Below are 57,671 nucleotides of genomic sequence, written 5' to 3' on the forward strand. Positions count from 1 at the left end.
TCGGGACGCTTATTTTGAAGAAGCATGCACGATATACGATACGTTTCACTTTCGATTCGGAGCTACATTTACCCCGGATAAGAGAGACTTGAAAATTCTGGCCGATCAGGGAAAAAAGCTGATCGTTCATCATTGCGGCGATGAAGTGCGCATGCTTCAGGTAGCCAGAGGATTCAACAATCCGTACGCGCAGAGAAGGGAAGCGTGGCCAGATGAGCGAATTCAGCACAATCTCAAGCTTCTTACGCCATATATCGACCAAGTCATCATTAATGATCATGAGTTATTGCCTTATGTGGAACCTTATTACAAAAAAGTTCATATCGTTCCCTATGCGATTAATGCCCAAGCTATAACGCACCACTATCCTCAGCCTGACGTTGCACCCTTAGTTGTACACGCTTCTTCCCATCGCAATGTGAAAGGAACAGAGTATATTGTGAAGGCCGTTGAACAGTTACAGAAAGAAGGGGTGAGATTTCGGTTCCAATTAATCGAAAATACACCGCACACGCAAGCCATGCAAATTTATCAGCGAGCAACAATTGTAATCGATCAGCTTACAGTGGGAACTTACGCGAATTTGAGCATGGAAGCGATGGCAATGGGGAAGCCCGTTATATGTTATATCCGTGATGATCTGCGCAGCACATTCCCGGCTGAATTACCAATCGTCAGCGCGAATCCGGACACCATCTATGAAGTGCTAAGAGATCTGTTGCATAGACCATCGGATTGGCACCATTTAGGGGTTTGTGGCAGGAAATATGTAGAGCAACACCATAATCCGGACAAGGTGGCTAATAAGCTGATACAAGTTTATCAGCATCTATAGTTTTATGATTTGTGAAAAGGCCTGAAGCGGGAGGCTGTCCATGCTCCCGCTATAATTTTCATTGACCGACGAAAGGGCATTCGCTAAAGTGGTATTATGTGTGAGCAAACCAGTAAATTGTTCCATGTATACGATAATTGATATACATGGTTGGTGGTGGCAAAGCAAAGGAGCTTGATTTTGTGAAGATAACAAGAGTGTCCTCCCTATTCCCCCTTGTTCTGTTGTTCGTTCTTTTTCTTCCGGCAGCCATGGTTGGCGCTTCAGGGAATCTGCTGCTCAATGGCGATTTCGAGACGTTGGAGGATGGAGTTCCTGTCGGATGGATGACGGATGCCTGGGTGAAAGATGAGAGTTCAACGGAATTTATAGTAAAGCAGGATGGAGCGCTCTCCGGGTCTGCATTCCTGGAAATACATAATAAGGAAGAAAATCACTCCCGCTGGATTCAGCAACTAACTGTAAAAGAACATGCGACATATCGCTTATCCGGGTATATTCGCACGCAAGGTCTGCAGAGTCATGCGGCTGGGGCACATCTGTACGTGGACGGCTTCGCCCTGAATTATCCGCAGATGCATGACACAGGCGGCGAGTGGGTATATATGGAATATTACGTTAAGACGGGTGCAGGTCTTAAGGAGATGACGGTCGGCGCAAGTCTGGGCGGCTACAGTCAGCTGAACGCCGGCTTGGCGGCGTTCGACGCACTGTCCGTCGAAGAGGTGAATGCAGTGCCGGAAGGCGCGACTGCATTCACGCTGAATGTGCAGGACAGCGGCGATGGAGGAGAGCAGGAGAACGGCAAGGTGTCGATTCTGTCAGCGATGGTGTACAGCTCGCTGTTCGCCTTGCTGTATGCGGCGCTGCACGGCAAGCTGTTGAGTGGTGGAGATAGGCTGGCTGGACGTCGCAGTCTTATCCGATACCTGCTGTATGGTACCCTTGCGGCTGCATTCATCATGCGAGTAGCGATTGCCATGCAAGGCGAAGGCTATGCCAACGATATGGCGCTGTTTATGTATTGGTCGGATATGGCTGTGCAGCATGGAATATCCGGTTTCTATCATCCCAATATTTTCGTCGATTACCCGCCGGGTTATATTTATGTGCTTTATATGCTCGGCCTTGTGAAGGATATGCTTGGGCTTGCGGACGGCTCTGCGGCTGTCATTCTGCTGTATAAATTGCCTGCCATCGCGGCAGATCTTGCCGCTGCGCTGCTGCTCTACCGAGCGGCCAGCAGGAGGGTGGACGAACGTACGGGGTTGTTCCTGGCTATCGTCTATTGCTTCAATCCGGCCATTGTGCTGGATTCGGCGGCATGGGGGCAAGTGGACGCTATATTCGCATTGGCACTTGTGGCGGCACTGTCGGACTTCTCCCAGCAGCGCTTCCGCAGCGGCTCGATCTGGTACGCCGTCGCGGCGCTTATCAAGCCTCAGGCGTTTATTTTCATGCCGGTCATCTTATTGGCGTTATGGTTCAACAAGCGGTGGCGGACGGTTCTTATCAGCGCATATTACGGTTTCGGGACATTCCTTCTGCTGGCGTTGCCCTTCTTCTGGAGCAACGGAGGGCTGGTAGGGCTGTTCGATCTGTATAGGGGCACGCTGTCATCGTATCCCTATGCGACTGTTAACGCCTTTAATCTGTATTCGCTGCTTGGCGCCAACTGGACGTCGATTGAGGAGAAGTGGCTGCTGCTGACATATTCGCAGTGGGGGGCCGTTTTTATCGCGGCTGCTGTCGCTCTTGCCGTCTATTACGCCTTCGTCAACCGGCGGAAGCTCGCGGAAGATCGTACCTTCTTCCTGGCGATGGTGCTTATTGCAGTTGTATTCATTCTGGTGACCAAAATGCATGAACGGTATATGTTCCCGATTATGCTGCTCAGCTTATTCGCATTCCTGCAATCCCGGGACCGACGCATGCTGCATCTGTTCGTTGGCTTCTCTATTACCAATTTCATCAATATGAGCTATGTGCTTGCCTACAGCTCCTTCACGACGGACGTGCCCGAGGACGGAGTTGCGCTCGTCTGCGCAATCGCGAACATCGCTCTTCTCTTGTACATGCTCTATGTCGGTTATGATAGATACGGACGTGGGAATACTAGCCGTATAGAGCCGATCACACCTGCTATGCGGACGGAAGCGGATGAAGAACTGCTTGCCGAGTTGACGGAGGGAGCAAGCAGCGGACGATCCGTGACGGAGAAGCTAACCCGGAGAGACTGGCTGTGGATGGGCGGCATTACGCTAATCTATCTCTTCGTGGCGCTGTATGGTCTTGGCTCTGCGAAAGCACCTGCGACTGTATGGGAGCCGGCGCAGTCCGGCAGCAGCTTCTACGTGGATCTGGGCGAGCCGAAGCAACTGGAGCGGATCGTCAGCTTCGGGGGAGTGGGCATAGGGAAGTTCCGCTATGAATTCGCGAACATGCCCGGGCAGTGGAGCGATCCCTTGGAAGTGGAGAGCACGCATGTCGCCGTGTTCGCCTGGAACAAGCAAGGCGTCGATCTAGAGGCGCGTTATGTGAAGCTGACCGCGGTAACCTCAGGCTTCTCGATTCATGAGATCGGCATCTACGAGAGGGGTGCTGAGCAGCCTCTGCCCATTGTGGGAATCCATAGCGAGGAAGCGGGCTCCGCCAAGCGGGGATCGGTGGAAGCCCTGTTCGATGAGCAGGAGCTGATGGTTCGTCAGCATTCTTACAAGTACGGCAGTTATTTCGATGAAATCTACCATGCCCGCACCGCCTATGAGAATCTGGAAGGCATCGTAGCTTACGAAAGCACGCATCCGCCGCTGGGCAAGCTCATCATTGCGCTGGGCATCAAGCTGTTCGGGTTCAGCCCGTTCGGCTGGCGGATAGCCGGCACAATGATTGGTGTCCTGATGCTTCCCGTCATCTATGTGACGGCGCTGCATCTGTTCCGAAGAACGGTATGGGCGGCCACCGCCACCGCGCTGCTTGCGTTTGATTTTATGCATTTCACACAGACACGAATTGCAACTATAGACGTTTATGGCGTGTTCTTCATTATGCTGATGTTCTATTTCTTGAGCAAGTACAAGTCGCTTAATTTCTTCCGCGACCGCTTCATTGCCACACTGCTGCCGCTGGGACTGGCCGGCCTGTTCTTCGGGCTGGGCGTCGCCTCGAAGTGGATCGTGCTCTACGGCGGAGCCGGCTTGGCGATCATGCTGGCTCTCTCGCTAGCTGACCGGTACAAGGAATATGCCGCGGCGAAGCGGACACTGAAGCGTCGCGATGGCGGCGTAGACGAGTCTGCCGCGCTGCAGCGGCTAGTGAAAGTGTTCCCGCTGTATACGGCGGCGACGCTTGCGGTATGTCTTGTCTTCTATATCGTGATCCCGCTCGGCATCTACGCCTTGTCCTATATTCCGATTCTGACGGTTATGAAGGATGGCTATACGCTGAAGGCTCTTGTGGATTATCAGGTGAACATGTTCAACTATCATAGCGGACTTGTGTCTTCCCATCCTTACTCCTCCTACTGGTGGGAGTGGCCGTTCATGAAGCGCCCGGTCTGGTATTATTCCGGTGCGGGATTGGCCGAAGGCATGAAGTCGACGATCGTGGCAATGGGCAACCCGCTCATCTGGTGGACCGGCATTGCGGCTATTCTGGCGACGATTCCGCTTAGTCTGAAGCGCAAGGACAAGGCGATGTATATGGTGTGGATCGCCTTTCTGGCCCAATACGTGCCATGGATGCTCGTGCCGCGGGAGACGTTTCTGTATCATTATTTTGCAATGGTTCCGTTCTTCATCTTGAGCGTGGTCTATATTGTTAAAGTAGCGGAAGAAAAATGGCGGCCGGTCGGATATGTAAGAGTAGTGTACGTGATCGCCGCTGCCGTGCTGTTCCTGCTGTTCTATCCGGCGTTATCCGGCATGACGGTGCCGGCATCGTATGTGAACGACATATTGCGCTGGTTCCCTAGCTGGGTATTCTAATGCTGTAGCAGGCAAGGAGGGATAAGATGAGCTTACCAACGACTACTTATAGTATTATCGTGCCTATGTATAATGAGGAAGAGGTGATCGAGCATACGTACGAGAGGCTGAAGGAGGTGATGGGCCGTACGGGGGAGAGCTACGAGCTGCTCTTCGTGAACGATGGAAGCAAGGATCGAACAGTGGATCTGGTCAGAATGATATGCGAATTCGATCCGCATGTGCGCCTGATCGATTTCTCACGCAACTTCGGCCACCAGATTGCCATTACGGCCGGCATGGATCATGCCCATGGCGAGGCCATCGTTATCATCGATGCGGATCTGCAGGACCCGCCGGAAGTCATCCTGGATATGATCGCCAAGTGGAAGGAAGGCTATGAAGTCGTATATGGACAGCGGTTGAAGCGGAAAGGCGAGACCGTATTCAAGAAGCTGACGGCGATGGCGTTCTACCGGCTGCTCCGAAGCATGACGACAGTGGATATTCCGATCGATACCGGCGACTTCCGCCTGATCGACCGGAAAGTATGCGATGTCCTACGCGGTCTGAAGGAGAAGAACCGCTTCGTGCGCGGCTTGATCAGCTGGATCGGCTTCAGGCAGACAAGCGTGGAGTATGTGCGTGAAGAACGGTTCGCGGGCGAGACGAAATATCCGCTGCGCAAAATGCTCCGCTTCGCCATGGACGGCATTACGTCATTTTCTTACAAACCGTTGCGAATAGCGGCTTATCTGGGATTCATGCTGTCGCTGGGCAGCTTCATTTACTTGCTGGTTATTGTTTTCCAGCGTCTTTTCACCGACACAACAGAGGCGGGATGGGCTTCCTTGATGGCGCTCAGTCTGTTGTTCAATGGGATCATCCTGATCCTGCTCGGTGTAATGGGGGAATACATCGGCCGCATCTATGACGAATCGAAAGGAAGACCGCTCTATATCATTCGCGATCGCCATGGATATCCTGCAAGTTCTTCGGAAGCCGAAGCTGAGGAGTCATCGCCGATCGAAGCGGAGCGATTGAAGCATCATGCCCCGTAAGGGAGGGATCAAGCAGTTCATCTTATTCTGTGCGATAGGGCTGCTGAATACGGCTGTCGATTTTATCGTTTTTTTCATACTGGTGTGGTTGTCTGTTCATTATGCGGCTGCTCAAGCCATGGCATACTTAACGGGAATGGTGTGTAGTTATATGATGAACAGTGCATTCACATTCCGTTCCCGCGCGGAAGCCCGTTCAGCTGATTCCCGAAGAGAGAGATTGTTCAGGAAGCTGAGATTCGCTGTATGGAACATGTTGATGCTGAGTTCGTCGGTAGGCTTGATTGCCGTCGCAACGGATGTCGCGGGATGGCCTCAGCTGTGGAGCAAAACAGTCGTAACGGTCATCATAGTGGCTATTAACTTTTATGGCAGCAAGCGTTGGGTTTTTCGGAGTGAAAAAGAAACCGTGAAAGCGGCATGAAGGGGGGAAGCCGATGAGAAGGTTCGCGGCCTATCTATTAATTGTCGCGGGTGTACTTATTATCCTCTATCCGAAGGCAAGCCAGTGGTATTATGACCGGCAAGGCGATCAATTGATGGCGGAATGGGAGGAGGAGCTGGAAGCGGGCGGCACCGCGCAATCGCAATACGACGGCTTGACGGAATTGTTCGCGGATACGGGGGAAGGCGAAGAAGCAGCTGGAGGAGAAGCGAGCGACGAGCCGGAGGCGGCTGCATCTGCGTCCTTGGTGCCTGAAGCTTCCGCTGTGGCATCGGTCGAGCCGATAGCCACCTCGGGAGATGCTCAGAGTCATACGCCATCCCCTTCGACAACTCCCAATACGAGCAAGAAAAGCCAGCAGAACGTCATTGCCCGGATAAAAATTCCTAGCATTAAGTTGAATCTGCCTGTATTGGAGGGGGCGACGGAGAAAAACCTGAGAGCCGCCGCGGCGCATCTGAAGGAAACGGCCGGCTTCGGAGAGGTGGGTAACGCAGCCGTCGCCGCGCATCGCATGCGTGCCAAGGGCAAGCTGTTCAATCGATTGAACGAGGTGAAGAAGGGGGACATAGTGACGATCGAGACAAAGCAGGGAACGTACACGTATACCGTTACGGGCACATCGCTTGTGGAACCGACCGATGTGTCGGTACTGAACTACAACAACCGGGACAAGAAGCTGACGCTGATCACCTGCGACCCCGTCGTTGACCCGACACATCGCCTCATCGTTCACGCGGAGATGAGCGGCTAGGTAGTATGTCTAACAGTAGTTGCCAATTAGCCACCTTGATGGTTCACTTCCATCCGAGGCAACGGCGAACAGTTGTTACGGTACAAGTACATCTATAGACAGGTCGCCAATGGCGCGTGCTATAAGTATAAGTATGAATACTTCTAACGGACGCTATTGACACTATATCCTTGTTTTTGCTCACCTGCTACTTTAACGGATATATTGGAGCTTATTTGGAGGGAATTGGCATGATTTGCGCCTGTTTCCTTGAAATAAGCTCTTTGGCGTACGCGAGAAAACAAATTGTGCCTCAATTGGCGAAATAGCGGCAACGACGTCCGTTAGCATCAGTTTGCATTCAGTTAGTGATAAGCTCTCTGCTGTCTTTACGGTTGATCACGAGACAAGAAAAAGACAGCATATCGCTATGCCGCCTCCGAAATGAATCATATATTAGCATGTAGAAAGGGCTAACGCCCTGACAAACGAGAATGGAGAGACCCAACGTGCTAAATTTGCAACTCCCCAAGCTTAATCAGCTCGACAACCGCTTGCGAACGACCTTTAACGTTCAGCTTTTGCATGACATTCGAAATATGGTTGCGAACGGTTTTCTCGCTGATGAACAATTGTTGTGCAATATCCCTTGTAGTTTTGTCTTGTACCAGCAGCTCGAATACCTCTCGTTCACGATGTGTCAGTATAAACTTGCTCTTGTGGTCGCTACCCTTCAAAGTTTGTCACCCCTCCTTGCCCGGGTTTTTATGGTTTAACAAGGTTAAGGGATACAGTCAAATTATCATATGAAGGGGAGGCGGGGATGGTGCTGTCGCACAAGAAAATGGGCACATTGCTTGCAAGCAGGTCAACTAGCCGCCTTGTCATCCAACCAGCGAATCCGGTTAATGGAGCGGATTATCATTGTGTGATACAATGTCGGGAGTTACCCTGGCTTCGATCGGAGGGAGACAGATGCCGGCTCCTTCTTTCTCGAAGTTATTCGAGAATAAAAAGTTTTACACTTCTGTGATGGAGGAAATTGCAAAAGAATCATACAAGGATTTAAGAAGTAGTTAATCCTACCTGTATGGTAATGGAAAAATACAATCTGAGCAAATGTGCTTACCCTATACCCATCAGCGGATATAGGGTATTTTTCTGCTCTTACGTCTAAGTGCAGAAGTTTTTGTGAATAATAAAAGGAAATCATAAAGCAATCTCGAATATATTTTATGATGAGATAATTCTTTATCGATCTGTGAATGGTGGTGAGTGCATGAATAAGCAAATTATAACTACAGCAATGCAAGTACTGGAAGAACATCATGGCTTTGCTCGGACGAAAGATTTTATTACGGCTGGTATATCTCCTTATTACATAAAAAAGCTGGAGTCCATTGGCGAAATTGAACGGGTTAAGCAAGGAGTTTATCGACAGGCTGGTCAAATTAACGAACTGCCCAATGAAATGGTTGAAGTATCCAAACTAGTTCCTAAAGGGGTTATCTGTCTTCTCTCTGCCCTCTCCTACTATGAACTGACAACCTATAATCCTTGGGAATATCATGTTGCTATTCATCGCTTCGGTAAAAAACCAAAGCTTCCAGACTACCCGCCCATTAAAATAATTTATTTGGCAGATGCTCAGTTCAACATAGGTATTGATGAGATTAGTATTGATGGCTCGGCAGTTAAAATTTATGACCGTGAGAAAACAATCTGTGACATGGTGCGCTATCGTGAGAAGATTGGAATTGACTTGATGAAAGAAGGATTGAGGAATTACCTTCAATCCCGTCATAAAAATATAACAAGGCTTGTCTCTTATGCTGATAAGCTGCGGATTCGAACCGTTTTGCAAAAGTATCTGGAGGTGCTGATTTGATGAGTGAGATTAAGAATATCCCCGCCTCTGTTTCAGAACGCTTGAAAAATATAGCGAAAAAATCAGGAAAATCATTTGATACGTTGCTGCTCCTTTATTTTCAAGAGCGTTTTTTATATCGTTTGTCCATCTCAGATTACAGAGATAAGTTTATTTTGAAAGGCGGCTTGTTTCTGTTCTCACAAACTCAATTCAAAGCTCGCCCAACCAAAGATGTTGACTTTCTGGCCAGACAGATTGCTAATGAGCTAGCAATATTAAGGGAGTCGTTTGTTACGATTTGCTCAATAGACGTTCCTTCAGATGGCATTATGTTTCAAGTGGACGAAATGACAACGGAGAGAATTAAAGAGGATGCTGACTATGAGGGAGTAAGGGTCAAAGTAACAGCTCTCCTAGGGCGAATGAGAAAGAGCTTGCAATTTGATATCGGATTTGGTGATGTCGTAGTTCCGAAGCCACAACTTATCGACTACCCTGTTTTGCTTGATATGGCAACTCCACAGGTGCAAGCCTACTCGAAGGAATCCGTCATTTCAGAAAAATTAGAAGCGATGATTACATTGTCGGTAATGAACAGTAGGATGAAGGATTTTTATGATAGCTATATCCTGCTAACGACTAATGATTTTGATGGTCGCATTCTTTACGAGGCAGTGTTTGAAACATTTCAGCGACGAGGTACAGTATTGGAAAAAGAGCATCCTTTGTTTATTGCAGACTTTGCTGAGGATGAGAGTCGGACAAAACAATGGGTGGCTTTTGTACGTCGTTTAGGGATTGAGGAGCAGTTTGTATTTCAGGATACTATGACTTATCTTGTTGATTTTCTTAAGCCTATCTACCAATCAATACTTAACGAGAAAGAGTTTTTTGGTCATTGGAGTTGTATAGACAGAGCTTGGATGATCAAGGGATAATAAAAATGAATTAATATTTTTGTTTGTTCTGAAAGATGTTGAGGAATATATTGAAGTTCTATTCGATAATGATTATGCACCAAATTTAATAGATTCCGTTATATCGAACCTGTCCTCATTTAAAAATTTCCTAATTGTACGGTATCCAGATAATTTTAGTCAAAGCTTTCTAAGTAATATCTTGAGTTTGAAGATAATTGTCACAGTATGATTCACAGTAGGTACCCGTTTTTCACGATTGAAGAGATTAAAGAACTGATTAACATTACGGAAATTTCAACATAAGCGATAAATTTAGGCGTGTTTCAAACCACATCTCGAATGTCATGCAAAAGCTGAACGTTAAAGGTCGTTCGCAAGCGGTTGTCGAGCTGATTAAGCTTGGGGAGTTGCAAATTTAGTAAGTTGGGTCTCTCCATTCTCGTTTGTCAGGGCATTAGCCCTTTCTACATGTTAATATATGATTCATTTGGGAGGCGGCATAGCGATATGCTGTCTTTTTCTTGTGAAATCGTGATTTAGTATCATTTCCCGTTGCAACAACATGCATATGTGTAAAAAAACGATTCGCTATTATATCGTTTGGCATGGCTGCAAGCTCTACAATAGAGACAAATGAGACAACGGGAGGATGAGTATGCAGCAAGCGAATATTGACCAGTCTTACCAGCCGCTGCTGAAGAAACGGAAAGAGAACGCATTCAAACGGTTTATCAAGCAATGGGACGTGCAGTTAATGGTATTTCCCGGCATAATTCTCGTTTTTATTTTCTCTTATATTCCGATGTACGGCGTCATTACCGCTTTCATGGACTACGATCTATTCACCGGAGCGCGGATTTTCGAGAACGATTGGGTAGGGTTCAAGCATTTTGAGCGTTTCTTTAACGCTCCGGAGTTCGAACGGCTTATTCGGAATACGATTATCATCAGTTTACTGAAATTTATTGTGGGATTTCCGGCACCGATTATTTTGGCCCTTCTGTTGAATGAAATACGTCATCTGATCTTCAAACGCGTCGTACAGACGATCACGTATCTGCCATACTTCCTGTCCTGGGCGATTGTCGGCGGGATGGTCATGGCGATGCTGTCTACGGAGAACGGCAGTGTCAATATGCTGCTGCAAGGATTAGGGTTTATTGACGAACCGATCAATTATCTGGGCGAACAGAAATACTTCTGGTCCATTCTGGTCACGACGAATGTATGGAAGGACATCGGCTTCAACTCTATCGTCTTCCTGGCGGCAATTGCGGGAGTTGACCAGCATCTGTATGAAGCGGCCGACATCGACGGGGCGAGTAAGTTCAAGCAGATCTACCTGATTACTTTGCCGTCAATTATGCCGGTAGTCATTATTTTCATGATTCTGGCGATTGGAAACCTTCTCAATGCAGGCTTTGAAGATATTCTGATTCTGGCGACGAATCCGGGACTCAGACCGGTATCGGATGTCATCGATGTGTATGTGTATCGGGTCGGACTTGGCTCCCACCGTTATTCGTACGGAGTTGCTATCGGCTTGTTCAGGGCGGTAGTCGGCATTATCCTGCTGACGATAGCGAATTACTTGGCGCGAAGATCGGGGAACAGCTTGTGGTAGTACGTACAGGAATTGAGGAGGAGATATCGGTTGAAACGAATTGGCTTCAGTGACCGTGTCATGATCGGCATGATCTATATGGCATTAATCTTGCTTTCATTCAGCGCATTATATCCGTTTTGGAATTCACTAGTCGTCTCATTAAATGTCGGGATCGATACTTCGAAAGGCGGAGTCGTGTTCTGGCCGAGGGAATTTACGCTGGAAAATTATAAAATCATTCTGGGCGATGACAAATTGCTCAACGGGTTTGTCGTCTCGATTGCGCGTACAGTCGTTGGCACCATTTCCGCCATTATTATGACCTCCATGCTCGCCTACGGGATGTCGAAAAGCCATTTGATGGGTCGCAAGTTTTATATGATTTTCTTCGTATTTACGATGTATTTCGGAGGAGGATTGATTCCGACCTTCCTGCTGATACGCGCACTCGGCATGATGAATACGTTCGCCGTATTCATTATCCCTGCCTTGATCAGCGTGTGGAATATGATCATCTTCCGGACATTCTTCAAGAGCCTCCCGGTCGGACTGGAGGAATCCGCCCAGATTGACGGCTGCAGCATATGGGGGATATATATTCGCATCATCGTGCCCTTATCCGGCCCGGTCATTGCGACGTTGTCCTTGTTCACAGCAGTGGCGCATTGGAATGACTGGTTCCTTCCAAGCATCTACATTACGGATCGGGAGCTGATTCCGATACAGACTATTTTGCGGGAAACGCTGAACGCCAATATTGTCACGGATATGGTCGGCGTAATGGATACGGCTTCAGTGACCAATATGCAGCGGAGCCAGCAGTATACTTCCAAATCGCTGACGATGGCGATGATGATGGTCGTGACGCTGCCGATCATTGCGGTATATCCGTTCCTGCAGAAGTACTTCGTCAAGGGCGTCATGATCGGATCGTTGAAGGAATAAGAGCAGGCGTTGCTCCAATAACATAACGGTTTCAGGCGTTTTATCGCGCTGAACATATACTATTACTTTGTGGAGAGGGGATTAAACCAGTATGAAGAAATTGAAGAAGCCGTTCATGCTCGCCGTCGCAGTGATATTGATGATGGCAACCGTACTTGTCGGCTGCAGCGGCAATAACGGCAATGAATCAGAGCCGACACCGACGAAGGAGCCGCAGGAGGATAAGACGTCAGGCAACGGCGATAAGAAAGAAGATCCCGCGGGCGACAAATGGGTGCTTGGCGAGAAGCCGTTCAAATTTTCCGCTTATGCTCATTATCCGAACGACTTTCCCGATTGGGAGACGACACCCTTCGGCAAATGGCTGAAGGAAGAAAAGCAAGTTGAGGTAGACGTCGTGAAAGCAGGCGGCCAGCATGTGGCGAAGCTTGCGACGATGATGTCAACGGGCGAGCTGCCGGATCTCATCTGGACCGACCGCTTCCATCCCGAGATGGATCGCTTGAGAGAAGCAGGCAAGCTGGTTGCCTTCGACGAGTATTTGGATAAGTATCCCAATCTGAAAGAATGGATGGGCGATGATCTGAACATGCTTCGCCATGAAGACGGCAAGTTGTATCAGTTCCCGAATTGGTACACGTCTCAGCCTAACGGCAGCGCAGGCTATGTGGTCAACAAGAAAATTTATGAAGAACTCGGCAAGCCGCCATTGCAGACGACAGACGATCTATATGCCTATTTGAAGGCTGTAAAAGAGGAGTACGGTGACAGCATAGTCCCGTTCGAGCCCGACCGCGCTCAAGACGCGAACGGACTTGGAGTTCTGTATACGGCATTCGGAGAAGACAAGGAAGCCTTATATTCTTACTTGAACCGGAGCATATTGTCCGTGCCGAAAGGTGACAAGCTGACTAGTATACTGGATGATCCCATATTCCGTGAAGCGCAGAAGTATATTTCCAAGCTATACCGCGAGAAGCTGATCTCGCAGGAAGCCTTCAATCAGACGCGGGATCAGGTGGAAGAGAAGGTTATGGCTGGACGCGTCGCGGTATATGCCGCCGCCAATCCGACTCAATACGCTTCAACAGCTCATTACGAGATGATTAAGGACGATCCGGATAGCGGATACTTCATGATCAAGCCTATTCATAAGCCGGGTCTTGATCAGGACAAGATCAAAGCGGGCACATACACTTCCTTCGGCTGGAATGCCGCATACATTACGACGGCCGCGGAAGATCCGGAAGCGCTCTTTGCTTTCCTTGATTTCATGACAAGTCCTGAAGGGATGAACGTACAGTTCTTTGGACCGGAAGGCTTGTATTGGGATGGCTTCGACGAGAATGGACTGCCGAATTTCACGGAAAATTACGACCAAGAAGAAGTTTCAAAGTTTGATCCCGAAAACTCTCAAATTATGCTGGTCGGCAATACGGCGTACATTAATCCTGCCAAATACAAGTACATGAAGACTTTGCCATTCGACGAGCAGGATTGGACAACAAAATATATGCAAACCATTACTTTGCCGTCGCAAGCGAATGTAACGGAATTCGTCGGGCTTGACCCGGCACCGGACTCCGATGAAGGCATTATTAAAACGTCGGTGGATGAAATATTCCTGGAGTATTATACCAACTCCGCTACGGCAAGCAGCGATGAGGAAGTAGATAAAATATTGGATAAGGGCAGCCAGGCGCTGAAAGATGCCGGATACGACAAGCTTCTGGAATGGCGCTCAGCGAAGTGGCAGGAGAACCTGAAAACATTGAGCGGAAACGAATAGAAAGAGAATAAGAACGTTAGTTCTATCCCAAGGAGTATGACTCCTTGGGATATCTCCATGTTTTCACAAGATAGGTAGTGATTAGAGAGAGCATATTCGATATGATAGAGTTGTATTGTCCAAATGATGGAAGCGGCATGGAGGGGGATTCTGTGCGAAGAAGAAGGATGAATAAAATCGGCACGATTATGCTTATAGCCATTATGTTGGCAGCCTGCAGCGAGACGGGGCAAGTAGAACGGTATTCCGAGGCGACGCCTGTCATGACGAATACAGAGGCGCCACGGGACAGCAACGGATTGTATTTGCTCGGCCAGGAGCCGCTGCATCTGACCTTCTACGGGCATTACAGCTATTACGAGATGCCGAAGTGGGGGGCCGATCCGTCCTCCAGATGGATTCGAGATCAGTTGAACATTCATATTACGCAGATCGGGCATGAAGGCAATGCCGATCACAAGCTGCAGCAGATGATTGCAAGCGGCGAATTGCCGGATCTCATCTGGGGAGAGCGGGACTCCGATCTGGAGCGCATGCGCGAGGCCGGCATGCTTGTGCCGCTTAATGCGTATATCGAGAAGTATCCCAATCTGAAGCAGTGGGCAAGTCCCAAAGTGCTGAAGATGCTGCAAGCCGAGGACGGCAACATTTATTATTTCCCCAATTACTATACGGATAAGCCGTACGGTAACGCCGGTTATGTCGTGAACAGGGAAATTTACAGCAAGCTTGGTTCACCCAAGCTGGAGACGACGGACGATCTGTATAGCTATCTGAAGGAAGTGAAGCGGCGTTACCCCGATGTCATTCCGTTCGAGACGGGCATCGCCAGCGAAGGTCACGGCATCGATCAGCTGTTCTCCGCCTTCAAGGAGAATAACTTCAGTTTTACCCGCTATTACGCTGTCGTGAATGGAGACAAGATGACCTCCATCTACAAGGATGAAGGATTCCGGGAATCTGCGCTATTTGTCGCCAAGCTGATGCGCGAAGGGCTCATGACGACCAATGCTATGCTTCAGACGGAGGATCAGGTGCTGGAGAAGCTGAGGAACGGCGAAGTGGCTGTGCATGCGAGCGCCGATCCGCTCCGCTTGGCGAGCATTGCGAACGCAGAGTTGTCGAGGAACAATCCCGATGCCGGCTATATCTGCATACCTCCCATCTACAAGGACGGATTGGACCCGGAGAAGATCTACCCTGGCACTTACAACGTGCTGGGCTGGAATGTAACGGCGATCACGACGGCAGCCGAAAACCCCGAAGCGCTGTTCGCGATGTTGGACTGGATGACCGGCCCGTTCGGCTCCGCTGTACAGTTCTGGGGTCCGCCGGGGCCGACAGGCTTTTGGGACGGCTTCCAGGAGGACGGGTTCACTCCGAACTTCACCAGCCGGTACGGCTATGATACCGAGGAGTTGACGCGCATCCAGTCGTTGTCGGGGAAGATGATCTGGGTCGGCAATACGAAGTTCCTAGATGAGACCAAGCTGGCTTACGAGGAGACGTTGCCTCCTAACCAGCGCAACTGGACGACCTATTGGCAGAAGGAAGTGACTTGGCAATCGCAAGGCGATGCCACGCCGTTCATTAATCTGTTCCCGATGCCCAATTCGACGGAAGGCGTCATTCTGGAGAGGGTGAAGGACATCTGGCTGGATGCGCGTGCGTACGCCCTGTACGCGCAATCGGACGAAGAAGTGCTGGCGATACTGGATGATGCGCATGAATCGTCGATGGATATCGGCTTTCAGCTGTATCTGGATTACATTACGGAGAAGTGGCATGCCAATCTGGAAGCGTTAGAGACGGTGGAGCCGCAAGGAGCAAAGTGACGCATAGAGAGTTGGAGGGGATCGTATGTACAATGTGTTGTTGGTTGACGATGAAGAGCTCGATCTGGAAGGCATGCGGCAGTTCATCCCGTGGTCACAGCTCGGCATGGAGGTGAGGGGCTGCGTCAACAACGCGTTGTCCGCTTGCGAGGTGCTGAACGACTCGACCATCGACATATTGGTTAGCGACGTCAATATGCCATATATGTCAGGACTGGAGCTGGCCAAGGTCGCTATGGAGCGCAAGCCGGCGATACGGATCATCTTCGTCAGCGGCTATCAGGAATTCAGTTATGTGCAGCAGGCATTGTCCTTGAAAGCGTACAACTATGTTCTGAAGCCGATGGACGACAGCGAGCTGATCGCGACGTTGTTGAAGGTGAAGAAGGATCTGGATGAGGAACGGAAGCAGCAGCAAGTCGAAGAGGCGTATCAGCAGCTTATTCCGCTCGTGCAGAACGATTATATGATTCGGTTGCTGGAGGGAGATGGCGAAGCGGACGAGAAGACGCTGGCAGACCTGCCTACGTCCTGCCGGCTGGATGAGATGGAATGGCCGATGCGAGTTGCGGTCGCCGAGCTTGACGGGTTGCCATGGCGACAGGAGAAGGAAGGAACGCCGAAGCAGCCGATCACGCCCCAATTCCTGAAGTGCATGCATGAAGCGCTTCAGCAGGTCGGGCGGGTACCGTCTTGCCGATTATCTGCGCAGCGCATGGCATTCCTGCTGCCATCGGCTCATGCTATGACCAAGGTTGAACGGATCTACAGCGCCTGCATTCAGCAATTGCCCGTTACGGTAACAATCGGGCTGGGCGAACCGGTTATGCATGCCAATCAGTTGTCGCGCTCTTATGATCAGGCGGTGGAAGCGGTGCAAGGGAAGATGTTCCTTGGCAAGGGAACGGTCATTCAGTATGAGAACGTACGGGCTGAGCCGGAGATGCTTGACTTCCGCACGCTGGATATTCGCATGAATGCGCTATTGAATGCGGTTACAACCTATGACCTGGTCGGTATCTACGACGAGATCGACAATGCGCTGGGCTCCATGAAGAGCTTGTGGTCCACATATACGGTACATAACGTGTCCAGTTATATGATCTGGAAGCTGGAGCAGCACTTGAGCAAGATGGACGAGGATCTGTTCCAGCTGCTCGACATCGGGATGGGCGATCTGGACATTCTGATGACGTTCGAGACGGTGGACGATATTCGCGGCTGGCTGGTCTATCATCTGTTCCAGCTGTCGGAGCGGCTTCATCTGAAGCGCAACGGCAAGGAGGGCAAGTTCGTGCGAAGCATTGCCAAGTGGATGGAGGAGCGGCTGAGCGATAATATTACACTGAAGGACGTCGCCCAGCACTTCTCCTTCTCGCCCAGTTATCTAGGGTTTCTGATTAAGGAGAAGTCCGGTCAGACGTTCAGCGAGATGCTGGTCCAGCTTCGTATGGAGCGGGCTTGCGAGCTGCTGCGCCAGCCGGGGAAAAAAATATATGAAGTGGCCGATGCAGTAGGATACCGTTATCTGCCTTATTTCAGCAGACAGTTCAAGGATAAATTCGGAATAACGCCACTTGAGTACCGCAAGAGGGAAATGCAATAAGGGGGCGCCAATGAAAGGTTCGCAGAAGGATAAGAACGATTCAAAGGTCAGACGCCGCTTCTTGCCGATCGGTTACAAGCTGATGCTCTCCTATATGCTGTTCGTACTGTTGCTTGTCACTGTCAACGGCTATGTCTCACATCGGATGTACGACGCATCCATGAGGAAGCAGACCGCTCTGAATCTGAGCAGTACACTGATTCAAATTCGCGAGAACGTCGCTTACAAAACTGACGATATAAAGAGAAGCTCGGATACGTTATACGATAACTATATGCTGGCTCAGATTCTGCGCGCCAATGCGGAACGGGGAGAAAATTACCGTCGTATGAGACAGGAAATTATTCCCAGATTAGAGGATGCGATGAAATCCGTCGGCATTCCCTTCCGATTGTCGGTGTACTTCCACAATGAGACCATAAGCGAGAGGTACCATATCAGCTCGTCGAATGACAGGAAAGAGCATGAATTCAACATCTATCATCTGAAGAGAATTGAGGGCAAGCACTGGTACAACATGATGCCGGAAGAAGAGTACGGGCAGACAATGGAATGGAAGCAGATTGAAGAAGACCAGGAGGAATCCCGCATCTCCATGATCCGGCGATTGATCGATTCGGAGAATCCGCTGGATATTAAAGAGATCGGGATTATGCGGTTCAGCATATCCTTAGCGGAATTGTTCCAAAGCGTCGATGTCGGGAAGATCGGGGAAGGGGCGAGACTGCTGGTCAGGGATTCCAATGGACAGCTACTATACTACTCCGGCTATAACGAGGCGCCCCACGAATCGAGTTCGGTGGTCGATATGAAGTCATTCGTCACATTGGAAGAGAAGATGCCCGGCGAAGGCTGGACGATAACCGCCCATGTTCCGATGACGATTATCGAACAGGAGGCGAAGCGGATACAGACGTTCATCATCGTCATATGCGTGCTGTGCTTCATTCTGTTCACCTTCACAGGCGTCTTCATCTCCCGCTACTTCTCCAAGCGGATTACCAAGATCGTGTCGGTGCTTCATGCGTTCCGTGAAGGGAATTTGAAGAAGCGCATGAATTACAAAGGGAACGATGAATTCTCACAAATCTCCAATGCGCTTAACGAGATGGGTGAGGATGTGGAATCACTGATTAACAAAGTGTACCTGACGCAGCTTCAGAAGAAGGAAGCGGAGCTTGAAATGCTGCAGACGCAGATCAATCCCCACTTCCTGTACAATACGCTGTCGTCTATTAGCCGCCTGGCCAAGTTCGGTGAGAACGAGAAGCTGCACGGCATGGTGATGTCGCTCGCGAAGTTCTACAGGCTGACGCTGAATTCCGGCCGCTCGCTTATTCCCGTCGCCTCCGAGATGGAGCAGGCGGAAGCGTACGTCGACATTCAGAAGGTAAAGTACGGACAGAGATTGGAGGTCACCTTCGACGTCGATCCCGGCGTATGGCCTTATGAGACGTTAAAGCTTATCATCCAGCCCTTCGTCGAGAATGTGCTGAAGCATGCCTGGTGCGGCGATCGCATACATGTCCGCATAGCCGTTCGCTTGACGGAGGGCGATATCGTATACCACATTATTGATGACGGTCTTGGTATGCCGAAGGGCAGAGCGGAGGAACTGCTCAATCCGTCCGATACGAACGAGTCGGGCTACGGCATACGCAACATTCATCAGCGCATCCAACTGCATTACGGCAGCGGGTACGGCGTCTCCATCTACAGCCAACTCGGTGTCGGCACCTGCGTGGAGGTAAGGATACCGGCCAGGAAGCGCAGACAGGGAGAGCTGGAGGCGGCTGGCTAGCAGCCGCTTCCCGGCCAGTTCTCCTCCAAATCGTCCATTGCGCTCATTCTGTAGCCCGCTTGCTCTTCGTTGCTGAAGACATTGTCCGGAAGACAGTTCCCCCCCATTTCTCTCCTTATCCAATCTCCTTTATGGGTCATATCGCTGTGTTGTCCCTCCGTCATCATTCTCTTCCTCTGTTGCTCCATCAATGGCCGCTGTTATGGTATGATGGAAATATGCGCGTTTTTGGCGCTTGGAATCTATACCAGCAGAGGGGCAAGAGAGATCGCATGAAGCGCAAAAAAATAAGATACGCCGCAAGTATTCTGCTTGCTTTCATCGTCATTAATAACGGTGTTTACTATTATCAATCCAAGAGAGCATTAGAAGAGCAGCACCGCCAGGAGCTGCACACATGGGCCAAGCAATTGGAAGTGGCTGTGGAGCAGTCCCGTCTTGGCGCGGACATGTTCGAGGATCAGATGGGAAGGGAGCTGCGGACTGCTGCCATTGCCGCCCAATATGCGCTGGATCCCGATGTGGAGAAGGTGACGAACGAACAGCTGGCGGAATTGAGTGAAAAGCTGGACATCGCCCATCTCACCTTGCTGAAGCAGACGGAGGACGATATCGTGCTATACCGTTCATCCGATTCGACCCAACTGGGGAGAAGCACGAAGCAATGGGACCCTTGGCACGACATATTCAAGGAGCTGTTCCGGAACCAGCAGACCACTGTAGACTGGCTTGGTCAGACGCTCGACAATTTTTGGAGCGGGCCTTATGAAGTGTCGTCAACCGATTTGGATAAAATATATAAATGGGGGTACTATCACGATGGAATGACGAACTATATTGTAGACCCCTATATCGGATTCCAGAGAATGGATGAATACAACGAGATAACCGGTGTCCAGCGGCTTATCGACGAATTGATCGCAGCATCGCCGTCGTTGCTGGAGGTGGCGGTCATCAACCCCGGCACGTTCCCGGAGGGCGTCGTCGCAGAGAACGATCTGGGCGAGCCCAAGGAGAATCTGGTGCAGCGTCCGATATTATATGGAGGATATACATACAAGACGGAGCGTGACGAGCGGTCGGTACAGCAAGCCCATCAATCCGGAGAGACGGTGGGGTTCAACGGACATGCGGAAGGACGTCCGGTATACAAGCTGTTCGTTCCGGTGAATGTGAAGGAGAAGGGCATTCACATTACCGATGAGAACGGAGGGCCAATGGACAGCTATGTATTGTCGGTCGTGTCCGATTATACTCATCTGCAGAAGCAGGTTAGGAAGCAGATGTTCAATCTCGGCACCATCGTGCTTACGCTATCGGGATTGGGAGCGGCTGCCGCCATCGTAGCTATAGAGGGACGGAATCGCTCGGGAAGGAAGCGGAACAATGGGGAATATGCATCTGAATGACAAGCTGCAAGCACGCTTAGAGCGTCAGCTCCAGGATCATATGCCGACCGCGATCTTGAAGCGGGGATGGCAGTATTATAAGGAAAGCCGGGTCATTAGCGTCAAAACGCCGGTGGAGGATATCTTAACGGGCATCGTAAAGGGGTCGGAACGTTACGCCGTCGTTATGGATGCCGATCAGCACCGTTATAGCAGCTGCAGCTGTCCATACGGGGGAGCGTGCAAGCATATGGCGGCTGTATTCTTTCAATATTGCAGGGAACTGGAAGGGGCGTCCGATAGCAGTGTGGAAGGCATATACTTTCATCTATTAGGTTTGTTCCCTGCCCGCGAAGCGACCGAGAAGTCCGAGAAGATGCCGGAGGCCGCAGCTGCAGAGGACGGACAGCCCGGACGTGAAGCGACATGTCATGACTGGCGGCAATGGATGGAATCGGCCTATGGAGAATGGTGGAAGAAGTGTCGTCATTCAATTCATCTGCTCGGTCCTCTCCTCACCAGCTTGAAGTCGGAGACGAAGGACTGGCAGCCGTCCATGAAGCGACTGCACTGGATGCTGTGCGATTGGTTCGTGCTGGATCAGGCGGAACGCGCGCTTACGACGGTAGACAGCTATAGCCGCTATTACCATGAAGTGTCCTTCGCGAGGACGGCGGAGCCGTGGATGCTTCATATGCAAGGCTTGCTGGATGAATTGCAGCCGAACGTGATGGGAGAGCGCGAGCTGGAATGGATGGAGGCCATCGCGGCTCTGTTATTCGAGCGCGCGCTGCGGTACGAGCGGCAGATGATGGACTGGGAAGCGCTCTATATGGCGGTGAATGAGAAGCTTCATGTACGGGAGCAATGGTACGATCAGCAAATGAACAAGCTCCAATCCGGTCTGGATAATCTACATCCGGAGCATAATGAGCACTTCCTGCACAGCGCGCTTGCGAATCTCTTCTTCCTTCATGGGGACGATGGGGCGGCGAGGGAGCAATTCAGCCGCAACCCGTTCCAGAAAATTCAGAAGTGGGTCTATCCGCTTGTCGCCAGACGTATGGATGACGGCCGGTGGGAGGAGGCCCGCAGCTGGATGGCTTATGTTCATGAGCATGTGGCAGCCTCGCGCAATCCTCGCATGATCGGACCCTTCGTCGCATTATGCCGCAAGGCTGACGAGCGGAAGCCGGAGCTTCCCGAATGGAGAGAATATATGCTTGAACTGCTTCCTTACTCTTATCAGGAACTGTCGGAGCATTGGATGAAACGGAAAAATTACAGGGAATGGGTGGAGCTTCAACTGCTTGTCGGTACGAGAACGGAGGAAATAAGCAGGACGGAATTACGTCAATTAGCGGAGAAGGAGCCTGAAGTGCTGCTGCCGCTCTATCATCAATCGGTGGAGTCGGCGATCGCCTCCAGGAACAGACAAGGCTATCGGAGTGCGGTGAAGGGGATGAAGCAGTTGGAGGGGCTGTACGGCATGCTGGGCCAGCAGCAGAGATGGGAGCGGTATCGTACCGGTATATTGACCAAGTATCAGCGGTTAAGAGCGCTCCAGGAAGAGCTGTGGAAGGAGAAGTTGGACAGATGAGAAGAACCGCAGATATCCGGGAGCTGAACATTGACGGCGTATGGAACGTAGACGGAGAGCAGCGGGGGATGCTGCTGTCGTCTACGGGACGGAAGGAGCCCGAAGGCAAGCTGCGATCGCTTCTGTTCGCCTGGCATCGCGCTTCCTGGTACGGGGCGGATATCGAGGAAGTGCGGATTGGTGAGCGAACGGCTCTGCGCCTGTCGCCGTTGCAAGCGATGGATTACTTATCCGCCCCTGCGCCTGTCGCATTGATGCATATTCGCTGGTCGGAGAGGCTGCTCGTACTGATGCGCATCGCTCGGAGCATTCGCGAGTCGTTATTGAACGGCTGGTTCGCGCCTGACTGGAGGCGATGGAGCGAGGAGAGACGTTGCTGGAGGATGGATTACCCCGAGTCAAGTCTGAAGCGCAGGCTGGAATGGGAGACGTTGCTGGAAGCGGCGGACAGCCAGGGAGATCGGCATATCGAGCTGTGGCTTGGCGATGTCGTGGAAGAATGGATCGAGAAGGAGGAAGATTGCGGACGGGCATGGCGGGAAGTCGTGCAAGAAGCCGGAGATAGCGTCCTCCGGCACAAGGCGGCTAGTGAGGAGGATTGGTTGATTGCGATCGGCTATCAACAGGATACGCTTCCGTTCAAGGTCGCGCTGCAATTGTCGGAGCGCGGGTCGGAGGGCGTCTGGCCGGTACAGCCCGTCATTCAGAGCAGAGCGGGGGGAGTGTGGATTCCGCTCGACGGGCAAGGGCATCCTCTTGAAGGCGAAGTCATACCGGAGGACTGGAAGCCATATGTCCCGGAGAAGCTGGACAAGGAACAGAGCCGCTGGCTGGCGGCTGTGCCTTATCTGGAAGACGAAGCGGCGCCGGGTGTCATGAAGCAGGGGCTGGACGACGAGCAAGCGTGGCAGCTGCTGGAGCATGGCAGCGTCACGTTGCTGGAGTCCGGCTGTCCTGTCCTGCTGCCGGCATGGTGGGAGGCGGTCCGCTCCCGGAAGCTTCGGGTGAAGGCGAGAATGAAGTCATCCGTAGGTTCGACGGCGCAGCCGCTGTTCGGCCTGGATGGCATCGTCCAGTTCGATTGGAAGCTCGCGCTGGGCGGAATTGACGTGACTGAAGCGGAGTTCATGGAGCTCGTGAGTCAGAATCGCAGACTTGTACGAGTAGGCGGACAATGGGTGCATCTGGACCCTCATGATGTCGCGCTTATCCGGAAGTGGCTGAAGCGGGTCGGCAAGCGGCAAGGGCTGTCCTTCAGGGAAGTGCTGCAGATGCACCTGCAAGGAGGAGGAGAGCTGGATCTGGAAGGGGATCTGGAAGCGGAGCTGAAGGCTGAGGTAGAACTGAACGAGCATCTCGCCTCTTGGATCGCGCAGCTGCAGAACATATCCGGCATCCCCCTGATGGAGCCTCCCGCATCGTTCCGCGGCGAACTGCGCCCTTATCAGCAGCAGGGCATGTCCTGGCTGCTCTTCTTGCGCAGATACGGGTTAGGCGGCATACTGGCCGACGATATGGGCCTGGGCAAGACGATCCAATTCATGGCCTATCTCAGCAAGCTGAAGGAGCAAGGTGTTGAAGGCGATGCAGGAGCCGGGCCGTCCTTGCTTATCTGCCCCACTTCGGTCATCGGCAACTGGGAGAAGGAACTGGAGAGATTCACTCCCCATCTTCGCGTCCATCTGCACTACGGCGGCAAACGGAGCAGAGGGAACGAGCTTAGAGCCGCCGTCTCGGATGCGGATCTGGTCATCACCTCTTATGCGCTGGCGTTGCTGGATCAGGAGGACATTCGCAGCATTGACTGGAATACGCTATGCCTGGACGAGGCGCAGAATATTAAAAACGTCTATACGAAGCAGTCTGCCGCGATTCGGCGATTATCGGCCCGTCACCGGATCGCCATGACCGGCACGCCGATGGAAAATCGGCTGACGGAGTTATGGTCGATCTATGACTTCACCAATCCAGGTTATCTGGGCAGCCTGAATGAATTCCGCAGAGCGGTGGTAGCTCCGATTGAGCGGACCAAGGATGAGAAGCTGATTAAAGGGCTGCAGCGCTGGGTTCAGCCATTCATGCTCAGACGGGTGAAGAAAGACCCCGCGATTCAGCTGGCGTTGCCTGACAAGATCGAGTCCAAGAGCTATATTGCGTTGACGGCGGAGCAGGGAGCGCTGTATGAGAATATAGTATCGGATCTGATGGAGAAGCTGGCTGAGCTGCCGCCTATGCAGCGGCGGGGCCTCATTCTGGCAACCTTGACGAAGCTGAAGCAAGTGTGCGGACATCCCGCTCTGCTGCTGCAGGAGAAGGGGGCGCGAAGCTGGGAGGCGAAGCGATCCGGCAAACTCGCTCGGCTGCTGGAGCTGTGCGACGAGATCGTCGCCGAAGGCGAGAGATGTCTGATCTTCACGCAATATGTGGAGATGGGCGAGCAACTGCGTAATCATCTGGAGCGGCAGTTCGACAGGGATGTGCCTTATCTGCATGGCGGCGTGCCGAAGGGGAAGCGCGACGAGATGATCGAGGCCTTCCAGAAGCAAGAGGAGCCTGGCGCCTTCGTCTTATCACTTAAGGCGGGAGGAATCGGTCTTAATCTGACTGCGGCCAATCACGTGATCCACTTCGATCGCTGGTGGAACCCCGCCGTAGAGAATCAGGCGACAGACCGGGCCTTCCGCATCGGTCAGACGAGACGGGTGCAGGTGCATAAGTTCATTACGCTCGGCACGCTGGAGGAGAAGATTGACGAGATGATCGAAGGCAAGCAATCGTTGAACGATCAGATTGTGGGACAATCCGAGAGCTGGATTACGGAGATGGGAACGGAAGAGCTTAGAGAGCTGTTCGCTCTGCGGGAGTCATGGTTGAAGGGATAAGGGAGGGCGCATATGAAGGATGCTGAAGCGGCGAACCGGGAAAGCGGAGGCGGAGTCGGCCAGGAGCTGGACCGTGACGACAGGGACGGGAGCTCGGGCAGCGGCGACAGGAAGGATGCCATCCATGAAGCGAATGCGACGGTCATCGATTCCGTTGCTGCTGATGGCGGCGACCAAGCACCGCCCGCTGGGGGAAATGAGAAGTGGAAGCAATTTTATGCGGTTGTAAGGCAAAAGACAATTCAAATGAGGAAGTAAGGCGGACCGGGCGGTGGGAAATAGTATGCCTGTCAGGCTGCCAAGAAAGGGGGACAAGAGAATTGTCCCCCTTTTCCGTTATTTTTTTGACCTACTGCATCGTTTGTGTTCCTGGTTATAATAGGATTGATAGGGATAACAGGAAGCGTACACACTCGCTAGGAGGCGGTTATATGCTTCGAAGAAGCTTGCTGTTAAGCTGGAAGCTAATCATTCTTGCATCTGTTCTGAGCGCTTGCGGCGGCGCGGGCAGGGCAATTAACAATGATACGGACAATTACAAGAAGGTGACGCTCTCACTGCGTCATACGCAGATTAAAGAAACAAACAGGATACGGCTGCGGATATTGGAGGACGTCTTGGCCAAGACGGAGTCCGAAAACGACTGGATTACCTTCAAGCTGGAGGGGATTGATGAAATCGTCAACCGGGATACGAAGCTGAAGCAGGAGATGGTCGTAGGCAATCCCCCGGACATATTCGAAGTGTTCGGCGGCGCCGATCTGCAGCTCTATGTGAAAGCGGGACGCATGCTTGATCTGACCGATATATTGCAAGAGCTTGATCTTGTCGATAAATTTGAAAGTCTGGAAGAATTCATCATTGACGGGCGCATCTATGGCATTCCTCACGGCGGGTACAGCGAGGGCATCTTCTATAATAAGCTGATCTTCAATAAGCTGGGGCTGGACATTCCGCGAACGTGGGACGAACTGCTGGATGCGGCGGAGAAGCTGAAGGCTGCCGGTTATACCCCATTCGGTCTTGCGGCGAAGGATGCGTGGGTGGCGGGGATGATCTGGAACGTCATTATGGAGCGGCATGTAGGCATCGAGGCGTTCTACGGGCTCGTCACGGGCGAGACCAAGTGGACCGATCCGGCCTTCATTCGGGGCTTTCAAGCCTACGCCGAGCTGATAGAGAGAGAGGCCTTCACGAAGGAGGCGCTATCGCTGACGTACGCGGATCAGGGAACGCAGCTCGCCTACGGCAAGGCGGCAATGGTCTACACCGGCTCGTGGGATGCACATTACTTCGCAACCTCTCATTCCCATGTGACGAGAGAAGGCATCGGCTTCTTCCTGTTCCCTTCCATTCCGGGGGGAGAGGGCGATCAGCAATCCATCAACGCTTCATTCTCGAACGGAGTGGGCTTCTCCTCGCAGCTGTCGGAGGATCAGATCGAAGCGGTGAAGCTGTTCATCGCCAATTACTTTACGGAGGACATCCAGAAGCGGGCGCTGCAGGAAGGGAAGCTGCTTCCCTCCTTCAAGCTGGAGGATATGTCCGGCGTTACGCCGCTTATGAACGAGATTCTGACCGAGATGTCGAATGCGTCCGGCAATTGGCCCGCTTACGATGCTATCGTGCAGCCTGTGGTGGGCGCTCAGATCGGCATAAGCCTGCAAGAACTGATCGGGGGCGTAAGCTCGCCCGAGAAGGTGGCGCGGGACATTCAGGAAGTGCAGGACAGGGCGAATGCCGCCCTGAATCAATTTACATTGGAAAGCGGACCGTCGCCGAATATCGAATAGGGGGAGCATAGATATGAATTTGAGACCGAAGCTTATGCTTGCCTTTATTATTCTCATTATTATCCCGATGATCGGTCTCGGCATTTTCTCGTTCGTCAACTCTGAATCATTACTGGAAAGGAAGTACAGCGCGCAATCCGAAATATCTTTGAAGGCAGTTGGCGGCAATATTCGTTACTTCTTCCGCGAGCTGGACAGTCTGTCCAATGGCAATGTCATTAGCTCAGAGATACAAGAGACGCTCAGAATTATAGGAAGAGGCAAGGACGATCCCGGCTGGATGATCCGTCTCGCCCAGGCGGAGAAGGCGATGAGCGGCATCCTGTTCCAGCATCCGGCTGTCAGCTACGTTGTCCTGTACGGTCCCGACGGCAAAATGCTTCGTGCCAATCGCAACGACCCTACCACATTCCGGCCGCTTACCTTCGAGGAACTGCAGCGCCATTCCCTATATGACGATGTCATAGCCATGCAAGGACGGCCTATCTGGATCGGACCTTACGAGCACAGGGATCTTACCGGCGTAGTGCCGCCCTTGTTCACCATGCTGCGCGTCGTCAAGGATCTGGAGTCGTTGAACGATATCGGAGTCATGGTCGTCCAATACAAATCAGATGAGATTCTAAGCATGCTGAAGGGGTTCCAGCATCCCGATGCGGTGGCGCCGGGAGCCCGTTATTTCATTGTGAATAAGAACGGTCTGGCGATGCTGGACAGCAACAAGGAATTAGACGGGAAATTCCTGTCCCTCTATACGGAGGAATTACCGCGCTTCTCGGTGGAATATGATAGCACAAGAATGAAATTCGACGGGGTGGACTCGCTCGTCTCCTCTTATCAGCTGGACCGCAACGGGTGGATTCTGATGTCCGTGCAGCCATGGAACGCATTGACGAATGAGAATACGCGCTTCTTCCAGTGGATCAGCATGATTACCGTGCTGGGGCTGCTGTCCGCTGTGCTGTTCAATGTGTTCTTCGTCAATCGGGTAGCCCGGTCTATTATTAAAGTGGTGCGCAAAATGAGGCTGGTCGAGCAAGGCGCGCTGGAGACGCGCATAACGATGCGCGGCAAGGATGAAACGGTGCTGCTGGCGAAAAGCTTCAATAGCATGGTGGAGCGAATCGGCAGCTTGCTCCGCGAAGTGAGGCAAGAGCAAGCACGGAAGCAGCATGCCGAGATGATGCTGATGCAAGCGCAGATCAAACCCCACTTCCTGTTCAATACGCTGGAATCCATTAATGCGCTGGCCGCTCAAAATGAAGGGCACAAAATTATGCTTATGGTGAGAAGGCTGAGCAATCTGCTTCGGACAAGCATGCATCAGTCGGAGGAAATAAGCGTTCAGCAAGAGATTGAGCATGTTCGAAGCTATCTGGACATTCAAAAGTACCGCTTCGAAGAGCTATTCTCGTATGACATTGCCGTCAGCGATGACGCTCTTCCATCGCCGATACTGAAGCTGACGCTTCAGCCGCTCGTTGAAAACAGTATTCAGCATGGCTTCGACGGCTATGGGGACGGCGATGGGAAAATTACGATTACTGTGAAAACGGATAATGAACAAATCATCCTATTCGTTCGCGACAACGGTCATGGCATTCACGAAGATATTTTGCGTTCTTTATCGAAGGAAGCTTCTTCTTACGAACCGGAGAAGGACGTAGCGCAGCTTGGCGAGCGAAGAGGTCTCGGCTTGCGCAATGTGGCGGATCGGTTAAAGATTCACTACGGGCCGCGTTATGGAATGATGATCTGCAGCTGTGCTGAAGAGGGAACTACGATACGGCTCGTCATTCCCATAAGAAGAGGTGAGGAACAATGAGGGATAAAGTGCTCTTGGTAGATGATGAATCGCACATCACAAGAAATTTGGAGAAGGTTATTCCATGGGAGATGTTAGGGCTTGAGGTTGCCGCTACGGCAAAAAACGGGGTGGATGCCCTCCAGTTGATGGAGCAGGAATCTTTTCAGCTGTTGCTGTGCGACATCCGCATGCCTGTCATGGACGGACTTGAACTCGTTAGAGAGGTAAGGGAACGGGAGATTCCTTGCGATATCATTATGCTGTCTGGTTATCAAGACTTCGCTTACACACGAGCAGCGATTCAGTATGGTGTGAAGGATTATATTCTGAAGCCGATCCCGTACGATGAATTGACGGGTGTTATTGCCCGAGTAATGGCCGCTCAGCGTGAGAAAGCGAAGCAGCAGAGCAAAGAAAATAAGAAGCTGGAAAAAATCATGGATCTGGCAAGTGAAAAGTTGCTGTACGATTTAATGATGGATTACACGTCGTTTTCAGAAGGACACTGGTTGTTCATTCATGACGAGCCGCATATGCAAATGAAGCAATTTTGCATGATTCTGCTTGACTTTGATGTCAGCTCAGAGGATACGAAGGATTGGCGAGAATGGTCGGACAAGGAAAGGAAGCTGTGGAATTTCGCTGTCTCCAATGTTTTGCGCGAGAAGCTGCAGGTGGAAGGGCTTCAGCATGCCGTAATCGGCATGCGCGACGGCGAATGGTGCGTACTTATCGAGCCGGGGGACAGATCTCAGTTCGATTGCGCTAAGGTAAAGGAGTGGGCGGCTACGCTGCTTTCCGCGGTGAAGGAGCATATTAAACTGTCGTTGAATGCGGGGATTTACCGAGGATTCGTCGAGGTGGATCATCTCGCGAAAGCGTATCGCAAACTGCAGCTATGCATGCAGTTAACACCTGTGCATGCGCCCGTCACTTTCTATCCGGATGCCGTCGGGCAGAGCAATCAGACGGATCAGTTGTTCTGGGGTGCGCTGGAGAGAATCATCGATAGTGTGAAGCGGGGCGATCACGAATCGGTCGAGCGGGAATGCGACGGCCTCTCCAAGCAATTGCAAGGTATGAATAATCAGCATATATCCAAGGTGGAGCCGTTACTTCACTTCTTCCTGCTGCACTTGATGAGGGAGTTGAAGGAGATGGCGGTATTCACGAAGGAGCAGGAGGAGTCGTTATGGCGCAAGATGGATCGGCGTTTCAGCATCAAAGACTTAATGGAGCTGATCCGGGGGGTGACGACAGCTGTCTCCGACAAGTCGTTGGACAAGAAGAAGCAGTCGGAGAATACGATGCTGGAAGCGAAGACGTACCTCGATCGCAATATGTACCGGGATATTAGTCTGGACGAGACGGCGATGCATGTCGGGCTCAGTACGTCTTACTTCAGCTTGCTGTTCAAGCAGACCTATGGCGTCACTTTCATAGAATATATTACCCGCAACCGGATGGAGAAGGCGAAGGAGCTGCTTGCCAATACGCAGATGAGCATCACGTCAATTGCCAAGGAGATCGGATATGCGGAACGGCGGTACTTCACGAAGGTATTCATGAAATATACAGGCGACAATCCCAGTGATTATCGCGCAAAGCACCAGCATGGGAAAGGGGAGGGACATGAGGATGGGAAATTGTAATTTGGAGCAATGGAGCTTGAAGGAAAAGGTAGGACAATTGTTCGTGTTCGGCTTCCATGGTCATGAGCCTGAGAACGCAATAGCGGAGCTGATAGCGGAATACGGTGTCGGGGGAACCATCTACTTCACGCGTAATGTGAAGGATGCCAGGCAAGTGCATGAATTGTCGATGAAATTGCAGCAGCTCGCGCATCAGGCAGGCAGGCCGCCACTCTTCATCGCGATCGATCAGGAAGGCGGAATGGTCGCGCGTCTGGTAGACGGCGTTACATTAATGCCTGGCAACATGGCGCTTGGCGCGACGGGTACGGCGGAAGCGGCTTACGAAACGGCGAAAATATGTGGCAAGGAACTGCGCAAGCTCGGCATTACGATGAATTACGCGCCGTGTATCGATGTGAACAACAACCCGGATAATCCGGTTATCAATGTGCGTTCGTACAGCGATCGGGCAGACGTCGTAGCCGAACTGGGCTCTGCGGCGGTGAAGGGATATCAGTCGGAAGGCGTGGCGGCAACGGTGAAGCACTTCCCCGGACATGGCGACACCTCGGTCGATTCGCATCATGCGCTGCCGGTGCTGCCGCATAGCATGGAACGGCTGGAAGCGGTGGAGCTTCTTCCATTCCGCGCTGCCGCAGCGGCGGGAGCGGATCTTGTCATGACGGCGCATGTGTGCCTGCCGGCCATCGACCTGTCGGGCGTGCCTGCCACCTTGTCGAAGCCGGTGCTGACGGGGCTGCTGCGGGAACAATTGGGCTACGAAGGCGTCGTGGTAACAGACTGTCTGGAGATGAGCGCGATTGACGAGCACTATGGTCCCGGACAAGGGGCGGTGAAGGCTATTGCCGCTGGCGCGGATATGGTGCTGGTCAGCCATACGATCGGAAAGCAGCGCGCCGCGCTGGAGGCGGTCGTCGCAGCTGTGGAGAGCGGGGAATTATCTGAAGGTCGAATCGATGAAGCGCTTCACCGTATTATGCGGTTGAAGGAGAAGCTTCGGTTGCATCAGCCGATAGCGCCATGGGAAGAGGTGAAGGCTTCAATCGGCACGAAGGAGCACAGAGCTGTCGCAGCCAAGTGGAGCGAGTCGTCTGTCACAGTGGTGAAGAACGAAGGGGCGCTGCTGCCACTGAAGCGAGAGGAGCGCACGCTGGTATTGTGGCCGGATATCGTTCCGGTATCCGTGGCGGACGAGATGCTAGCAGGAGACGGTACGCTGGGAGGCTTCCTGGCGCAATACGGCGCCAATGTCGTGGAGCGAAGCATGAGCGATGAGGGAGCGCTGGCTGATGCGGAGCAATTCGGGCAGATCGTCGTTGTTACGTACGATGCGTCCAAGCATGAACTGGAACGTGAGATGGCGCGTGCGACGGTGAAGCTTGCGGGGGATCGCGTTGTTGCGGTATCTGTCCGCAATCCGCTCGATCTGCTGCTCTATCCCGAAGCGAAAGCTTATGTGACCGTTTATGAGTGCAGGCCGCTCGCTTTGTCATCGGCTGCGAAGGTGCTGCTTGGCGACTTGAAGCCGACAGGCAAGCTGCCGTTGGAGTTATCGCCGGCATACCCGTTCGGCTGGAGTGCGGAGTAAGTGCAGGCATGCTTAAGGAGCGTATGTGGCATACGTTGAAGTAGCTTAAAGGTCGGTTTGCGCTGTAGGAGCGTATGTGGCATACGTTAGAGCCTAGGGGAGAACAGTTGAAAACAAAGGATGCTAGATGGTGAGTCTAGAGAATAGCTCACCATCTAGCATCCTTTTTTGCGGCTTATTCACCGGACAAAGTTGTCGAAGGTAAGGTCGTGCAAGATATAAGCGAGAAAGAAGACGACACAAGGGTTCTCGTAATGGTGCTGAATATGAAGCAGCTGCTGGTAGTATTTCTCGGCATAGTGCGGGTTGTTGCGCATTTCCAGGTTGCTCTTGATGAGCGCATCGATTTTGTCGGCGATATCCACTAGTTGTCCTTCATAGGAATCGTCCTTCGCATGAACGATGAAATCCGTCAGCTGAGGATGGAACATGTCCGGAAGAGCGGACACAATCTGCTGCGCCACATGCTCCTCATATTGCTTGAAGGCTTCCTGCACAATCGCCGAGGACTTCTTGATCGGGGAAGCGACATCGCCGCTTACGCCTTCTACAATATCATGCAGAATGGCTTTGCCAACAAGCCGATACAAATCGATCGATTCTCGCCCGAAGCGCTCCTTCTCCAGCAAGCCGTTGAACAGGGACATGGCGGCTACTCGGAAGGAATGGGTCGCGTCGTTATCCGGTATCAGATTGAAGCTGCCGCCCCACCGCTCGATCAGATCAAGATTAAGAATATGATCAAGGAACTGGCGTACGCCTTCATTATCCTCTGACGCCTGTAACAGCCACCTGATGGAGGCGTACGCCGACTCGGCTAACTCTGTTCGGAGCGCTTCATATTTTGTTCGGAAGTAGGGATTGCCGTCCAGCTGGTGTTCTCTCATGCAGAACAACATCGCGTCGAATGAATCGATGGCTTTGACCAGACCGCCGATATAGCTGTCATCTTCCGCATGAACGATGAATTGCGTGAAGTGAGGCTGCAGCGATCGTGATAGCCGGGATACGATATCTCTGCTAACCTCATTCTCCAGCCTTTGGATATGTCCGACTAAGGTAACTTCTTTTTTTGTCATATGCTTGATGGAGCCGGTCACTGTCTCGTTAAGGTCGTGGAGCAAGGCGCGGCCGATCAGATCAAGCTTGTCCAGCTCGTTGTTGCACATGTTCTCTTCAATGATTCCGATGAGTATGGCAATGGAAGCACAGCGAAAGCTATGGCTTGCCGCGTTATCCTTGTAGCGTGGGCAATATTCATTCCAGCGCGATACATATTGCATGCCGATAATGGCGCTAGTAAATCTGCTATTATTCAATATGGCCGTCCTCCCCATCTTAAAAACGTTATGAACAAAATGATGCTTCATGCTATTATATTATTTATTGTTACGAACGACTACACGTATACTGTGGCTTGGAGGATCATGATGAGAAGGTTTGGGCTCGCGTTCAATGACTGGTTCGAAAAATGGATGTTCCTGATCATCCCTTGCTCGCTGATTGCGGGATTTCTGTTAGCTCCGGCGCTTGAGAGATACGTCAATTGGATACCGTTCCTATTCGCTTACGTGACATTGACGATGGCCATAGGGTGCGGGCTGGGGCAGTTAAGAGAGGTGATGAAGAAGCCAGGCGTAATGGGGCTGACATTTCTCATAGCGCATATTATATCTCCGCTTATCGCGTACTGGATAGGCGCCCTGCTGTTCGGTGCAGACTCGCCTTATGTAATTGGACTTGTGCTGTTCACTATCATTCCGCTGGGTGTATCGACGGTGCTCTGGGTCGGCATGTCGGGCGGCAGCGTTCCCCTCATATTGGCGATGGTCGTTCTGGATTCCATGCTAAGTCCGTTGGTCGTGCCGGCGGGAATCGCCTTCCTGTTCGATACGGCGGTTGAAGTGGAAGCGGGACCGCTTATGCTGGATTTGACTATTCTGATCGTTCTTCCCACCATCGCCGGAATTTCGCTCTACGAGCTGTCTGGCGGGAAGATTCAGGTCAAGGTAAAGCCCTATACGGCTCCCGTGTCCAAGCTATGCTTCACTGCCGTCGTCACACTTAACGCATCGGCTATTGCGCCGTATATGTACCAGCTAAGGAAGGATATGCTAATGCTTGTGCCGCTCGTCGTTGCACTAGTCGGCATCTGTTATGCGTTAGGCTATCTCTCGGCAAGAGTGCTGCGGGTTGATCGCGAGCAATTGGTGACCGTATCGTTCGCGACAGGAATGCGCAACATTTCACTTGGAACCGTGCTCGCTCTCGGCTACTTCAGCCCATTGGCCGCTGTCCCCGTCGTGCTGTCGATTCTTATTCAGCAACCGCTTGCTACATTGCATCATTATGTTTTACAAAAACTTCACAATAGAGACGCTAGCCAAAGCGTGAGCCGAAATGTACGATAGACGTTGTTGCAGGATAAGGAGTGATACACTTGAACAGCTTTCGTACCAGACTAACAGTCATTATTATTACGATGATCGCCTTGTCCGTTACCGCTTCGGGCTTATTCATGATGAAGACGTTCAAAGAGAATCATATTAATGCGCTGCAGGATAATATGGTACGCGAGATGCAGTTCATTGCGGCGAAAATGGAGTGGCGTACCGGCGACAGCCAGTCTGTGCTCGACTACTATACGCAAGAAGCTGCCGAGCTGAAGCATTTCACAGCGGCACGAGTTACGTTCATTCGCAATGACGGCGTTGTTATCGGGGATTCGGACTTCGATGCCCGCATGATGGACAACCATTACGAGAGGGAAGAAGTGCAGGGAGCTATCAAGAACGGTGTAGGGCGCTCCATCCGGAAGAGCGATACCATTAATCAAAGCATGATGTACGTGGCGGTACCCATTCAGCAAATTCCGACGGAGAAGCCCTACATTATCAGACTCGCCATTCATTTGGACGAGGTGGACCGCTCGGTTGGGCAAGTGACGATGGTGCTGGTCGGCGGCTTGCTCATTCTGTTCGTCGTGGCCGCTCTGATCAGCTATCGCATCGCTCTCAGCATGACCAGGCCGCTTGAGCAAATTACGAAGGTAGCCAAGCGCATTAAAAATATGGATTACCGGGCGCGTGTTAAAGTGATGAAGCAAGACGAGATCGGGGAACTGGGCACGGCGATCAATGCGATGGCGGACAGCTTGCAAGTGCAGATGGGACGCATCAAGCAAAATGAAAACCAACTGCAAAGCGTTCTTGCCAATATGATAAACGGTGTCGTCATGATTGATGCCAACGGCAAAATATTGCTGATGAACCGGAGAGCGGAGGAGGTGCTGGGCTTCTCGGCGCGCGAGCTGGTCGGCCGACATTACTCGGATGCGAAGCAACAATACGAGCTGTCGCAGATTATTAAGGAAGCGTTCCAGACGAGACAGCATCTGAAGGAAGAGGTGACCTTCTATTATCCTGAAGAACGGCTGCTGGAGTTGAATCTTGTGCCAATCAGTCAAGCTGGACAGGAGTTCAACGGCATTCTGCTTGTGCTTCAGGACGTCTCGGCGATTCGCAGACTGGAGCGGATGAGAAGCGAATTCGTTGCCAACGTATCCCATGAGCTCAAGACGCCTATTGCCGCTGTCAAGGGCTTTGCAGAGACGCTGCTCGGCGGCGCGGTGAAGGATGAGGAGACGGCAAGCTCCTTCCTGAAGATCATCTATGATGAGAGTGAGCGACTGAATCGTCTCATCGGAGACATTCTGGAATTATCGAAGATTGAATCACGCCGCGTACCACTGCTGTTCTCGCCTGTGGAGCTGGAAGGCTTCGTGGACAAAACATTGACACTGCTTGAAGCCGAAGCGACCCGCAGAGGAATTCAGCTGCATCAAAAAGTGGAGTCCGGCCTGTTCGTGGAAGCAGACGAAGATCGGTTAAGGCAGATCATCATGAATCTGTTGTCCAACGGTATCAATTATGCAACGGAGGGCGGACGCGTATCGATTGATATTCATGCGCTCAACGACGACCTGATACGGATGAAGATATCGGATACAGGCATCGGTATTCCGAAGAAGGATCTGCCGCGCATCTTCGAGCGCTTCTATCGGGTGGACAAGGCACGCTCCCGAAGCTCCGGCGGGACGGGGCTCGGCCTGTCCATCGTGAAGCATTTGGTGGAGCTGCACAAAGGAACGATTGCCGTGGAGAGTACAGTAGGCGTTGGAACGACCTTTACAATCGATTTGCCTGTTATTCAGTAGACAACGATTCGGTTATCTCTACCCGTCATTTGGCATTGGGAACTGGCAGTAAAAAGGTTTACCTATTGTTCAAGAATCCGTGGTAAACTATTGTTGGCTTTACTTTATTGATACAGTGAGGGGCTATTCGTACGAATTGCCTCTTATCAGTTGGAGGTCATCATGTCGCATAAAATTTTAGTCGTTGAAGATGAGCCCACATTAGCGAGACTGCTATCCTACAATCTTAGTCAGGAAGGCTATGAGACGACCGTCATCGATCACGGCGGAGAAGGGCTGCAGGCTGCGCTGCAGCGCAGCTTCGATCTGATCGTATTGGATATTATGCTGCCCGGCATGAACGGATTCGAAGTGTTGAACCGGCTGCGCCAGAACGGGGTGCGCACACCGGTGATTATACTGACGGCTCGCAATGCGGAAGAGGAGGTCGTGCAGGGATTGAAGCACGGCGCCGACGATTACATCACGAAGCCGTTCGGTGTGGCGGAGCTACTGGCCCGCGTATCGGCAGTGCTTCGTCGTACTCAGCAGGATGAAGCGGAGCCTGTCGTGACGAACGAGAAGGTCATTACGGCGGGAGAACTGTCTATCTACCCGGAGAAGTACGAGGTGATCGTTCACGGGGAACCGATTCCGTTGCGACCGAAGGAATTCGAAGTTCTGCTGTATCTCGTGCAGCGACCCGGCATGGTCATTACCCGCGATGATCTGATGAATGTCGTATGGGGGTTCGATTATATCGGGGGGCAGCGCACGGTTGATGTGCATGTCAGCTCGCTGCGCAAGAAGCTGGAGCTCGGCCAGCAGTCCGTTCAGATCGAATCCATCCGGGGCGTGGGTTATAAGCTCGTGATGCCGAAGAAGCTCTCAAGTCCGAAGTGACGGACATGAGAGCTTCTTTTATTTGCGCTGCCAGGACAGCATTTTCCGTTGGAACTGCTTGGGCGAGCAGTCGTTGTATTTTTTGAACATCTTGTAGAAGTGAGCCATATTGGGCATGCCGATCTCTTCGCCGACTTGCGAGATGCTGAGATCCTTCGTCAGCAGTATGCGCTCAGCCCACTTGACCTTACGGTAGTTGACATACTCGGTGAAGGACATGCCGATCGCTTTCTTGAAGTACTTGACGAAATAATAATAGCTCATATTAGCGATACGGCAGACTTCCTCTACCTGAATACGGTCAGTCAAATGATTCTCGATATAATCCAACACGGGCTTTAAACGAACGGTATCGAAGCTATCCTGCTCCATCAACACCTTGCGGTGGTCATTGCGGAGCAGAAGCAAAAGAATTTGCTTGATCAGAATGCTGACCGCAAGCTCATAGCCCCTCTCCTTGTAAGTAGCCTCGTTCAGAATCTGCTCCATGCACTCCGCTGTCTCCCGCCGGGCCTCCGGGTTGTCTCTGTAAATATAATTCGCCTTGCTAAGAGGCGTGTGCGTCTCTGAGAAGTACCGCATATAAGGAATGGAGCCATGATCGAAGAACTGCTCCAGATCGAACTGTAGCACGATATAATCCAGCTCGTTAAAGCTGCGGTCGCGATGCAATTCATGCGCCCCGATAATGATGATGTCGCCCGGCTCCAGCAGGAACACTTCGTCCATCAGACAAAGTTCCAGCTTGCCATGCAGCACGAGCAGCAGTTCCAACTGCTTGTGATAATGCCAATGAATATAATCGGACTGATTGCGTCTCGAGCGGAATGTACGCAGAGACAATAGCGGATTCTCGTAGCGCACCTTCTCGTTGTAAGCTTCCATTCCTGCTTCCCTCCATCTACATTATTTCAGTCCATGTATTCGCTTGAATTGATCCGGGCTCATCCCCTCCAGACGCTTGAAAACGGAGCTGTAATAGCTGGCAGACTCAAAGCCGACACGCTCCGCCACCTCATACAGTCGAATGCCGCCCTCCTGGAACATCAGTTCCTTGCTGCGGTTAATACGTTCCCGGTTCATGTATTCCATCGGCCGCATATGAAGCGCTCGCTTGAACAGCTGACACAAGTATTGCGGCGTGACGGCGATATAGTCGGCCAGCTCCTTGATCGTAACCGGCCGGTCATAGTGACGTTCCATATATTGCAAGACGGGCCTGAGCCTCGCATATCCCCATTCAGCCGCCTGAGAGCCGGGTGCGGTCGTCTTCATCAGCTCCAGCAGCAGCGTGTAGAGAAGCTGAGAATAGTCGATTCCGCCATAGTCCTTACTGGATTGTGTCGTCTTGTATATCTCCCCGATGAGCGAGGCGATCCGCTCCGGCTCCGTCACATGGTAGACGCCGGTGCCCGCCAGTCCTGTCCGCTGCAGCAGCGGAGAAGCGAGACTGCCCCGGAAGCTGATCCAATAGACGTCCCAATTCTCTTCTAAGGCGAAGTAAGCATGAGGCTCGTGCGGATAGAGGCAGAACCCTTGTCCAGGTAATATTGTCCATTCCCTGTCGCCCGACTGAAGCTTGCCCCGTCCGGATACCGTCTGCAGCCATTGATAATCGGGATGTCCGTTCGCCCGATAGGTGGGCTCTTGATGATCCCAGTGGCCGACGCTGACCAGATAGACGGGCAAGCGTTCGTCCAATTCCGTCAGCGTGGGAAAAGCTCTGAAATCCAACGATATTGCCCCTTCCGTACCACAATGGGATTCCGTTTTTTTGAAACAAGATGGTTTCATTATAGCATAATCTCTTCCTTCACATTTTAACATTGCGTTTACATTGCGTTGCCACTGGGATGATTCTTAGGTCCTATAGTAACAGTTAGACAGAAATGGAAAATGAATTGGAAGGGTGTGAGCTGGTGGCTGCGACCAACACAATATCGACGACATCCATGAACGGGAGGCTGCGGGAGCATGTGCAAGAGGTGCCCGCCGTCTCCGCCGAACTGACCTGCAGAGAAGCTATTGCAGTATTTCGCCGGAATGGAACAAGCGAATGTATTGTCATTGTCGACGAACGAAGAAGACCGGCAGGCATCGTAATGAGAAATAAGTTCTACTTGAAGCTAGGGCACCGGTTCAGCGCAGATCTCTATTATGATAAGCCCGTCATGCACTTGGCGGATGCTTCGCCGCTCATCGTGGACGCAGCCATGTCGCCTCAAGCCATCATCGATTTGGCGCTTGGCCGGAGTGAAGACACCATCTATGATTGCGTCATCGTCACCTATGGCGAGAGGCTGAGCGGAGCGCTTACGATGTCTCATATGCTCAAGCTGTCGCGAGAGCTGCAGCAGGAGGCGATGGAGGAGCAGATGCGTATCGTTGCATCTGTTGTCACCCGGATGCATGAGATTGAAGAGGGCATACGCAGTGTGCAGCATTCCAGCGTGCAAGGGGAGGAGGCGTCCGTGGAGATGGTGGACCTGACCCTGGCGGGCAAGAAAGGATTGGATAAGATGCTGGAAGCATTCCGTCTTATGACGGCAAGCTCCGTTCATCAAGAGAAGCAGATGCGTGGATTGATGAATGAAGTGGGCTCCATCAGCGGCGTGTCGCGGTTGATCAAGGATCTGGCGGAGCAGAGCAATCTGCTGGCGATCAACGCTTCTATAGAAGCAGCGCGCGCCGGCGAGCACGGCAAGGGCTTCGCCGTCGTCGCAAGCGAGGTGATGAAGCTGGCGAACGAGACGAAGCGGTCGGCGACGGAAATCACAGCGAACACGGAATCGATTGTAAAGGCGATTGAAGAAACGGCTCTGATCGTAGAGCAGGGCAGAGAGATAACGGCGAGCAGCGAATCGCATGTGCGGGATACAGAGCATATTTTCAACGGATTGTTCAAGGCTGCAGCCGGCAATCGAAGCGGACAGCAGGAAATCCGGGAGCTGTCAGATTGCGCTCATCGGCATTCTCGCCATGTCGCGGAGGAGATGGAGGGACTGTACCGTTCCTATCAGAACGGCTTGCAAATAAAAGATCGCATATAGCATTTTTTTAACATGGAATTTACAAAACAAGAATACGGCATTAACAATCGGTTAGTAGTATAGAAAATGTAAGAACGAGCTAAACAGATAATTCTATGAGGAGTGGTAGAGTTGACGAAGAACAAAACGATCAAGGGGATCATGATGACGGCTATGGCGGCCATGCTGGTATTCACAGCGGCATGCGGTAACAATGGAGGCAACGAGGCATCCACAGGCAACAACGGCAATGGATCAGCGACGAACGCGCCAGCGACAGAGAAACCGGCTGAGCAAGCAGACAAAAAGCTGAGCGGCGAAATCAAGGTTGACGGTTCCAGTACAGTATTCCCGCTTACAGAGGCGGCTGCGGAAGAATTCAGAGCGGTACAACCTGATGTGCGCGTACCAGTAGGCGTATCCGGCACAGGCGGCGGCTTCAAGCAGTTCTGCGCAGGTGAGATTGCGATTGCCGATGCGTCCCGTCCGATCAAGGATGAGGAAGCGGCCAAGTGTAAGGAAGCCGGCATCGCGTTCACTGAGTTGTCTGTCGCATTCGACGGCTTGTCTGTTGTCGTAAGCAAGGAGAACGACTTCATCGATCACCTGACGGTTGAAGAACTGAACAAAATCTTCAAAACAGGCAGCACGGTAACGAAGTGGAGCGATGTTCGCGAGGGTTGGCCAGCAGAAGATATCGTCATGTTCTCGCCAGGCGCCGATTCCGGCACTTACGACTACTTCAATGAAGCGATTCTGGACAAAGAAGGCATCCGCAACGAGAACATCTCCTTCAGCGAAGATGACAACACACTGGTTGTCGGGATCTCCGGCAGCAAATACGGTATCGGCTACTTCGGCTACGCATACTACGAAGAGAACCAAGACAAGCTGAAGGTTGTGCCGATCGATGGCGGCAATGGCGCTGTCGAGCCGACTTACGAGACCATTAAAGACGGTTCTTATGCTCCGCTGTCCCGTCCATTGTTCATCTATGTGAGCAATAAGGAGATGGAGCGTCCTGAAGTGAGCGAGTTCGTCAACTTCTATATCAACAACATCGGTTCTATGGCAGGCGAAGTTGGCTACGTAGCGCTTCCTGACGAGCAATATGCCGAGCAAGCTGCAAAGCTGAAATAGTTCAAGCAGTCATTTTTCGAGAAAGCCGAGTGAGAAATGTGATGTCTCGTTGGACATCACATTTTTCTCGCCGGATATGTTAACGAATTGTAAATGTAAGAGGGAGGATGCTGTATGCCGCGCAATGCAATATCAATGAGCGATAAGGCGCAAGTCATACCTGCAACATCATTTAAGAACAGCCGCAAGAGCATCATGAATGCGGTAATGCCGATCCTGCTGTTTCTATGCGCTATCGTATCCGTGCTGACAACGATAGGCATCGTCGTAACCCTTGCGACGGAAACCTACCAATTCTTCAAGAAAATTCCGATATTCGATTTCCTGTTCGGGACGACCTGGTCGCCGCTTATACCTCCGAAGAGCTTCGGCATATTGCCGCTTCTGGGAGGTACGCTTCTCATTACGGTTATCGCTTGTCTTGTCGCTGTTCCGCTGGGACTGGCTAGTGCGATCTATTTGTCGGAATATGCGCCCAAGGGCGTGCGCAAAGTCGTCAAGCCGGTGCTTGAGGTGCTTGCCGGCGTACCGACGATCGTCTATGGTTACTTTGCCCTCAGCATCGTAACGCCGATCATTCAACAGATTTTTAGCGGAACTGGCATCTTTAACGCACTGAGTGCGGGCATCGTCGTCGGCATCATGATAATTCCGATGGTCAGCTCATTGAGTGAGGATGCGATGTCCGCTGTACCGAGATCGCTGCGCGACGGCGCGTATGCGCTTGGCGCAACAAGGTTTGAAGTGGCGCTTAAGATCGTCGTGCCGGCCGCCTTCTCGGGTATTGTCGCCTCTGCCGTACTGGCATTCTCGCGGGCAATCGGAGAGACGATGATCGTGACGCTGGCTGCCGGCTCTACGCCGAATCTGACGTTGAACCCGCTGGAGAGTATTCAGACCATGACAGCCTACATTGTTCAGGTAAGCCTTGGGGATACACCGCACGGCACAGTGGAATACGGCTCCATCTTTGCAGTAGGTATGACCTTGTTCGTCATTACTTTCCTGCTTAATATTCTTGCCCAGTACGTAGCAAGACGATTCAGGGAGGAATACTGATATGTCTATCTTTCAAGATGCGAATCGCAAGCAGATCGCGAATAGGCGCACGATCGACTTCATGCTTCATATCTTATTCGTCATCGCGACATCTATAGGGGTTATGGCGTTATGCGTGCTGCTGATCGATATCATCATCGACGGTCTGGCCCGTCTTCAGCCACAGCTGTTCACGGAGTTCCCTTCCCGGAAGGCTGACAATTCCGGTATGAAGTCGGCGATCGTCGGCACGATATACATGCTGCTTATCATGGCCCCTATTTCCTTCATATTCGGCGTAGGCGCTGCAATCTATCTGGAGGAATACGCGAAGAAAAACTGGCTCACCCGCCTTATTCAGCTGAACATCAGTACGCTGGCGGGCGTTCCATCCATTGTATACGGCATACTCGGACTTGCGCTGTTCGTCAGACTGTTGTCGCTGGATAAGAGCTTACTGGCAGGTGCGCTTACGATGACGCTGCTCGTCCTGCCGATTATTATCGTCTCCGCGCAAGAGGCAATTCGTGCGGTCCCGAAGTCAAGACGCGACGCATCGTTCGCGCTGGGCGCCACGAAGTGGCAGACGGTATCCCGCTCCGTCATGCCGTCTGCTCTGCCGGGCGTATTGACGGGCGTCATTCTGGCGATGTCCCGCGCGATCGGCGAGACGGCGCCGCTGGTCATGATCGGCGCCTTGACGTATGTAGCCTTTCTGCCCGAGAGCATTCTGGATTCCTACTCTGTCATTCCTATCCAGGTGTATAACTGGCTGTCGAAGCCTCAGCCGGAGTTCAAGGAGCTTGCCGCGAGCGGCATTATCGTCCTGATGGCTCTACTCTTGCTCATGAACTTCTCAGCAATACTGCTGCGCAACAAGTATCAGAAAAATGTGTAATCACGACTTTCGTGGAGGGAAAGCAATGCGAACATTAATCGATATACAAAAACTGAATTTATTCTATGGTGAATTCCATGCGCTTAAGAATGTCTCGCTTACGATACCTGAGAAAGCCATTACGGCGTTCATCGGACCGTCCGGCTGCGGCAAGTCGACCTTGCTTCGCACCTTGAACCGGATGAACGACATGATTCCCGGCACGCGTATCGAAGGCGGGCTCTCTATCGGCGGAACGGAGATTTATTCCAACGAAGTGGACGTCGAGACACTGCGCAAGAAGGTCGGCATGGTGTTCCAGCAGCCTAACCCGTTCCCCAAGTCGATCTATGACAATATCGCTTACGGCCCGCGTCTGCACGGCACCACGAGCAAGAAGGAGCTGGATGACATCGTGGAGAAGAGTCTGCGTCAGGCGGCTCTGTGGGATGAAGTGAAGGATCATCTGAAGCGCTCCGCGCTGTCGATCTCCGGCGGTCAGCAGCAGAGGCTCTGTATCGCTAGAGCGCTGGCGGTTAATCCCGACATCCTGCTGATGGATGAGGCGACATCTGCGCTCGATCCCATCTCTACGCTGAAGATCGAGGAGCTGGCGCAGGAGCTGAAGTCGGAATATACGATCGTCATGGTTACTCACAACATGCATCAGGCAGCCCGCGTATCGAACCAGACGGTATTTTTCCTGAACGGCGAAGTCGTGGAGTATTCCGATACGGAGAAGCTGTTCTCCAATCCTTCCGATCAACGGACGGAAGATTATATTAGCGGCCGCTTCGGCTAATACACGATAGGAGGAATGAAGGGTATGATGGCAGCACGCAAAGAATTCGATCTTGGACTGGAGCAGCTTCACAATCTGCTGGTAGATATGGGAGCATTCGTGAAGAAGGCTTTGGTCGATTCGGTAGAGGCCTTGAAAAATGTGGATGTAAAGACGGCTCAAACGGTCATTGACAAGGATATCGAGCTGAACAGTATGGAAGAAGATGTGATGGAGCTCGGTTCCAAGCTAATCGCCACTCAGCAGCCCGTTGCCAAGGATCTGCGCCGCATCTTGTCAGCCTTCCGAATAGCGAGCGATCTGGAGCGTATGGGCGATCTGTCCGTCGATATTGCGAAGGTCGTGCTTCGACTCGACGGTCAGGAATTAATTAAGCCGTTGATCGATCTTCCCCGCATGGCGGACATTATCGGCACGATGACCGACGAATCGATCCAGTCCTTCGTGCAGGAGAATGTGGATCTGGCTTACAAGATGGCAAAGGACGACGATCAGGTCGATATGCTATATGGGCAGATTACGCGTGAACTGTCGCTATTGATGATGGAGAATCCTCGCAATATCGCCCAAGCGTCGCTTCTGAGCTTTGTAGGACGCTACATGGAGCGGTTCGGGGATCATGCGACGAATATCGGCGAAAGCGTCGTATACCTCGTGACAGGAACCCGTCCCGATCTGAATATGTAGATCTGCGACCGCAGAAGCAGTACGATAGCTGATGCGGTCTTTTTTGTGTCGTAATGAACGGAATTTACCGTATGTTAACGCATTTTGGTAATCCATTTAACATATTTCGGGTAATGTTGGATAAGGTACATCGTAACATGACTACGAATGAGGAGTTCGTTATGGGAGCAGTGGGGAGCGGATTGTGGAACAGGGAGCTCGTGCAAGCCGCTGATCGGCATTGGATTAGCGGTGGCGTTGCGATCATCTATTTGCAATTGCGATTGCCTGGCGAGCATGCGGACAAGGTCATCCGACAATGGGAGACCGAAGTGGAAAGCTTGTTCTGGAAGCAGGGGATAGGAGATGAACGGTACTACTTTCTGGGAAAAGTCGGCAAGGGACGCTCCATGCAAGCGATCGCCAAAGAAGCGGCAAACCGGCTTGTTCGGGGACTGGGCGCCATATGCGGCAAGGATAGCCAATGCTGCTTCCAACTGGGAACGGTATGCGCGGCAGCTCCTTCTCCAGAATGGACAATCGAGGGAGTCCTTCTTCATATGATAATAGATGTCCACGCGCAAGCTGGGGCCAGACCTGATACAGACGAGCGGAAGGGGGCTTCTAGCAGCGTTATGCTGGAGAGAAGCTTCACGATCGGCCGTCTTGCTTCTTCCATTCCTGAATTCCAGCCCCATGCCCGTGTATCGGATGTCGCCCAACTGTTCCATACGCGCCCGCGCGAGCAAGGAGTGGCCGTTGTCAGCGATGGCAAGCCGGTCGGGCTGATCATGAAGGAGAAGCTTCATCAGTTGCTAGCGGGACAGTTCGGCTTGCCGCTCTATTACAACAGACCGGTTGAGAAGATTATGGAGAGCCAGCCGTTAGTAGTAGATGAAGGGATGCCTGTGGAAGAGGTGTCTCAGTTGGCAATGTCTCGCGAATATTCTAATCTATACGACATTGTGTTCATCACAAGGGAGGAGCGGTTCGTCGGGGCGGCATCCATCAGAGCGATTCTGGAGAGCATTACGGCGCTGAGAACAGAAGAGGCGCGAACGGCCAATCCGCTTACCGGACTGCCCGGCAATGCCAGCATTCATGCGGAGCTGATGGGAAGAATGGCGGACAAGCGTCCGTTCGCTATCATCTATGCGGACCTGGATTATTTCAAGTGGTTCAACGATTGTTTCGGATTCGGCTTAGGGGATGAGCTGATTCGATATTTGGCAAGTCTGCTGGAAGATGTGCTGTCCCGATACGAAGAAGAAGATAGCAGCTTCATCGGCCATATTGGCGGAGATGACTTCATTGTGATGCTTTCTCCCGATTCAGTGGATATCATATGCGCGGATCTGATTGAACGCTTCGATAGAGGAGTAAAGATGTTCTATGGCGGCGTTCAAGTCGCTGAAGTTGAGGACAGGTATGGCAATACGGTAAGTCAGGAAGGTGTTACCCTGTCCTTGTCTGTGTTGTATTGCACCAATGAATTCTCTCTGTCCCTGGAGGACATTGCCATGTACGCTGCAAGGCTGAAGAAGCGTGCGAAGCTCGTAAAGGGAAGTGTATGCGTATCGGAGCCATTATCCCGGATGGGACATGTATAGAGAGAGGGAAGAGGGACACCATGAAAGGGCAAAGTATATATAAAGAAGACCTCAAGATGGAATGCGAGAGAGTGCAATACTACGGAATGATGTATCTATCATGGTCTTGGCTCGAGCAAGAAGGCGCCCCTACTTCCGATGTTCGCGTGCTCGGTAAGCTATGGCGCGCATATGCGAAGGAGAAAATCGCGCAGGTAAGGGACATGTCTGTGCTGACGGCAGAATCCCAATGGATGAACGACGATCTGTTCGTGCCGATCGAGCTTCCCCCTGGCAACAAGGGAAGGCTGGAGGAATGGATGCTTGAGCATACGTATCGCTTGATGAACAATTGGGAGAGCGAGTTCCTTCACTATGCGGCGAGCATGACGAATACGATACATAAAGGCAAGCTGCTCGTAGGCATATCCGTCGTCCCCAAGGAGGAGTCGAAGGGGAAGGAAAACATATGGTACAAGGCTTCAAAAGCGGCTATTCTGCACGGACAATCATCGGGATCGATGGAACGCAGCTTGAAGAGGAATGCGCTCCTACGGCTGTTGAATCAGCAGGGAGACCTTTACTCCGTCTATCAGCCCATCGTCTCTTTGTCAGGCGGACTCATATTCGGGTACGAGGCGTTGACGCGGCTTAAAGATTCAAAATGGTTCGATGGCCCGTTGCCCTTGTTCCAATTTGCGGATACGGAAGGACAGCTCTACGCATTGGAACGAATTGCGCGGGAGCGGGCAATAAGCGGTTGCTTCGGTCTCGCACATAAGCAGAAATTGTTCATTAATGTCAATGCGCACATTATGGAGTCACCGGAATTTCTACCTGGACAGACGAAGAGCTTGCTGGAAGAGCAGCAGCTTGATCCGAAGCATGTCGTATTCGAAATTACGGAGCGAAGCGCTATAACGGACTTCAACGCCTTCAAACGCGCAATGGACCATTACCGCAATCAAGGCTACCAGATTGCGATCGACGACGTGGGGGCCGGATATTCCTCACTCCAATCCATCGTGGAATTGAGACCGGATTATTTGAAGGTGGACCGTTCTATTATACACAATGTGAACGCAGACGAGATGAAGCGTCATGTTCTTTATACACTGCAGGATATTGCAAGCAAGATGGGAGTCTCCATTATTGCCGAAGGCATCGAGCAGGAAGCGGAGCTGGAGCTGCTGAGAGAAGTTGGCGTTGCATATGCACAGGGGTACTTGCTAGGAAGGCCGCGGCCTTTTTTAAACTAGGCTTTTCTCGGGCGACGATGCTGGGGAAGAGCCTGTTTTGTGTTATGATAGATAGCATAGGTCTGGTGAGGAAGGGGCTGTACAAGCTGATGGATAAATGGATGTTGATCGACGGCAATAGCATTGCCTACCGGGCTTTCTTCGCAATGCCGCCGCTTACGAATTCAGCAGGATTACATACAAATGCCATATTCGGATTTACGACTATGCTGCTTAAGCTGCTGGAGGAGCACAAGCCGACGCATGTGCTGGTTGCGTTCGATGCGGGCAAGGTAACGTTCCGGCACGAAAGCTACAGCGAATACAAGGGCGGACGTCAGAAGACCCCGCCGGAGCTGTCCGAGCAATTCCCCGTGCTGAAGGAGCTGATCTCGGCGTTCGGCATTCAGCAGTATGAGTTGAACGGCTACGAGGCGGACGATATTATCGGTACGCTTACGAAGCAGGCGGATGAACAAGGTGCCGAAGCCGTCGTCGTGACGGGAGACAAGGACTTGCTGCAGCTGGCCTCGGATCGCGTGACGGTCGCCGTCACGCGCAAGGGCGTAAGCGATGTGGACCTGTACACACCGGCAGCGATCGATGAGAAGTACGGATTGAAGCCGCTACAGATTATCGATCTGAAGGGATTGATGGGCGATACGTCGGACAACATTCCCGGCGTGCCCGGAGTGGGAGAGAAGACGGCGCTGAAGCTGCTTCACGAGCATGGCTCTGTGGAGAATGTGCTCGCTAATCTGGATCGGCTCAAGGGCAAGCTGAAGGAGCGGCTGGAGACACATGCCGGCGACGCCGAGCTGAGCAAGAAGCTGGCGACGATCTACCGCGAAGTGCCGCTGGAGCGAAGCGCGGAGGATATTCGCTACGGCGGGTATGACGCCGCAGCGCTGGGCGAAGCGTTCCGCAGACTGGAGTTCAAGTCGCTCAGCGAGCGGCTGGATCTGCAAGCCGAAGGCGGCGCGTCGGCATCGGAAGCGAAGGCCGCGGCAGACGAGCTGTCGCTGAAGGCTATCGAAGCAGGCGGCGACGACAAGGAGATGGCGGAGCTGCTGGAGCGGCTACGCTCCGGTGCGAGGCACGGCCTATATATTGAGGCGATCGGGGACAATCCCCATCATGTCGAGCTGCTGGGCATGGCCGTCGCGCTGGAAGACGCTGTGTATGTCTTGTCCATGGAAGCTGTGAAGGACGAATCGGCAGCGGCGTTCCGGGAGTGGCTGGCGGACGAATCGGCAAGGAAGTCCGGCTTCGACATGCACAAGGCGGAGCTGGCGCTGCACTGGGCCGGCTTGAAGCTGGGGGGCGCAGCGTTCGATGTACAGCTGGTCGCTTACCTGCTGGATCCTACCGAAGGCTCGCAGCTGCTCTCCGGCATATGCGAGCGACAAGGCGTAGCCGGTCCTTCGTCCGATGAGTCGGTATACGGCAAGGGAGCCAAGTTCAAGGTGCCTGACGAAGAGACGCTGCGCCGTCATCTGGCCTTGAAGGCAGATGCCGTGCGCAGGCTTGAGCCCGTGTTGACAGAAGAGCTGGAGCGGACGAACATGAAGGAACTGTATGTCGATCTGGAGCAGCCGCTATCCCGCATTCTTGCCGGGATGGAGCTGCAGGGCATTCAAGTGGAGAAGGGAGAACTGGAGCGTCTCGGTGCTGAACTGGAGGATACGCTGACCACGACGATAAGCGAGATCTATCAGCTGGCCGGCACGGAATTCAAGATCAATTCGCCGAAGCAGCTGGGCGAAGTGCTGTTCGAACGGCTGGGCTTGAAAGCGACGAAAAAGACGAAGACCGGATACTCCACAGATGCGGAAGTGCTGGAAGGACTGGCGAAGGAGCATGAGATTATCCCTCACATCCTTCATTACCGCCAGCTGTCCAAGCTGCAGTCGACTTACGTCGAGGGACTGTTGAAGGAAGTTCGGGAGGAGACGGGCAAGATCCATACGTACTACCGACAGACGATCGCGGCTACGGGAAGACTCAGCAGCCAGTTCCCGAACCTGCAGAATATTCCGATCCGGCTGGAGGAAGGACGGAAGATTCGCAAGGCGTTCCTGCCGTCGGAGCCAGGCTGGAGCATCCTTGCTGCAGACTATTCGCAGATTGAGCTTCGCGTGCTGGCGCATATATCCGGCGACGAGGGGCTGAAGGAAGCGTTCCTGCACGATATGGACATCCATACGAAGACCGCGATGGACGTATTCGGCGTAGAGGCGGGCGAGGTGGACGCCAATATGCGTCGCTCTGCGAAGGCAGTCAACTTCGGTATCGTCTACGGCATCAGCGCCTTCGGCTTGTCCCGGAATCTGGACATCACACCTACGGAAGCGGGCAAGTTCATCGAGCAGTATTTCTCCGTCTTCCAAGGTGTGCGCAAGTTCATGGACGATATCGTTGCCCAAGCGAAGCAGGACGGCTACGTGACGACGCTGCTGGAGCGGAGACGTTATCTGCCGGAGATCAAGTCGTCGAACTTCAATCTGCGCTCCTTCGCGGAGCGTACGGCGATGAATACGCCGATACAAGGAAGCGCGGCGGACATTATCAAGCTGGCGATGGTGCACATGGACAAGGCTCTCAGGGAGCGGGGGCTGCGCAGCCGAATGCTGCTGCAAGTGCATGATGAATTGGTATTCGAGGTTCCGCCGGACGAGCTGGAGACGATGAAGCAGCTTCTGCCTGAAGTGATGTCCGGAGCGGCCAAGCTGGATGTACCGCTTAAGGCGGATGTCAGTTTCGGAGATAATTGGTATGAGGCGAAATAAACTTGTCACAAGCTTCACAGCTCCTTTTGCAGTATAATGATGCAAGAGGTGAGGAGATATGCCGGAACTGCCAGAGGTAGAGACAGTAAGAAGAACATTGAACGAGCTTGTATCCGGCCGGACGATCCGCTCGGTCACGGTCAAGCTTCCGCGCATTATACAGCGTCCCGCAGAGCCTGAACAATTCCAGGACGCGCTGGCGGGACGAACGATACAGCAGGTTGAGCGAAGAGGCAAGTTCTTGCGCATCTTGTTGGACGAGTTGGTGCTCGTCTCGCATCTGCGCATGGAAGGGCGGTACGGGGTGTATTCCTCTGAGGAGCCCCCGGAGCTTCATACGCATGTCTTGTTCCATCTGGACGACGGGACGGATCTGCGCTACAAGGATGTTAGGCAATTCGGCACGATGCATCTGTTCCTCCCCGAGGAGGAGTTCCGTCTGCCGCCGCTCGCGAAGCTGGGCATTGAGCCGCTCGGTCCCGACTTCACGCTGCAGGCGTTGCGCGATCGGGTCGGCAAGCGCACTTCACGCATCAAGCCGCTGCTGCTGAACCAGGAACTGATCGTCGGGCTGGGCAATATTTATGTCGATGAAGCGCTATTCCAGGCGCGTATTCATCCGGAGAGAACCCCTGATACATTGAAGCCAGCAGAGTGGAAGAGGTTGCACGAAGCGATTCGTACTACGTTGGCGTCGGCGGTAGAGGCGGGCGGTTCGTCCATCAAGTCGTATGTGAACGGACAAGGCGAGATGGGGATGTTCCAGCAGCAGCTGCTTGTATATGGACGAAAGGATGAAGCATGCGCCGCTTGCGGCAAACCGATCGTGAAGTTTGTCGTCGGCGGCAGGGGAACACATATATGCTCGCGTTGTCAGCCCATGAAGGGATGAGATTCACTTCAGCCCATCTCCCGCATATGATGAAGTTATCACCTTGAGGCTTCGTCTAGCGGGGAGGGAACAGAGCTTTGGATTGGATGGCTCACTTGTTGTCAGTGTTTGTGCTTGCGCTTGCTGTTAGTCTGGACGGATTCGGCGTCGGCGTCACCTATGGACTTAGACGAATTCGGATTCCGATCGTATCCGTTCTGATAATCGCATGCTGTTCGGGCTTTATTATATGGCTGTCGATGGGAGCCGGGGAATGGCTTCGGGGCTACGTGTCTGAGATCGTGGCCAAGGCTATCGGCGCAGCGATCTTGATCGGTATCGGCTGCTGGGCGCTTATTCAATTGAGACGCAGCAGAGGCTTGCACGGGGAGGATAACGATGACGGAAGTTCGGTGGATGCTCGGTCGCTTGCTTCGGAGAACGGCATAGAGGGCATTAGACGGCCCGCGGCAACTGTATTGTCCGTGGAGTTGAAGCGGCTCGGTCTTGTCATCCAGATTTTGCGCTCTCCGCAAGCGGCTGACGTCGACCGCTCCGGCATCATATCGCCATCTGAAGCTGTCATGCTGGGCGTCGCCTTGTCATTGGATGCTCTGGGCGCCGGACTAGGTGCGGCATTGCTGGGGCTGCCGTCGCTGACGACGGCAATTGTTATAGCCTGTTCTTGTGCGCTATTCCTGATCGCTGGCACTTGGGTTGGTATACGGTTCGCGGCCAGAAGAGGTATGCAGGCATTAAGTGTGGTGCCAGGGATTTTACTAATTCTAATTGGAATTATGAAGTTGTTGTAAGAAGGTGGGTGATGGGATGATCATAGGATTGACCGGCGGGATCGCTAGCGGCAAGAGCACAGTTGCCCGCATGCTAACGGACCGTGGAGCAGCATTGGTGGATGCCGATGAGGCCGCAAGAGAGGTCGTGTTGCCCGGCGAGCCTGCGCTGGAGGCGATCGCCTCCACATTCGGACAAGCTATCCTGCATGAAGACGGAACGTTGAACCGCCAGGCGCTGGGCGCCATCGTATTCCGCGACAAGGAACTGTTGAAGCGGCTTGAAGCTATTACGCATCCGGCCGTTCGCAGGGCGATGAGCGAGCGCATTGAGCAGTATAAGAAGGAAGACCCCGAGCGGTTGATCGTCGCGGATGTGCCGCTGCTCTATGAGACGAACGCGGAGGACCGCTATGAAGGGGTTATGGTTGTCTACGTGCCAGCTTCCATGCAGATTGAACGGCTTATGAAGCGGAACGATATGCCGCGTGAGGAAGCGGAGCGTAGAGTGTCGCTTCAGATGGACATTGAAGAGAAGCGTAGACGCGCTGACTGGGTCATCGACAACAGCGGTTCGCAGGAGCAGACAGAGGCTCAGATTATTTCATTTTGGACCAATAAGGACAGGACATCATGAGAATACGTATGAAGAAGCGATATTTGCTCTTGGCTATCATTGCAGTAGTCGGCTTGCTATTCCTGAAGGCGGACTGGCTTGCGAAGTGGATGTACCCCATCCATTATCAAGCTGATATCCGGGCAAGTGCTTCCAACTACGGAGTGGAGCCCCATCTGGTCGCCGCTATCATTCGGGCGGAATCCAATTATTCGACGGGCAGACAGTCAAGTAAGGGAGCTCTAGGGCTTATGCAGCTCATGCCGAACACGGCGAACTGGGTGGTGGAACGCGCAGGCTTCCAGGCTGTTGACGAAGAGATGCTACTACATCGGGCGGATGTCAGCATAGAAGTAGGAACATGGTATTTAAAGTCACTGCATGATCAATTCGACGGCAATGCGATTGCGGCGGTCGCCGCCTATAATGCTGGACCTGGACATGTGCGGAAGTGGCTTGATGCCGGTACCTGGGACGGCCAGATGAAGAGTGTGAAGTCCGTTCCATTCGGGGAGACCAGGCATTATGTACAGCGAGTATTTTATTATTATAATAAATACAAGGACTTGTATCCCAGCTTCTAACGGGGCATGCTAATGAAATGAAGAGCAATCGTGACATGGAACGTGAACGAAGCCTTGGAGGGCTTGCCGGTTCATGGACAAGCCGCTCTCAAGGCTGTTGTTATTCATACAAGCTTTAATGAATCACTATTTTTGGCCGGCAAGGGATTGCTCGGCAATTTGTACTAGGCGACGGGTAATGTAACCACCGAGGGAGCCTGCGTCTCTTGTTGCCATGTTCCCATAGTAGCCGTCCTGCGGAATTGCGATACCCAGTTCTTGAGCGACCTCGTACTTCATTTGATCCAGGGCTGCTGTCGCTTGTGGCACGACCAGTTGGTTGCTGCTGCGGTTTGCACTCATTGATTGTCACCTCCTTGCGGTTGGTAACTGTATTATGTGCGTTATTCTAAGTTTCATAACAGGAAACGGTTGGAAGTGAAAGTTTATTTTTTAAATTGACATTTGAAAGGAGGAAGAGGGATGAAGTGTCCATACTGCGACTACGCAGGCACGAAAGTGCTGGACTCCAGACCGGCGAACGAGAACAAGTCGATTCGCAGACGTCGTGAGTGCGAGCAGTGCAAGAACAGATTCACAACGTTCGAGATGATTGAAGAGACGCCGCTCATCGTTATTAAAAAGGATGGAAGCCGGGAAGAGTTCAGCAGGGACAAAATATTGCGAGGTCTGATTCGGGCATGCGAGAAGCGGCCAGTTCCGGTAGAACGGCTGGAAGTAATCGTATCGGAAGTCGAGAAGGAGCTGCGGACGACAGCACACGCTGAGATCGACAGCAGCGAGATCGGCACAATCGTCATGAATCTGCTCTATCCCGTCGATGAAGTAGCATACGTGCGCTTCGCATCCGTATATCGCCAATTCAAAGATATCGACATGTTCATGAAGGAGCTGAGCAGTCTGCTGTCGAAGCATCCGATGAACGACAGCGATCAGAACGGTTAATGATTGATGAGGGGGCCATCATAGGAAGGAAATGGGCGGATTTCATTGATGATTTGATGGAGAAGTCCCACGCTCAGGCGCCATGACCTGCGGCAGCTCGATGAGCTGATGATGGATACTGCCCCCGAGTTGAAGCGGACTGTTGTTCGCCGGCTCTGCATTACAATGATCGGATATAGGGAGGTGCCCTCGAAGTGGGCTTCCTCTCTCCGTGGAGTATGGGTATATTATCCATGCTATCGACAGCAGTTAGGTGTGATTTGTTTAATGGTGCGTCAATTCAGTGGCGACTAAGATACGCAAAATAATGCATGAAAAGATGTATTGACAATCATTACGCTCGTATGATATTATCAATCTTGTCGCTGATTCGGGCATTTCTTCTAGTGTACCTGGAAGAAAAGCTTAAGTTAAGGCGAAATTGCAATTATATCACGGGGCCTTAGCTCAGCTGGGAGAGCGCATCGCTGGCAGCGATGAGGTCAGGGGTTCGATCCCCCTAGGCTCCATACCCAATAAAGCCGCTAAACACAAGGGATTCCGAGTGTTTGGCGGTTTTTTCTATGCTTGAAATGGGACTGATGGTCACAGTACCGATTTTTTTGGAGAAAAATCGAGAACTTTGAGCGCTTGAGCGTATATGAGAACATCGTGTTTCTGCATAAAAAAAGCAATCGCCTTGTCCTTTTGAATAAGGGCAAGGCGATTATATGCTTTGGTTCAACACCTCAGTAAAAGGCGGTTAGTTAATTGAAGTGTTATTATTGAATCGATTTGAGCGATTCAACTTCTGTTGTAGAGAGTCCGCTGGCTTTTGTGATGATCTCAACATCAAGTCCCAATGAAAGCATGTTCTTGGCAATCTCGATGGCTTTTTTGCGCTCTCCTTTAGCCATACCTTTTTCCGTCGCCCACTCAATCATGGACGCCTCGTCATGCAAATACTTTTGCCGCTCCTCATATAAGCGGCGAGCCTCCTGATCCTGGCTTAGAAACTCCAGCGTGTCCATCGCTTTCTTCAATGTGGGTTCGTTCATCTTCAGCACCTCCCAACTTGATTTGTCAGCTCCTTTTAGGAACAGCAGCCAATTAATCAATCCGCCCTCCAGAGGAATAGCCTGATCGTTTAACTTGGTCAGTTCCATGAAATGCACCTCGATATCGTCAGATAATTCAAGGCCCGTATGATCTTCCCTTAAATGAAACACATTATGATAACGATCGTTTGGAATAAAGGAGTAGTTCAAGATATTGATGGTGACGCATTTCTTTAGTTCCTTGTAGGTCTGCCCTTCTTGCAACTGGCTGGAGTAGCGTTTACTCCAGTAATAAAGCGTCCGTTTCTCGATATCGTATTTATTGAAAAGCTGCATCTCGATGTTAAGCAGCTTGCCTTCCACCGTCTTCGCCCAAATATCAAAGATGGACTGTTTGTCGAGCGGAGCGTCTTTATCCGTATATGGATTGAGTAGAACGATTTCCGTTAAAGGAGCTTCGCCGGATTCCGCAAATGTACGATTCAGGAAAGCGAGAAGTACATCCTTATTTTCTTCACTGCCAAAAATACGTTTGAAGACGAAATCATTCCGGGGATCAAGCAGTTCCGGCATTTGACAATCAATTCCATTTCTTCTTATTATACCATGCTTTCAGACTGATTTTGAAGGTGGTGTCGAGGGTCAACCAAAAAGCATACTGCCGAATTTTTTAGCGGTTTCTTTGTGAACGGAAGGTAAGACATGGCTGTACGTGTCTAGAGTTACACGAATGTCAGAATGTCCTAATAATTCCTTGACTACCTTTGGATTGATATTGCGGTTTGGAACTTCAGCCTTCTTCATAAGTGAGTAGAAGGAACGGAGTAGATTTCGTGGATTAATAGGGGTGCCTCTTTTGGTGGAAATGACAAGATCATGATCTTGAAAGTCCGATCCAGCTGCAAGTTTTAGCTTTTTGTATTTCTTGCGTTGATCTTTTAAAATATCTAACGTCCGATCAACTAAGCTGATGGTTCGTTTGCTGCTTTTTGTTTTTGTATCCTGATAAATTTTTTTACCATCGTGGCTCAAGGTTTGGCGAACATGCAGGACACCTTCGTCGAAGTCTATGTCTTTCCATCTTAGTCCTAATATTTCGGATTGACGCATTCCAGTCGTTAGAGCCAGTTCAAAAGCGATATATAGTTCATGCTTTTCGGATGCTTTAAGAAATCGAGTTGTTTCATTTAAGTCCCACACCATCATTTCTTTGCTGGGAACTTTTGGAGCCTGAGCCTCCTCTGCTGGACTAGAGGAAAGATACTTTCTCTTTACTGCCGTTTTGAACGAGCTTTTTATTATTTTATGGATATCCTGAATTGAGCGCTCAGATAATCGACTGGAATTAGAGAGATGGGCATAAAATTTCTCAATCATTTGGGTAGTTCGAAGCGGTCGTCAGTTTACCTTGAAGCTGGCTGAGTCGTTCCAAAACCGCTGGGTGTGGCTTCGAATGGAACGAAAAAGTATATTATTGGAATGATTGATAATCCCAAAATAAGTATTGGAAACTCCGTTGCCCCTTCATGTGGGGAGGGGGAAGTTGTCTGCAATTTCTACAAAGACTCTAAACTTGTTGAAAAATCACCACCATAACTGGATGATATTTCCTACCTCGCTTTTAGGAGAAGCTTGTACTTATGCACTTTCGTAATTCAGGTTGAAGTGAAGCTGAATATAACGCGGCACTTCTCACATTTGCAAAGAGCGATTACACAACTATAGGAGTAAGGGTTACTCTGTGGTATAATTTGAGTAGAATTTGGTGAGGTGATGTCACAATGACAATTGCTGAACATAAAAAATACATTGGACAAATGGATGAGTACATTAGGAAGATAAAAGAAGAATCGCCCGAAGAATCTTTGGGTTTTTTAAATAAAGCCGGTATTGTTGATAAAAATGGCAAGCTCACGCCACAGTATCAGGAAAGATGAGCCAGTGAAAATGACTAGTTGTGAGGTGGTGTTCAATTGAAAAAGCTCGAAGGACATCAAGCGGATGTGATAGAGGGAATTATGAATGATGGAGAAACCATATTTGAAATAAAAGGCGTAAGGTATGAAATCTCGACTATTTCCGAGAAGGATATGCGGAATACGACTGTTAAAGAAGATGTGGAAAGTGACCCTGAACTAATGGAAATACTGATGCAAGCGAAAAGAGATATTCAATCGGGGAATTACTACACATCCGATGAGATGCGTGAAATGATTCGCAGAGGCGATTTATAAAGTGAAGTATATTTGGTTGGACACGTCACGAGAGGCTTTTAATAGTATCTGGAGCCGTCATTTTTCAGAACAAGAAATTGTTGAATTAAGCTTAGACTTCTTGATCGGATAGAAGGTAAGATTGCTTTAATGCAAACCAATGCCAGTAAACAAGTCACATTGGCAGGGCAGTTATAAAATTATTGTTGATAAATTTGTTGTGT

48 protein-coding genes, 1 tRNA gene and 1 pseudogene (1 of these 50 only partly in view) are annotated in these 57,671 nt (G+C 51.7%); 42 read left to right on the forward strand and 8 right to left on the reverse strand.

The features are described from left to right. From ACFQ2I_RS02825 to ACFQ2I_RS02845, 5 genes are all read left to right on the forward strand, one after another. Positions 1-835, forward strand: the 3' portion of a protein-coding gene (locus ACFQ2I_RS02825) for a glycosyltransferase family protein (protein WP_377562056.1). Its footprint begins 254 nt before the window's first position; 835 of the gene's 1,089 nt are visible here — the last part of the coding sequence; its start codon lies beyond the left edge, outside the window; the stop codon is at positions 833-835. Between the two features lie 182 nt (positions 836-1,017). Then, positions 1,018-4,821: a phospholipid carrier-dependent glycosyltransferase gene (locus ACFQ2I_RS02830; RefSeq protein WP_377562058.1), complete on the forward strand. Its 3,804-nt coding sequence runs from the start codon at positions 1,018-1,020 to the stop codon at positions 4,819-4,821. Positions 4,822-4,847: 26 nt separating this feature from the next. Further along, a complete protein-coding gene (locus ACFQ2I_RS02835; RefSeq protein WP_377562060.1) occupies positions 4,848-5,861 on the forward strand; it encodes a glycosyltransferase in 1,014 nt (337 codons plus the stop codon). Continuing rightward, positions 5,851-6,285 (forward strand): GtrA family protein, encoded by a 435-nt coding sequence (locus ACFQ2I_RS02840; RefSeq protein ID WP_377562062.1) that lies wholly within the window; start codon positions 5,851-5,853, stop codon positions 6,283-6,285. The genes ACFQ2I_RS02835 and ACFQ2I_RS02840 overlap by 11 nt, the downstream gene beginning before the upstream one ends. A gap of 13 nt (positions 6,286-6,298) precedes the next feature. After that, a complete protein-coding gene (locus ACFQ2I_RS02845) occupies positions 6,299-7,060 on the forward strand; it encodes a class D sortase (protein ID WP_377562064.1) in 762 nt (253 codons plus the stop codon). Between the two features lie 491 nt (positions 7,061-7,551). Here the strand turns inward: ACFQ2I_RS02845 and ACFQ2I_RS02850 are convergent, their stop codons facing one another. Beyond that, positions 7,552-7,776 carry a helix-turn-helix domain-containing protein gene (locus ACFQ2I_RS02850; RefSeq protein WP_262678132.1) on the reverse strand — a complete coding sequence of 75 codons (225 nt, stop codon included), beginning with the start codon at positions 7,774-7,776 and terminating at the stop codon, positions 7,552-7,554. Between the two features lie 542 nt (positions 7,777-8,318). Here ACFQ2I_RS02850 and ACFQ2I_RS02855 point away from each other — a divergent pair. From ACFQ2I_RS02855 to ACFQ2I_RS02895, 9 genes and pseudogenes are all read left to right on the forward strand, one after another. After that, positions 8,319-8,927 (forward strand): type IV toxin-antitoxin system AbiEi family antitoxin domain-containing protein, encoded by a 609-nt coding sequence (locus ACFQ2I_RS02855; RefSeq protein WP_377562066.1) that lies wholly within the window; start codon positions 8,319-8,321, stop codon positions 8,925-8,927. Continuing rightward, a complete protein-coding gene (locus ACFQ2I_RS02860; protein WP_377562068.1) occupies positions 8,927-9,847 on the forward strand; it encodes a nucleotidyl transferase AbiEii/AbiGii toxin family protein in 921 nt (306 codons plus the stop codon). The genes ACFQ2I_RS02855 and ACFQ2I_RS02860 overlap by 1 nt, the downstream gene beginning before the upstream one ends. 296 nt (positions 9,848-10,143) lie before the next feature. Continuing rightward, positions 10,144-10,248: pseudogene (locus ACFQ2I_RS02865) on the forward strand (LuxR C-terminal-related transcriptional regulator); the annotation flags it as partial. Positions 10,249-10,484: 236 nt separating this feature from the next. Then, positions 10,485-11,453 (forward strand): ABC transporter permease, encoded by a 969-nt coding sequence (locus ACFQ2I_RS02870; protein WP_262678134.1) that lies wholly within the window; start codon positions 10,485-10,487, stop codon positions 11,451-11,453. 30 nt (positions 11,454-11,483) lie between these two features. Next, on the forward strand, positions 11,484-12,380 hold the full coding sequence (locus ACFQ2I_RS02875) for a carbohydrate ABC transporter permease (protein ID WP_377562070.1): 897 nt from the start codon (positions 11,484-11,486) through the stop codon (positions 12,378-12,380). A gap of 91 nt (positions 12,381-12,471) precedes the next feature. After that, a complete protein-coding gene (locus tag ACFQ2I_RS02880) occupies positions 12,472-14,169 on the forward strand; it encodes an ABC transporter substrate-binding protein (protein WP_377562072.1) in 1,698 nt (565 codons plus the stop codon). A 152-nt stretch (positions 14,170-14,321) separates the two neighbouring features. Continuing rightward, positions 14,322-16,004, forward strand: coding sequence for an extracellular solute-binding protein (locus ACFQ2I_RS02885; protein WP_377562074.1), 1,683 nt, complete (start codon positions 14,322-14,324; stop codon positions 16,002-16,004). Positions 16,005-16,029: 25 nt separating this feature from the next. After that, the gene (locus ACFQ2I_RS02890) at positions 16,030-17,610 is read left to right on the forward strand and encodes a response regulator (RefSeq protein ID WP_377562076.1); all 1,581 of its coding nucleotides are present in this window, start codon (positions 16,030-16,032) and stop codon (positions 17,608-17,610) included. A gap of 10 nt (positions 17,611-17,620) precedes the next feature. Continuing rightward, positions 17,621-19,411, forward strand: coding sequence for a cache domain-containing sensor histidine kinase (locus ACFQ2I_RS02895; protein WP_377562078.1), 1,791 nt, complete (start codon positions 17,621-17,623; stop codon positions 19,409-19,411). Here the strand turns inward: ACFQ2I_RS02895 and ACFQ2I_RS02900 are convergent. Next, positions 19,408-19,575 (reverse strand): hypothetical protein, encoded by a 168-nt coding sequence (locus ACFQ2I_RS02900; RefSeq protein ID WP_377562080.1) that lies wholly within the window; start codon positions 19,573-19,575, stop codon positions 19,408-19,410. The two genes, ACFQ2I_RS02895 and ACFQ2I_RS02900, sit on opposite strands and share 4 nt — an antisense overlap. Before the next feature lie 108 nt (positions 19,576-19,683). On the opposite strand from ACFQ2I_RS02900, the gene ACFQ2I_RS02905 reads away from it, so the two are divergent. The 8 genes from ACFQ2I_RS02905 to ACFQ2I_RS02940 all read left to right on the forward strand — a co-directional run bounded on the left by ACFQ2I_RS02905 (position 19,684) and on the right by ACFQ2I_RS02940 (position 32,124). Continuing rightward, entirely contained in the window at positions 19,684-20,820 is a 1,137-nt protein-coding gene (locus tag ACFQ2I_RS02905; protein WP_377562082.1) for a hypothetical protein, read from the forward strand. Next, positions 20,798-22,399 (forward strand): SWIM zinc finger family protein, encoded by a 1,602-nt coding sequence (locus ACFQ2I_RS02910; RefSeq protein WP_377562084.1) that lies wholly within the window; start codon positions 20,798-20,800, stop codon positions 22,397-22,399. Before ACFQ2I_RS02905 ends, ACFQ2I_RS02910 begins: the two co-directional genes overlap by 23 nt. Further along, entirely contained in the window at positions 22,396-25,281 is a 2,886-nt protein-coding gene (locus ACFQ2I_RS02915; RefSeq protein ID WP_377562086.1) for a DEAD/DEAH box helicase, read from the forward strand. The genes ACFQ2I_RS02910 and ACFQ2I_RS02915 overlap by 4 nt, the downstream gene beginning before the upstream one ends. Before the next feature lie 12 nt (positions 25,282-25,293). Continuing rightward, positions 25,294-25,539, forward strand: a complete 246-nt coding sequence (locus ACFQ2I_RS02920) for a hypothetical protein (protein ID WP_377562088.1) — start codon at positions 25,294-25,296, stop codon at positions 25,537-25,539. Positions 25,540-25,712: 173 nt separating this feature from the next. After that, positions 25,713-27,074 (forward strand): extracellular solute-binding protein, encoded by a 1,362-nt coding sequence (locus ACFQ2I_RS02925; protein WP_377562089.1) that lies wholly within the window; start codon positions 25,713-25,715, stop codon positions 27,072-27,074. Between the two features lie 13 nt (positions 27,075-27,087). Then, complete coding sequence (locus tag ACFQ2I_RS02930; protein ID WP_377562090.1) at positions 27,088-28,899, forward strand: cache domain-containing sensor histidine kinase; 1,812 nt, start codon at positions 27,088-27,090, stop codon at positions 28,897-28,899. Continuing rightward, complete coding sequence (locus ACFQ2I_RS02935; protein ID WP_377562091.1) at positions 28,896-30,533, forward strand: response regulator transcription factor; 1,638 nt, start codon at positions 28,896-28,898, stop codon at positions 30,531-30,533. Before ACFQ2I_RS02930 ends, ACFQ2I_RS02935 begins: the two co-directional genes overlap by 4 nt. Continuing rightward, complete coding sequence (locus ACFQ2I_RS02940) at positions 30,520-32,124, forward strand: glycoside hydrolase family 3 protein (protein WP_377562092.1); 1,605 nt, start codon at positions 30,520-30,522, stop codon at positions 32,122-32,124. Before ACFQ2I_RS02935 ends, ACFQ2I_RS02940 begins: the two co-directional genes overlap by 14 nt. 179 nt (positions 32,125-32,303) lie before the next feature. Here the strand turns inward: ACFQ2I_RS02940 and ACFQ2I_RS02945 are convergent, their stop codons facing one another. After that, complete coding sequence (locus ACFQ2I_RS02945; RefSeq protein WP_377562093.1) at positions 32,304-33,443, reverse strand: YfbR-like 5'-deoxynucleotidase; 1,140 nt, start codon at positions 33,441-33,443, stop codon at positions 32,304-32,306. A 108-nt stretch (positions 33,444-33,551) separates the two neighbouring features. Between ACFQ2I_RS02945 and ACFQ2I_RS02950 the strand changes: the two genes are divergently transcribed. The 3 genes from ACFQ2I_RS02950 (at position 33,552) to ACFQ2I_RS02960 (ending at position 37,222) form a co-directional block, all read left to right on the forward strand. Then, on the forward strand, positions 33,552-34,535 hold the full coding sequence (locus tag ACFQ2I_RS02950; RefSeq protein ID WP_377562094.1) for a bile acid:sodium symporter family protein: 984 nt from the start codon (positions 33,552-33,554) through the stop codon (positions 34,533-34,535). Positions 34,536-34,564: 29 nt separating this feature from the next. Then, entirely contained in the window at positions 34,565-36,340 is a 1,776-nt protein-coding gene (gene pnpS, locus ACFQ2I_RS02955; protein ID WP_377562095.1) for a two-component system histidine kinase PnpS, read from the forward strand. A 162-nt stretch (positions 36,341-36,502) separates the two neighbouring features. Then, a complete protein-coding gene (locus ACFQ2I_RS02960; protein WP_377562096.1) occupies positions 36,503-37,222 on the forward strand; it encodes a response regulator transcription factor in 720 nt (239 codons plus the stop codon). A gap of 18 nt (positions 37,223-37,240) precedes the next feature. On the opposite strand, the gene ACFQ2I_RS02965 is transcribed toward ACFQ2I_RS02960, so the two are convergent. Continuing rightward, positions 37,241-38,107, reverse strand: a complete 867-nt coding sequence (locus ACFQ2I_RS02965; protein WP_377562097.1) for a helix-turn-helix domain-containing protein — start codon at positions 38,105-38,107, stop codon at positions 37,241-37,243. A gap of 21 nt (positions 38,108-38,128) precedes the next feature. Next, entirely contained in the window at positions 38,129-38,956 is an 828-nt protein-coding gene (locus ACFQ2I_RS02970; protein ID WP_377562098.1) for an AraC family transcriptional regulator, read from the reverse strand. A gap of 155 nt (positions 38,957-39,111) precedes the next feature. Here ACFQ2I_RS02970 and ACFQ2I_RS02975 point away from each other — a divergent pair, with 155 nt between their 5' ends. From ACFQ2I_RS02975 to ACFQ2I_RS03035, 13 genes are all read left to right on the forward strand, one after another. Further along, a complete protein-coding gene (locus ACFQ2I_RS02975; RefSeq protein WP_377562099.1) occupies positions 39,112-40,272 on the forward strand; it encodes a methyl-accepting chemotaxis protein in 1,161 nt (386 codons plus the stop codon). A 141-nt stretch (positions 40,273-40,413) separates the two neighbouring features. Continuing rightward, positions 40,414-41,391, forward strand: coding sequence for a PstS family phosphate ABC transporter substrate-binding protein (locus tag ACFQ2I_RS02980; protein WP_377562948.1), 978 nt, complete (start codon positions 40,414-40,416; stop codon positions 41,389-41,391). A gap of 195 nt (positions 41,392-41,586) precedes the next feature. Beyond that, entirely contained in the window at positions 41,587-42,450 is an 864-nt protein-coding gene (gene pstC, locus ACFQ2I_RS02985) for a phosphate ABC transporter permease subunit PstC (RefSeq protein ID WP_377562949.1), read from the forward strand. A 1-nt stretch (position 42,451) separates the two neighbouring features. Then, positions 42,452-43,327 carry a phosphate ABC transporter permease PstA gene (gene pstA, locus ACFQ2I_RS02990; protein WP_377562100.1) on the forward strand — a complete coding sequence of 292 codons (876 nt, stop codon included), beginning with the start codon at positions 42,452-42,454 and terminating at the stop codon, positions 43,325-43,327. Between the two features lie 25 nt (positions 43,328-43,352). Continuing rightward, positions 43,353-44,108 (forward strand): phosphate ABC transporter ATP-binding protein PstB, encoded by a 756-nt coding sequence (pstB, locus tag ACFQ2I_RS02995; RefSeq protein WP_377562101.1) that lies wholly within the window; start codon positions 43,353-43,355, stop codon positions 44,106-44,108. Between the two features lie 27 nt (positions 44,109-44,135). Beyond that, complete coding sequence (gene phoU, locus ACFQ2I_RS03000; protein ID WP_377562951.1) at positions 44,136-44,795, forward strand: phosphate signaling complex protein PhoU; 660 nt, start codon at positions 44,136-44,138, stop codon at positions 44,793-44,795. A gap of 161 nt (positions 44,796-44,956) precedes the next feature. Continuing rightward, positions 44,957-46,384: a GGDEF domain-containing protein gene (locus ACFQ2I_RS03005; RefSeq protein ID WP_377562103.1), complete on the forward strand. Its 1,428-nt coding sequence runs from the start codon at positions 44,957-44,959 to the stop codon at positions 46,382-46,384. Positions 46,385-46,404: 20 nt separating this feature from the next. Next, entirely contained in the window at positions 46,405-47,622 is a 1,218-nt protein-coding gene (locus ACFQ2I_RS03010) for an EAL domain-containing protein (RefSeq protein WP_377562104.1), read from the forward strand. An 89-nt stretch (positions 47,623-47,711) separates the two neighbouring features. Continuing rightward, positions 47,712-50,390, forward strand: a complete 2,679-nt coding sequence (polA, locus tag ACFQ2I_RS03015; RefSeq protein WP_377562952.1) for a DNA polymerase I — start codon at positions 47,712-47,714, stop codon at positions 50,388-50,390. 58 nt (positions 50,391-50,448) lie between these two features. Beyond that, entirely contained in the window at positions 50,449-51,282 is an 834-nt protein-coding gene (gene mutM, locus ACFQ2I_RS03020; RefSeq protein WP_377562106.1) for a DNA-formamidopyrimidine glycosylase, read from the forward strand. 86 nt (positions 51,283-51,368) lie between these two features. Next, a complete protein-coding gene (locus ACFQ2I_RS03025) occupies positions 51,369-52,073 on the forward strand; it encodes an MntP/YtaF family protein (RefSeq protein WP_377562953.1) in 705 nt (234 codons plus the stop codon). A 16-nt stretch (positions 52,074-52,089) separates the two neighbouring features. Then, positions 52,090-52,689, forward strand: coding sequence for a dephospho-CoA kinase (gene coaE / locus ACFQ2I_RS03030; RefSeq protein ID WP_377562107.1), 600 nt, complete (start codon positions 52,090-52,092; stop codon positions 52,687-52,689). Then, on the forward strand, positions 52,686-53,252 hold the full coding sequence (locus tag ACFQ2I_RS03035) for a lytic transglycosylase domain-containing protein (RefSeq protein WP_377562108.1): 567 nt from the start codon (positions 52,686-52,688) through the stop codon (positions 53,250-53,252). The genes coaE and ACFQ2I_RS03035 overlap by 4 nt, the downstream gene beginning before the upstream one ends. A 126-nt stretch (positions 53,253-53,378) precedes the next feature. Here the strand turns inward: ACFQ2I_RS03035 and ACFQ2I_RS03040 are convergent, their stop codons facing one another. Next, positions 53,379-53,594 (reverse strand): small, acid-soluble spore protein, alpha/beta type, encoded by a 216-nt coding sequence (locus ACFQ2I_RS03040; protein ID WP_377562109.1) that lies wholly within the window; start codon positions 53,592-53,594, stop codon positions 53,379-53,381. 120 nt (positions 53,595-53,714) lie between these two features. Here ACFQ2I_RS03040 and nrdR point away from each other — a divergent pair, with 120 nt between their 5' ends. Both nrdR and ACFQ2I_RS03050 read left to right on the forward strand, forming a co-directional pair. Continuing rightward, entirely contained in the window at positions 53,715-54,197 is a 483-nt protein-coding gene (gene nrdR, locus ACFQ2I_RS03045) for a transcriptional regulator NrdR (protein ID WP_377562111.1), read from the forward strand. A 436-nt stretch (positions 54,198-54,633) separates the two neighbouring features. Then, positions 54,634-54,706: transfer RNA gene (locus tag ACFQ2I_RS03050), tRNA-Ala, on the forward strand. Between the two features lie 252 nt (positions 54,707-54,958). Here the strand turns inward: ACFQ2I_RS03050 and ACFQ2I_RS03055 are convergent. Both ACFQ2I_RS03055 and ACFQ2I_RS03060 read right to left on the reverse strand, forming a co-directional pair. Continuing rightward, complete coding sequence (locus tag ACFQ2I_RS03055; protein WP_377562112.1) at positions 54,959-55,807, reverse strand: Rpn family recombination-promoting nuclease/putative transposase; 849 nt, start codon at positions 55,805-55,807, stop codon at positions 54,959-54,961. A gap of 69 nt (positions 55,808-55,876) precedes the next feature. After that, positions 55,877-56,611, reverse strand: coding sequence for a tyrosine-type recombinase/integrase (locus tag ACFQ2I_RS03060; protein WP_377562114.1), 735 nt, complete (start codon positions 56,609-56,611; stop codon positions 55,877-55,879). A gap of 404 nt (positions 56,612-57,015) precedes the next feature. Here ACFQ2I_RS03060 and ACFQ2I_RS03065 point away from each other — a divergent pair, with 404 nt between their 5' ends. Both ACFQ2I_RS03065 and ACFQ2I_RS03070 read left to right on the forward strand, forming a co-directional pair. After that, entirely contained in the window at positions 57,016-57,171 is a 156-nt protein-coding gene (locus ACFQ2I_RS03065) for a hypothetical protein (protein WP_377562115.1), read from the forward strand. A gap of 36 nt (positions 57,172-57,207) precedes the next feature. Further along, positions 57,208-57,468, forward strand: a complete 261-nt coding sequence (locus tag ACFQ2I_RS03070; RefSeq protein ID WP_377562116.1) for a hypothetical protein — start codon at positions 57,208-57,210, stop codon at positions 57,466-57,468. The last annotated feature ends 203 nt before the right edge of the window (positions 57,469-57,671 follow it).

Origin of the sequence: Paenibacillus chungangensis, from assembly GCF_042675905.1 — a bacterium.
Lineage (GTDB): Bacteria > Bacillota > Bacilli > Paenibacillales > Paenibacillaceae > Pristimantibacillus > Pristimantibacillus chungangensis.

What these genes read in the sequence shown, in the direction of transcription:
- ACFQ2I_RS02840 (WP_377562062.1), top strand. Translation starts at nt 5,851, where the DNA reads ATGCCCCGTAAGGGAGGGATCAAGCAGTTCATCTTATTCTGTGCGATA.
- ACFQ2I_RS03040 (WP_377562109.1), bottom strand. Translation starts at nt 53,594, where the DNA reads ATGAGTGCAAACCGCAGCAGCAACCAACTGGTCGTGCCACAAGCGACA.
- ACFQ2I_RS02855 (WP_377562066.1), top strand. Translation starts at nt 8,319, where the DNA reads ATGAATAAGCAAATTATAACTACAGCAATGCAAGTACTGGAAGAACAT.
- ACFQ2I_RS02905 (WP_377562082.1), top strand. Translation starts at nt 19,684, where the DNA reads ATGAAGCGCAAAAAAATAAGATACGCCGCAAGTATTCTGCTTGCTTTC.
- ACFQ2I_RS02845 (WP_377562064.1), top strand. Translation starts at nt 6,299, where the DNA reads ATGAGAAGGTTCGCGGCCTATCTATTAATTGTCGCGGGTGTACTTATT.
- nrdR (WP_377562111.1), top strand. Translation starts at nt 53,715, where the DNA reads ATGAAGTGTCCATACTGCGACTACGCAGGCACGAAAGTGCTGGACTCC.
- ACFQ2I_RS03035 (WP_377562108.1), top strand. Translation starts at nt 52,686, where the DNA reads ATGAGAATACGTATGAAGAAGCGATATTTGCTCTTGGCTATCATTGCA.
- ACFQ2I_RS03010 (WP_377562104.1), top strand. Translation starts at nt 46,405, where the DNA reads ATGAAAGGGCAAAGTATATATAAAGAAGACCTCAAGATGGAATGCGAG.
- ACFQ2I_RS03065 (WP_377562115.1), top strand. Translation starts at nt 57,016, where the DNA reads ATGACAATTGCTGAACATAAAAAATACATTGGACAAATGGATGAGTAC.
- ACFQ2I_RS02980 (WP_377562948.1), top strand. Translation starts at nt 40,414, where the DNA reads ATGATGACGGCTATGGCGGCCATGCTGGTATTCACAGCGGCATGCGGT.
- pstC (WP_377562949.1), top strand. Translation starts at nt 41,587, where the DNA reads ATGAATGCGGTAATGCCGATCCTGCTGTTTCTATGCGCTATCGTATCC.
- ACFQ2I_RS02925 (WP_377562089.1), top strand. Translation starts at nt 25,713, where the DNA reads ATGCTTCGAAGAAGCTTGCTGTTAAGCTGGAAGCTAATCATTCTTGCA.
- ACFQ2I_RS02860 (WP_377562068.1), top strand. Translation starts at nt 8,927, where the DNA reads ATGAGTGAGATTAAGAATATCCCCGCCTCTGTTTCAGAACGCTTGAAA.
- ACFQ2I_RS02960 (WP_377562096.1), top strand. Translation starts at nt 36,503, where the DNA reads ATGTCGCATAAAATTTTAGTCGTTGAAGATGAGCCCACATTAGCGAGA.
- phoU (WP_377562951.1), top strand. Translation starts at nt 44,136, where the DNA reads ATGGCAGCACGCAAAGAATTCGATCTTGGACTGGAGCAGCTTCACAAT.
- ACFQ2I_RS02870 (WP_262678134.1), top strand. Translation starts at nt 10,485, where the DNA reads ATGCAGCAAGCGAATATTGACCAGTCTTACCAGCCGCTGCTGAAGAAA.
- ACFQ2I_RS02940 (WP_377562092.1), top strand. Translation starts at nt 30,520, where the DNA reads ATGGGAAATTGTAATTTGGAGCAATGGAGCTTGAAGGAAAAGGTAGGA.
- ACFQ2I_RS02915 (WP_377562086.1), top strand. Translation starts at nt 22,396, where the DNA reads ATGAGAAGAACCGCAGATATCCGGGAGCTGAACATTGACGGCGTATGG.
- ACFQ2I_RS02910 (WP_377562084.1), top strand. Translation starts at nt 20,798, where the DNA reads ATGGGGAATATGCATCTGAATGACAAGCTGCAAGCACGCTTAGAGCGT.
- mutM (WP_377562106.1), top strand. Translation starts at nt 50,449, where the DNA reads ATGCCGGAACTGCCAGAGGTAGAGACAGTAAGAAGAACATTGAACGAG.
- ACFQ2I_RS02965 (WP_377562097.1), bottom strand. Translation starts at nt 38,107, where the DNA reads ATGGAAGCTTACAACGAGAAGGTGCGCTACGAGAATCCGCTATTGTCT.
- ACFQ2I_RS02920 (WP_377562088.1), top strand. Translation starts at nt 25,294, where the DNA reads ATGAAGGATGCTGAAGCGGCGAACCGGGAAAGCGGAGGCGGAGTCGGC.
- ACFQ2I_RS02895 (WP_377562078.1), top strand. Translation starts at nt 17,621, where the DNA reads ATGAAAGGTTCGCAGAAGGATAAGAACGATTCAAAGGTCAGACGCCGC.
- ACFQ2I_RS02930 (WP_377562090.1), top strand. Translation starts at nt 27,088, where the DNA reads ATGAATTTGAGACCGAAGCTTATGCTTGCCTTTATTATTCTCATTATT.
- ACFQ2I_RS02835 (WP_377562060.1), top strand. Translation starts at nt 4,848, where the DNA reads ATGAGCTTACCAACGACTACTTATAGTATTATCGTGCCTATGTATAAT.
- ACFQ2I_RS03055 (WP_377562112.1), bottom strand. Translation starts at nt 55,807, where the DNA reads ATGCCGGAACTGCTTGATCCCCGGAATGATTTCGTCTTCAAACGTATT.
- coaE (WP_377562107.1), top strand. Translation starts at nt 52,090, where the DNA reads ATGATCATAGGATTGACCGGCGGGATCGCTAGCGGCAAGAGCACAGTT.
- ACFQ2I_RS02935 (WP_377562091.1), top strand. Translation starts at nt 28,896, where the DNA reads ATGAGGGATAAAGTGCTCTTGGTAGATGATGAATCGCACATCACAAGA.
- ACFQ2I_RS03005 (WP_377562103.1), top strand. Translation starts at nt 44,957, where the DNA reads ATGGGAGCAGTGGGGAGCGGATTGTGGAACAGGGAGCTCGTGCAAGCC.
- ACFQ2I_RS03060 (WP_377562114.1), bottom strand. Translation starts at nt 56,611, where the DNA reads ATGATTGAGAAATTTTATGCCCATCTCTCTAATTCCAGTCGATTATCT.
- pstB (WP_377562101.1), top strand. Translation starts at nt 43,353, where the DNA reads ATGCGAACATTAATCGATATACAAAAACTGAATTTATTCTATGGTGAA.
- pstA (WP_377562100.1), top strand. Translation starts at nt 42,452, where the DNA reads ATGTCTATCTTTCAAGATGCGAATCGCAAGCAGATCGCGAATAGGCGC.
- ACFQ2I_RS02900 (WP_377562080.1), bottom strand. Translation starts at nt 19,575, where the DNA reads ATGACGGAGGGACAACACAGCGATATGACCCATAAAGGAGATTGGATA.
- ACFQ2I_RS02975 (WP_377562099.1), top strand. Translation starts at nt 39,112, where the DNA reads ATGGAAAATGAATTGGAAGGGTGTGAGCTGGTGGCTGCGACCAACACA.
- ACFQ2I_RS02890 (WP_377562076.1), top strand. Translation starts at nt 16,030, where the DNA reads ATGTACAATGTGTTGTTGGTTGACGATGAAGAGCTCGATCTGGAAGGC.
- polA (WP_377562952.1), top strand. Translation starts at nt 47,712, where the DNA reads ATGGATAAATGGATGTTGATCGACGGCAATAGCATTGCCTACCGGGCT.
- ACFQ2I_RS03025 (WP_377562953.1), top strand. Translation starts at nt 51,369, where the DNA reads ATGGCTCACTTGTTGTCAGTGTTTGTGCTTGCGCTTGCTGTTAGTCTG.
- ACFQ2I_RS02880 (WP_377562072.1), top strand. Translation starts at nt 12,472, where the DNA reads ATGAAGAAATTGAAGAAGCCGTTCATGCTCGCCGTCGCAGTGATATTG.
- ACFQ2I_RS02950 (WP_377562094.1), top strand. Translation starts at nt 33,552, where the DNA reads ATGATGAGAAGGTTTGGGCTCGCGTTCAATGACTGGTTCGAAAAATGG.